Here is a 57,671-nt window from a genome sequence, read left to right on the forward strand (position 1 = left end):
CGGTCGCGGCCAGTGGCATCTGACGCTCGGCGTCTTGAGCGGGCGGCTCCGGGACACGCCGGAGACCGCCTGGCTCAGCGGCTTGCGTGCGATCGCCGCAGTGCACCAGGGCGACTTCCGGTTGACTGCGAACCAGAACCTGATCATCGCCAGGATCGATGAACAGCAGAAACCGACGATCGAGAAACTGCTTGACGAACATCGTTTCCCGGATGCCGGTCGCTGGGGCGGGCTGCGCCGGAACGCCCTGTCCTGCGTCGCCTTCCCGACCTGCGGCCTGGCGATGGCGGAAAGCGAGCGCTGGTTGCCGATTCTGCTCGCACGCCTGGAGCCGATCCTGAAGAAAGCCCGGTTGGAGAAGACCGCCATCACGCTGCGGGTGACCGGTTGCCCGAATGGCTGTGCGCGCCCCTTCCTCGGCGAAATCGGCCTGGTCGGCAAAGCGCCGGGCCGTTACAAGCTGTATCTGGGCGGTGGCTTTGCCGGTGGTCGGCTGAATCAGCTGTATCGCGACGGCGTCAGCGAAGATGAGATCATTGCGCTGCTCGGTCCGATCATCGAGCACTATGCGAAGGAACGTCAGCGCGGCGAACATTTCGGTGATTTCGTTCTTCGCGCCGGCTATCTTCCGGAAACGCATGCGGAGCCATAGGCGCCAACCGCGAAGCCACGTTCCGCAGACGCCCTGGTCGCCGCCGGCAAGCCTTGCGTGCGCCGGGTGCGAATGAAAGTGTTGGTCGAAGTACTTCATGTGGCATGGCCTCTCCAAGGCGACTGTTCGATGGCGAGGCGTTGGCATCGGTGATCGCCCCTCCCCCCCTTGCGGGGGAGGGGTTGGGGAGAGGGGCAATGGTTGAACACGAATTCGTAAAATCCCTGCGGCAGCACATGACCGAAGCCGGAAGTCTGCTCTGGCCTGGAGGCCGTGATGGCTGCGGTGGAGCACAGACACCCCCTCTCCCCCAACCCCTCCCCCGCGAGGGGGGAGCAACTGTGTTCCCAGTCAAGCTTTTTTAGGCGCATTTTGCATGCTCTGGATTCCACGGAATACCCGATTTGACTATGGCGTTCATGATCGTCAGCATCTTGTGCATGCAAGCGACCAGCGCGACTTTTTTGAGTTTTCCGTTAGCAAGCAAACGTTCATAAAAGGTCTTGATGACGGGGTTGTAACGTATGGCACTTAAGGCCGCCATGTATAAAGCGGTACGGACCGTCGCTCGACCACCCCAGGTGATGCGCTTACCCTTGTGGCGACCACTGTCCGCGTTTAATGGAGCGACTCCGACCAACTTGCCAATCTGCGCATGGGTGAGTTGGCCCAACTCAGGCAATGCCCCCATCAGACTCGCTTGCGTACACGGTCCGACCCCTTTGAAGCCTTTGAACAAAGCGAGCTTCTCGGCAAAATGCTCTTTCAGCATGCCAGCCATGCTTTTATCAACCGCCACGATCTGTCGATCCAGTATTTTGAGGACTGCCTTGATGCTCTTGTGTTGCGAACCATGGCTCAGGGCCAATCGGTTTCCTTCCGCCACGCGCATGCCAATGAGCTGGTTGTGGCGTACAAGCAAGGCTTCCAACGCCTCCTGGTTGGCATCGGGCAGTTTCATCAACAGCCGTTCCCGCTGCGCCGATTGGTGCAGTGTCCGCGCAAAGTGCGACAGGACTCGCGCATCAATGGCGTCCGTCTTGGAAAGGTATCCCATGGATTTGGCAAAGTCTCGCGCCTGCCTCGGATTGACCACCATCACCGGCAGCCCGGCCGCACAGAGTGCCGCCGCCACCTGGCGCTCGAAGCCTCCCGTGGCCTCCAATACGATCGCCCCAATCTCCTCAGAACGTGGAACGAGCTCTTTGACCAACGCCGCTATATCAGCGTCAGCATTGGCAATGCATTGGGTTTTTGATTGGTCGTCTAAAGCGATCTCCAGCGTGTCTTTGGAAACGTCAATACCCACAAACGTTGATTCAGAAGCGTTCATCTATAGCCATCCTTGCAAATACGTGGTCACGGCTTTCCGGCACGTGCCAACCAGCAACTGTTCGGTATTCAGACAAACGGCTGACAATGCACGCCAAGTGCTCTCCCACGGGCTTGATGTCCCAGAGGGGCGTCGGGCTGTGCGTCGCCTTCCGAACTCGTTTCCACCACACCTCCGTGGCACTCTACGACCTAAACCTTGGGGCTCTGCCCCAAACCCCGCACTCGCCGTGAGGCAGCGGCCGGGGATGATCAACCCCTCCCCAGCCCCTGCCTCAAGTGTACTTGGCTTACAGGATGTCAAGAGGCTTTCGCGGCATAAACGCAAGAGAAAAATACCTCTCTCGCATTTATTCCACGGTCCTCTTGACACCCTTCCAGCCATGACTTCATCTCCTCTCTTGAACGAACGAAAAACCACAAAACGAAGCATACAAGGGGAGCATATAGGTATCCACCCAACACTTTCATTCGCACCCGCGTGCGCCCGGAATTGGGCAAGTTCAGCCAAATTCTGTTATAAGGCTCCAGTCCACCTGACCCTCCGCAAGGCCCCATGACCCAACGCAAACTGACCCACCTGAAAGAGCTCGAAGCCGAGAGCATCCACATCATCCGCGAAGTGGCCGCGGAGTTTGAACGTCCGGTGATGTTGTATTCGATCGGCAAGGACTCGGCCGTCATGCTGCACCTGGCGATGAAGGCTTTCTATCCGGGCAAGCCGCCATTCCCGTTGATGCACGTGGACACCACCTGGAAATTCCGCGAAATGATCGCCTTTCGCGACCGGCACGTGCACAATCTCGGGCTGGAGCTGATCGTCTACATCAACGAAGACGGCGTTCGCCAGGGCATAGGTCCACTGACTCACGGCAGCAAGAAGCACACCGACATCATGAAGACCGAGGCACTCAAACAGGCCCTCGACAAGTACCGCTTCGACGCTGCTTTCGGTGGTGCGCGGCGTGACGAGGAGAAATCACGTGCCAAGGAGCGGGTGTATTCCTTTCGTGACCAACACCACCGTTGGGATCCGAAGAACCAGCGGCCCGAGTTGTGGAACCTCTACAACGGCCGGATCAACAAGGGCGAGAGCATCCGCGTCTTCCCCCTGTCGAACTGGACCGAGCTGGACATCTGGCAGTATATCTACCTCGAGAACATCCCGATCGTGCCGCTCTATTTCGCCAAGCCACGCCCCGTGGTCGAGCGCGACGGCACGCTGATCATGGTCGACGACGAGCGCTTCGAACTGCGTCCGGGCGAGGTCATCGAGACGAAAATGGTGCGCTTTCGGACACTTGGCTGCTACCCGTTGACCGGTGCAGTCGAATCCGCGGCGGCGACCCTGCCCGAGATCATCCAGGAAATGCTGCTGACCCGGACCTCCGAACGTCAGGGCCGGGTGATCGACCACGATCAGGCCGGATCGATGGAAGAGAAGAAGAAGGAAGGCTATTTCTGACCTCCGCTTGCACCGCTCCCCGCTCGCGCTGCGCAGGGGGTGGGCGACCAGCACCCGCAATCTCAAGGTAAACCATGTCCCACCAGTCCGAATTGATCAGTACCGACATCCAGGCCTATCTGGCCCAGCACGAGCGCAAGGAACTGCTGCGTTTTCTCACCTGCGGCAGCGTCGATGACGGCAAGAGCACGCTGATCGGTCGTCTGCTGCACGATTCCAAGCTGATCTACGAAGATCAACTGGCGGCCATGCAGAGAGACAGCCTCAGGTGCGGGACCACCGGCGACGAGGTCGACCTGGCGCTGCTGGTCGATGGCCTGCAGGCCGAGCGCGAGCAGGGGATCACCATCGATGTTGCCTATCGCTATTTTTCCACCGCCAGGCGCAAGTTCATCATTGCAGACACGCCTGGCCACGAGCAGTACACGCGCAACATGGCCACCGGCGCCTCGAACTGCGATCTGGCGATCATCCTCGTCGACGCCCGCTACGGCGTGCAGACGCAGACGCGGCGTCACAGCTTCATCGTCTCGCTGCTTGGGATCAGGCACGTCATCGTGGCCATCAACAAGATGGACCTGGTGGACTTCAGCAAGACGGTGTATGAGAGCATTCGCGATGAGTATCTCGAATTTGCCCGCGGTCTCGACGTCACCGAGATCCGCTTCATTCCGCTGTCGGCGCTGAAGGGCGACAACGTCGTCCGGCGCAGCGAACGGACCCCCTGGTTCGACGGTGTGCCGCTGATGGAACTGCTGGACACCATCGAGATCGCCGACGACGAGAACTTCGACGACCTCAGGTTCCCGGTGCAGTGGGTCAATCGGCCAAACCTGGATTTTCGTGGTTTCAGCGGTACGCTGGCCGCCGGCGTCCTGAGAAAGGGCGACCCCGTGCTCGCGCTGCCGTCGCGGAAGAGTAGCCGGGTCAAGGCCATCGTCACTTACGACGGCGAACTGGAAGAAGCGTTCCCGCCGCAGGCGATCACCGTCACGCTGGAAGACGAGATCGACGTCAGTCGTGGCGACATGCTGGTCCGGCCCGGGCAGGAGCCGACGCTCGATTCGCGTTTCGACGCGCACCTGGTCTGGATGGCCGAGGCACCGCTGCTGCCCGGCCGGCAGTACCTGATCAAGCAGGCGGCGCGCACGGTCACCGGCGCGGTGGCGAGAATCCACCACCGGATCGACATCAATACGCTCGCCTTGCGTGCGGCGGGACAGTTGGGTCTCAACGAAATCGGGCTGTGCGAAATGGCCTTGAGCGCGCCGATCGCCTTCGACCCTTACAGCCGAGTCAAAGGCTCGGGTTCGTTCATCCTCATTGACCGGCTGACCCACGGTACGGTCGCCGCGGGCATGATCCTCCGCCCGCTCGAGAGGCGCTCGGTCTGGCGACCGGTCACGCAGGAGGAGCGGGCACTGCGTTTCGGGCAGCAGGCAGTCACCCTGTGGCTCACGGGCGAGAACCGCCGGCAGGCGGCCCGGAACCTCGAACGCCGCCTGTTTGATCGCGGCTATGCGTGCGTGGCGCTGGACGAAGACTCGCTGGGTGGGCAAGCCGAACTGGTTGCCCGCCAACTGAACCACGCCGGGTTGGTGTGCATCTGCTCGGCAAGCGAGGATCTGCCACCCCGCGCCGACCCCGTGCATAGGATTCTCGATGCGCAGGCGCTGGATATCGAAGCGCTCCTGGCGCTCATGAGGGCATCTTCCGAAAGCGCAGGGATAGAACCAGGCTACGAAATCTGATCTGACTTCTCAGGCGGGGGGCCATCTCCGATGGACCGCGTTGAAGCACGAGCGGCACCCTTTCAGGGCGGAAATGGCGTGGCTGCCGCAGCGTACCTGAGCGTCAGGCCGGGCCTTGGTCGATGCGCTGCAGCGCGCCAGCAAGATCCCGTTTCAGGTCAAGTACATCCTCGATGCCGACCGACAGGCGCAGCAGCGAGTCGCCGATGCCCAGGTGGGCCCGCTGCTCCGGCGGGATGGTGGCGTGGGTCATGATCGCCGGATGCTCGATCAGACTCTCGACGCCACCCAGGCTCTCCGCCAGGGTGAACAGCTCGCAGCCCTGCAGGAAGCGCTTGGTGCCGGCCAGATCAGTCGCCAGCTCGACGGCAATCATGCCGCCGAAGCCACGCATCTGCCGCCGCGCCAGCGCATGCTGGGGGTGCGAGGCGAGACCGGGATAGCTGACCCGCCGGATTTCTGGCTGCCGCTCCAGCCAGGCGGCGAGTTCCTGCGCGTTCTCGCAGTGTCTTTGCATGCGCACGTTGAGGGTCTTCACGCCGCGTAGCGTCAGGTAGCTGTCGAACGGGCCGGCAATGGCACCGACGGCGTTGTGCAGGAACTGGAGTCGTTCGAGATGCCCGGCGTTGCGTTCGTCGCCGCTGACCACGGCAATGCCGCCGATCACGTCCGAGTGACCATTGAGATACTTGGTGCTCGAATGGACGACGATGTCGAAGCCGAGTTCCAGCGGCCGCTGTATCCACGGGCTGGCAAGCGTGTTGTCGGCCACCGCGAGCAGGCCGTGCTGGTGGGCGAGGGTGGCCAGTGCCTGCAGGTCCACCAGGCGCAGCAGCGGATTGGTCGGCGTTTCCACCAGCAGCATGCGACTTTCGGGACGGATCGCGGCGGACAGCGCTGCCGGATCGGAGAGATCGACGAAACTGCAGGAGAGCCCGGCGCTGCGCTTCCTTATCCCTTCCAGCAGGCGATAGGTACCGCCATAGAGATCGTCGCCGGCAATCACGTGCGCGCCGCTATCGAGCAGTTCGAGGACGGTGGCGATCGCCGCCAGCCCGGAAGCGAAGGCAAAAGCGGCGCCACCACTCTCGAGATCGGCCACGCAGCGTTCCAGGGCCCAGCGCGTCGGGTTGTGCGAGCGACCATAGTCCAGCCCCTTGTGCACCCCCGGACTTTCCTGCACGTAGGTCGAGTTGGCGTAGATCGGTGGCATGATCGCGCCGGTGGAGGGATCCGGGCTTTGCCCGGCGTGGATGACGCGGGTGCCGAAGCCGGGGCGGGATGCGTTCTTGTCGTGCTGCTCGTTCATTCAAACTTCTTTCGCAAGTGGTTGATCGGATTCGTCCACCAGACCGACGATGTGGCCGCCGTCGATCGCCGATCATTGTACACCTTCGACAGGTAGCGGGTTCCCGTGTCGCAAACCACCCCCTGGCCGGGAAAGAGAGGGCATGCTTGAACCCCTACAGGTTATGAAAAGCGGCGGGATCACCAGGCATACTTGAGCTGGCTGGCCGAGACGACACCGCGTGGGTTATAGGTGCGCCGTGCTAGCCGAGTGCTGTCCGGCAATCCTTTGACGAAACGGCAAATCTCGGGTTCGAAGGCTTCAGCATCGATAAGGAAACCGTCATGACCATGCGCTGACTCGATTTCGAGGAAATGCGAATTGGGCAGCAGAAAATGGAGACTGCGCTGGTCTTGGGGTACGTAAAGGGCGTCCGAGTTCACGGAGACCACCAGTACCGGCTGCTGGATTTGCCGAACCACGTTTTCATAGACGCCGCGGTTGCGGGCCAGATCGTGAGTGTCCATGGCATCGAGCAGTACCCGGTAGCTGTTGGCGTCGAAACGCTCGACCAGGGCCTGAGCATGGTGCCGTAGCCAGCCGCGGATGGCGAAGTCGTCGGGCGCACGCGCGCGTTCCCCGAAGATCTCCTTCCCGGCCGATCGCCCGAAACGTTCGTCCAGTGAACGCGGACTGCGGTAGCTGATCATCGCCACCGCCCGTGCTGCGGCCAGGCCTGCCAGCGGCGGATCGGCGGGATGATAGTGGCCGTCCTTGAACCTGGGATCGCTGGCCAAGGCCAGGCGCTGCGCCTCGCTCCAGACGACGCACCAGGCCGAATGACGACCAGCAGAGGCAATGGTGACCACCGCGCCGACGCGCTGCGGATCGAGCAGAGCCCACTCGAGCGCCTGTAAGCCGCCCATCGAACCGCCGATGACGAAACGGATGCGGCGAATTCCGAGTGCGTCGGCCAGCGCCATCTGGGCGCATACCTGGTCGCGGATGGTGATGCGGGGAAACCTGCCTCCCCAGGGCTGGCCATCGGCTGCCAGGGTCAGCGGCCCGGTGCTGCCATAGCACCCGCCCAACACGTTGCTGCAGACCACGAAATGACGATCCGGGTCGAGGCTGCGCCCGGGCCCGAACAGCGGCCCCCACCACTCGTCGGCATCGGCAGAACCAGTCAGTGCGTGACAGACGATCACCGCATTGTCTGCCTGGGGCGAGAGCTCGCCCCAGCTCCGATAAGCGATGCTGACACGCTGCAGGGTGTCGCCGGACTCGAGAACCAGCGGCCGATCGAGGGTCAGCCGCCTGGTTCGGGGCGACAGGCCGAACGCCGTCATGCGGCCGCTTCGAGGCCAGACCGGCGCAAGGCGTGCTCGAAGTCGGCCTTGATGTCCTCGATGTGTTCGATGCCAACTGACACCCGCACCAGGTCCGGGCGCACGCCCGCGCTCTGTTGCTCGGCTTCCGACAGTTGCTGGTGCGTGGTGGACGCCGGGTGGATGACCAGCGTCTTGGCATCGCCGACGTTGGCCAGGTGACTCGCCAGCTTGACGTTGTCGATGAACTTCCGGGCCGCATTGGCGCCGCCCCTGATGCCGAAATTGAGCACGGCACCAAAGCCGTTCTTCAGGTATTTCTTCGCCAGCTTGTGATATGGGTTGTATTCCAGGCCGTTGTACTCCACCCAGGCGACCTGTGGTTGCAACTCCAGCCAAAGGGCCAGCTCCAGCGCGTTGTCCACATGCCGCTGTACGCGCAGCGACAGGGTCTCCACGCCCTGGATCAACTGGAAGGCGTTGAATGGCGAAAGACTGGGGCCGAAGTCGCGCAGCCCCTCGACACGGGCGCGGATGGCGAAAGCGATGTTGCCAAAGGGACTGGCGCTGCCGAACACCTCCCAGAAATTGAGGCCGTGGTAGCCGGGAGCGGGATCGGTGAACAGCGGGAACTTGCCGTTGCCCCAATCGAACTTGCCGGAATCGACGACGATGCCGCCGATCGAGGTGCCATGCCCGCCGATCCACTTGGTGGCCGACGCGACGACGATGTCGGCACCGTGGTCGATGGGTCTCGCGATATAGCCGGCCGCACCGAAGGTGTTGTCGACAATCAACGGAATGCCTGCATCGTGAGCCACCTTGGCGAGGGCGTCGAAGTCGGGGATATTGAAGCGCGGGTTGCCAATGGTTTCGACGTAGATGGCCTTGGTCTTGTCGTCGATGGCGCTCCTGAAATCCTCCGCATCGTCGCCATCGACAAACTTGACGTGGATCCCCAGCCGCGGCAGAGCGACCTTGAACTGATTGTAAGTGCCGCCGTAGAGGTAGCTGGTGGAAACAATATTGTCACCGGCCTGCGCAATCGTCGTCAGCGCCAGGAACTGCGCCGCCTGCCCGGAACTGGTGGCAACTGCCGCCACCCCGCCTTCGAGTGCCGCGATGCGCTGTTCGAAGACGTCGGTGGTCGGGTTCATGATGCGCGTGTAGATATTGCCGAATTCCTTCAGCGCGAACAGGCGGGCGCCATGCTCTGCATCGTTGAAGGTGTAGGAGGTGGTCTGGTAGATCGGCACCGCCCGTGCATTGGTGCCCGGCGCAGGGGTCTGGCCGGCGTGCACCTGCAGCGTTTCGTAGTGGTAGTTCGGATTGGTTTCGCTCACTGTGAAGTTCCTTCCTATGGTTTCGAATGGCTAAGGCTGCCGGAAGCAGTGCTGCTGCCCGCGTTAGCCGATCGGCCATGCTGCAGAAAGTCCCGGGAAACCGCCCAAGCCCGGCAGACTACCGCCTCGCTCCCGGATCACGAACGAAGAAAGATGCACTTCCTTATTACCAGGCGCGCGTGGCCGTCATTTCCGGAACCGCCATAAGCATCGAAGAAAAACTGACTTCCACGCCCGGCAACGTCTTGCTAGCCTTTTCCCTCTTCATTTCAACCCCATCAAGGATTTCCGATGAAACGACAGTTCCTGAAAGCCATCCTCGGCCTCGCCGCCGGACTCGCCATTGCTGCCGTCTGGCAACCGGTCTTCGCCGAATACAACCCGAAACTGTTGCGCATCGGCTTCCAGAAGTCGGCCAGCCTGCTGACCCTGCTCAAGGCCCAGGGGGCGGTGGAAAAGCGCCTGGCGGCGCAAGGCCTGGAGGTGAAATGGGTCGAGTTTCCCGCCGGGCCACAATTGCTGGAGGGCCTCAACGTCGGTGCCATCGATTTCGGCTACGTCGGCGAGGCGCCGCCCGTCTTTGCGCAGGCGGCTGGCGCCAACTTCGTTTATGTCGGTTACGAGGAACCCGCCCCGACTGCCGAAGCGGTGCTCGTCCCCAAGGGCTCGGCGATCAAGACGGTGGCTGACCTCAAGGGCAGGAAGGTGGCACTCAACAAAGGATCCAATGTCCATTACCTGCTGGTCAAGCTACTGGAGAAAAACGGCCTGAAGTATGCCGACGTGCAACCGGTGTTCCTGCCGCCGGCCGATGCCCGGGCCGCTTTCGAGCGCGGTAGCGTCGATGCCTGGGTGATCTGGGACCCCTACACGGCCGCCGCCGAGAAGCAGATCGAGGCGCGCATTCTCGCCGACGGCAAGGGTGTGGTAAACAACTACGCCTTCTTCCTCGCCGAGCGCGAGTTCGCCAGCAAGCGGCCCGAGGTCATCAGCCTGCTCTTCGAAGAATTGCAGAAGCAGGGCCAGTGGATCATCAGGAACTACCCGGCGGCGGCCGCCCAGCTTGCCCCCTTGCAGGGCCTCGACCCCGCCGTGGTCGAGTTGAGCATCCGTCGTTACAGCAATGTCGTAAAGCCAATCACCGATCAGGTACTGGCCGAGCAACAGAAGCTTGCCGACACCTTCTTCGAACTCAAACTGATCCCCAAGGAGATCAAGGTCAGGGAGGCGGCTCTGCCAGGCAAGCGCTGACAACAGCAGCGACCCGATCAACCTGCCGTGACCGCCACTGACCCATGGCTGCACGAAGGGGCGGCCGCAGGGCTGCCCCTTCGTGTGCAGGTCAAACCGGAACGCCGAGGACCACGTGGCTGGCCTTGATCAGTGCCGTGGCGGGGACGCCTTCCTTCAGGCCGAGTTCCAGCGCCGCCTCGTTGGTAACCACGGCATGGACCGTCGACCCGCCCGGCAGGGCAATCGCCACTTCGCTGTTCACTGCACCTTTGCGCACGCGACTGACCTGGCCGGCCAACTGGTTGCGCGCCGAAAAGCGCACTTCCGGCTCGCCGGCCAGGAGGATGACCCACGGTGCCTTGACGTAGGCGATCGCTTCCTGGCCAACCGCGAGAGCGAGCGACCTGACGCTGTTTTCTGTGACAATCGCGACAATCCGGTCGCCGCCGGGAAGCGACAACTCGACTTCGGCGTTCACGGCGCCATTGACCAGAGCAGAGATTTTTCGTTTGAAAACATTGCGTGCGCTGACATTCATGGGTTTCTCCTGGGGGTTTTGGGGAGCTGGCCCGATTTTCGCTATATGCTCATCTAAGTAGCGCCTTGTGTCGGGTTGCGGCCACTCTAGACGAGACAAATGAATACACATCGCCTGCGCGGCAAACTCGAGGTCGATACCGAGTTTGGCGCCTTTCTCGGCGACACCCGCATCCGCCTGCTGGAAGCGATCGACAAGCACGGTTCGATCTCGCAGGCTGCCAAGGTCGTACCGCTTTCGTACAAGGCGGCGTGGGGCGCCATCGACGCCATGAACAACCTCGCTGATCAGGCGCTGGTCGTGCGCTCGACCGGCGGCAGGCACGGTGGCGGTACGCAGATCACCGACTACGGTCGCAAGGTCGTGGCGCTGTATCGTGCGCTCGAAGCGCAGTATCAGGCCGCGCTCGAGACCCTGACCACGAGCATGAACGACGGCCAGGCCAGCGATTTCGATCAGTTCCGCCAGTTGCTCCGGCGCATGTCGATGAAGACCAGCGCCCGCAACCAGTTCGCCGGCCCCATCGTCGGGCTGCGCGAGGGTCACGTCGACTTCGAGGTCCGCCTCAGCCTCGACGCCGAGAACGAAATCGTCGCCGTCATCACCCGCGACTCGGCGGCAGCTCTGGGGCTGGCCATCGGCATGGAGATCAGCGCGCTGGTCAAGTCGTCTTCGGTGCTGTTGTTGAACGACCCCCAGGTCAGGACTTCGGCGCGCAACCACCTGTGGGGTGAAATCACGCGCATCCACGACGGCCCGGTGAATTCCGAAATCACCTTGAACATCAAGAGCGGCAAGACGGTCTGCGCAGTCATCACGCACGACAGCGTCGAGCGCCTCGGTCTGGCCGTCGGTCAACAGGCCTGCGCCGTCTTCAAGGCTTCCGCAGTCATTCTTTGCAGGTACGTTTGAACCCTTATACACCCGACTTCCGGAGAACCCCGATGAAACGCCTTGTGCCCTTGCTTATCGCCCTGTTCACCACCGTCTGCGCCAGCGCCGACGAAGTCCAGATCGCTGTCGCCGCCAACTTCACCGCGCCGATGCAGCAAATTGCTGTCGAGTTTGCGAAGGACACCGGCCACAAGGCTTCGCCGGCTTTTGGCGCTACCGGCAAGTTCTATGCCCAGATCGCGAACGGCGCGCCCTTCGAAGTCCTGCTCTCGGCTGACGACGAGATGCCGGCTCGACTGGAGAAGGAGGGCCACGCCGTCGCCGGTACGCGCTTCACCTACGCCATCGGCAAGCTGGTCCTGTGGTCGGCGAATCCGGATCTGGTCGACGCCCGCGGCGAGGTGCTGAGAACCGACAAGTTCAAACATCTGGCACTGGCCAATCCGAAGACCGCACCCTACGGCGCGGCTGCCGTCGAAGCCATGACCAGGCTGGGTGTGCTGTCGGCACTGCAATCCCGCTTTGTTCAGGGGGAAAACATCAGTCAGGTCCACCAATTCATCATTACCGGTAATGCCGAACTCGGTTTCGTCGCCCTCTCGCAAGTCATCAAGGACGGCAAGATCGCCTCCGGTTCTGCCTGGAGCGTACCGGCCAATCTCTACGAGCCGATCCGCCAGGACGCCGTCCTGCTCGGCAAGGGTAAGGACAAACCAGCGGCCACGGCGCTGCTCGCCTATCTGAAGAGCGACAAGGCCAGGGCGATCATCAAGTCCTTCGGCTACGAACTGCGCTGACCATGGCCACCCTCATCCACACGGGTCAGCCATGAGCCCCTACCCACTCCCCGACACCTTCCTCGAAAGCCTCTTGCTGCAAAACGGTCATTGAGCATGGATAGCGCTGTCGCGGATCTTACCGCCGTCTGGCTGACGCTCAAGCTGGCGACGGTAGTGACGATTCTCCTGCTCTTCATCGGCACGCCGATCGCGTGGTGGCTGGCGCGGACATGCTCGGCGCTCAAGGGCATCGTCGGCGCCGTGGTCGCGCTGCCACTGGTGCTGCCGCCGACGGTTCTCGGCTTTTACCTGCTGGTCGCCATGGGGCCGCAAGGGCCGCTGGGACAGCTCACGCAGTCGCTGGGCCTCGGCCTGTTGCCCTTCAGCTTTCCCGGACTGGTTGTCGGCTCGGTGTTCTACTCGCTGCCTTTCGTGGTGCAGCCGATCCAGAACGCTTTCGAGGCCATCGGCGAGCGACCACTGGAGGTTGCAGCAACTTTGCGCGCCGGCCCCTGGGATGCGTTCTGGTCGGTCGCCGTACCGCTCGCACGCCCCGGCTTCATCACCGGGGCCATCCTCGGCTTTGCCCATACCGTTGGTGAGTTCGGCATCGTGCTGATGATCGGCGGCAACATCCCGGACAAGACCCGTGTCGTCTCGGTGCAAATTTACGACCATGTCGAGGCGATGGAGTATGCGCAGGCGCACTGGCTGGCCGGCGGCATGGTGCTCTTCAGCTTCCTGGTGCTGATGGCGCTGTACACCTTCAACCCGGCGCGAAGGCAGGGCGCATGAGCCGCGAGATCCGCGCTCGCTTTCGTATCGAACGTCGCGACTTCACGCTCGAGGTCGACCTGACGCTGCCGGGTCGCGGCATTACCGGCCTCTTCGGCCATTCCGGCTCTGGCAAGACCACCTGCCTGCGCGCCATGGCCGGACTCGAACGGGCCTCCGACGGTTGCTTTGCGATCGGCGACGAGGTTTGGCAGAACGAGACAAGAGGCCTTTTCGTGCCGCCGCACCAGCGTGCGCTGGGGGTGGTCTTTCAGGAAGCCAGCCTCTTCCCCCATCTTTCGGTGCGCGGCAACATCCAATTCGGCGAGCGGCGCACGCCGGCCGGCAAGCGCCACTTCGCCCCGCACGAGGTCGCCGAACTGCTCGGCATCGAACACTTGCTCGACCGCTCGCCCGGCCAGCTTTCCGGTGGCGAGCGCCAGCGCGTGGCGATCGCCCGCGCTCTGCTCGCCGCGCCGCAGATCCTGCTGCTCGACGAGCCGCTAGCGGCGCTCGATCTCAAGCGCAAGCTCGAAATCCTGCCCTATCTGGAACGGCTGCACCGCGAGCTGTCGCTGCCGATCATCTATGTCAGCCACTCGCCCGACGAAGTCGCGCGACTCGCCGACCATCTGGTGCTGCTCGAGCAGGGGCGGGTTGTTGCCAGCGGCCCGCTGCAGCAGGTGTTGAGCCGCATCGACCTGCCCGCCGCTTTCGCTGACGATGCCGGCGTAGTCATCGAGACCCGCCTTGCGGCGCAGGAAGCCGACGACTTGAGCCGGCTCGAGTTTTCCGGTGGACGGATTCTCGTCACGCGCCGTAACGAGCCCATCGGCACGCGGCTCCGCTGCCGGATCCATGCGCGTGATGTCAGCCTGGCCCTGGTGCCACAGGTGCAGAGCAGTATTCTCAACAGTGTCGAGGCGACGGTCGTCGATCTGGCGCCGACCGACACGCCGGGCCACGTTCTCGTCCGCCTCGAGGTCGCCGGCGAGCCGCTGCTCGCCCGGATTACGCGGCGTTCAGCTGACAAGCTGCAAATTCGTCCCGGGCTTGCGCTGCGGGCGCAGATCAAGGCCGTCGCACTCCTCGCCTGAAGCCGGGTGCGACACGGTGCCGGATGGCCTCGGGTCTGGGCCAAACGGTCATGACTTTGCAAGACACCCCCGATGATGAAAGTCATGACCGTTTCCCTCTCCCCCGACCCCCGCGAGAGGGGAGGGGAGATTCGAGAGTCGCTCGCGACTTTCATAGTAACTTACAGATTCACGGCAGCAGCGACAACCCCAATTCCTCAAGAAACCCGTTGTGCTTGTCTCTTGCCTGCGTGATTTCCTGCTCGATGCCCACCAATTGCTGGTGAACCACCTTCAAGTCTATTTTTTCCTCGGCTTGTGCCGTGCTGATGTAGCGCGAGATGTTGAGGTTGAAACCTTCTTTCTCGATTCGCTCCATTGGCACCCGCAGGGAATAGCGATTTTCCTCGGTGCGGTGCCTGTAGGTATCGACGATCTTCTTGATGTGCTCTGGTAGCAAACGGTTCTGGCGCTTGCCTTTTTCGGCTTCCCACTTAAAGCGGGACAGTCATGCTACCGATAGAGTCTGAGGATGAAGGGAGCTGAGGAGATGGGAACTGGTTGCCGCATCTCCTGTATCATCAGTTTTATGACAAAAAAACTCTACGACTCAAGCCATACGGACAACCAGCCGCGTCATTTTTGCCGCACTTACAGACCAGGGAAAACGAAGCCTGCGTGCAGTGGGGGAATTAATTCATCGCCCGAAAAGCAGTGTTCATCGCCACCTGCAAGCGCAAGCCCGTAGGAACCGACATCCTGAATCGGGGTTTTGGGAAACCGAAGAGGGGGAGGCATGGCTGAGATTGCTGGTATTTGCTGTGCTGTACACGTTCGGGCTGCAACATCATGTGGGGGCGGGTGCCTTGTCGGATTTCTTCCAATTGATCCGCCTTCATACCCATGTGGGGGTGTCTCCCAGCGCCTTGCAGACCCAACTCAGCCGGATGGAAGCGCTGTTGCCCCTGTTTCAGCAACAGTGTGAAGCCTCGGTACCGACGCGGACACGCCAAGCGGTGGTGGCCGCGGATGAGACGTTCTTTGGGGAGATTCTGATCTTGGTGCTGATGGATTTGTCCTCGGGCTACCTATTGCTGGAGTCGATTCAGAAGGACCGGGGTTTCGATACCTGGTTTGCCCAGGTGACCCCGCGCCTGGAAGCACTGGGTATCGAAGTCAACCACGCCATCAGTGACCGGGCGAAGGCCCTGATCAAATTAGCGGTCACAGGCTTTGAGTGTACCTCGGGCGCGGATACGTTCCACGAGCAATATGGCCTCAGTCGCTGGTTGTCACCGGCCTTGGGACGTCGAAAAGCCAAGGCGGATCAGTGCTGCGAACTGGCCCAGAAGGCCCTTGATCAGCCGTCGCGCGGAGCCAGTACCGAGGAAAAGGCGGCTTTGGCGGCACAACAGGCCTGTGCCTGGGAAGCCCGCGCGCAAGTGGAACAGGCGCAGCAAGAGTACCAGAAGCAGTTGCTGGGAATCGCCGAGGAAATCCATCCCTTCTCCCTGGAGGAGAATACTCGCACGACGGCGGAGAGCGTAGTGGCAGGACTGGAAACGCGAGCACAGGCCCTGGAAACTCTGGCGGCGCAACAAGGGATCCAGGATACCCGTTCCGCCCTGAAGAAGTTCCGTGCCCAGATCGGCGCCTTATCGAGTCACGTCAGCTTTTGGTGGCTTTGGGTAGAAGAAATCCTGCTGGGCTGGTCTCTGGATGAAGCGACTCGGCAATGGCTGACGAGCAAGCTGTTGCCCGTACTCTATTGGCACTACCAAATGCGGAAAACGCAAAACAGGGTTCACCGGAAACGGTATCAGGAGGCTTGGCAGCGAGCATTAGAGGCCTGGAAAGCAGACCCGTTCCATTCGGGATTCTCCGAGAGTGAGTTGCAGCGCTGGCTAGAATGGGGGGAATGGATGGTGCGACAGTTCCATCGCAGCTCCTCCGCCGTCGAAGGGCGCAATGGCCGCTTGTCCCAGTTGTATCATAACGGGCGAGGTCTGACGAAATGCCGCCTGGCTGCGCTAACGGTTATCCACAACTATGGGGTGAGACGTAGTGACGGCACTATCGCAGCCGAACGTCTGTTTAGCACCTCTTTCCCTGATCTTTTCGATTGGCTGCTCAACCAGATGGGGGAACTTCCCTTACCGAGGAAGTCCCGCCACCGGGTTGTGCATAACCCATTGAAGTTAGAGATTGTCCCGGCTTAAGTGGGAAGCCCCTTTTTCGAAGTGCTCAGCCGCGTTGATGAACAGCACGTCGTCCGGCTTCTTGCACTTTTTCAACACCAGAATGCACACCGGGATACCCGTGGAGAAGAACAGGTTGGCGGGCAGACCAATCACCGTGTCGATATGGCCGTCCTTCAGCAACTTGGTGCGGATGCGCTCTTCTGCGCCACCCCGGAACAGCACCCCATGCGGCAGGATGATGGCCATCGTGCCTTCCGGGGCGAGAAAATGGAAGCCGTGCAACAAGAAGGCAAAGTCCGCTGCCGACTTGGGCGCCAGGCCACCGTAGCCCTTGAAGCGGAAGTCGTCGGCCATGGCCTCGCTGGGCTCCCAGCGCAGGCTGAAAGGCGGGTTGGCCACGACGGCGTCGAACTGCAGCTTCTTGGCGGGGTTGGCCTCGCGCAATTCGTCCCATTCGTTGAACAACGTGTCACCGTGGAAGATTTCGAACTCCGAATCCTTCACCCCGTGCAGCAGCATGTTCATGCGCGCCAGGTTGTAGGTAGTGATGTTTTTTTCCTGCCCGTAAATCTTGCCGATGCCGTGCGGCCCCATCTGCTTGCGCACGTTCAGGAGCAGCGAGCCCGAGCCGCAGGCAAAGTCCAGCACCTTGGCCAGTCGCTGTTTGTGGCCGGTGCTGGGGTCCTGACCGTCCAGCGTCACGATTTCGGACAGGATCTGTGAAATCGGCTGCGGCGTGTAAAACTCCCCCGCCTTCTTGCCCGAGCCGGCGGCAAATTGGCCGATCAAATATTCATAGGCATCGCCCAACACATCGCTGCCGGTCGAGAATTTAGCCAGTCCTTCGGCGATCTTGGTGACGATGGTGCACAGTTTGTCGTTTCGGCTGGAGTAGTTCTTGCCCAGCTTTTCCGAGTTGAGGTTGATCTCTGAAAACAGCCCTGCAAACGTGCTCTGAAAAGACTCGTTCTCGATGTATTTGAAGCCCTCGTCCAACTTCTTGAGCAAATCGTCATCGTCCGTACGCGCCATCTCGGCGAAGCTGCGCCACAGGTAGTCGGGCGCAATCACATAGTGCGCCTTGCGGCGCATCTGCGCTTCAAAGGCCGGCACATCGGCTTTGTTCTGCTCGTACCAGACCGCCAGCGGGGTGCGGCGGTCGCCTTCCGGCAGCGTGGGGTAATCGCTGCCCAGCTCCTTCCAGGCGGCGGCTTCGTAGTTGTCGGAAAGATAGCGCAAGAACAGGAAGGACAGCATGTAGTCGCGGAAGTCGTCCGCGTTCATCGCCCCGCGCAAATCGTCGGCAATGCCCCACAGGGTATCGCCCAGCTTTTTCTGGTCTTGTTCGGTCATTCGTTGTTGTCCTTGGTGGTCTCGGATTCGGCCCGAGCTTCGAGGGCCTCGCGGTCACGCTCAAGCTCCTGGCGCAGTTCATCCTCGCTGGGCAGCACCAAGCGGTATTTGCTGGCGAACAGTTGTTCGCTCTCGTGCAACACCGAGTAGCGCACCACCGACTGGTCCTTGCTGCCGCACAGCAGGATGCCCACCGTCGGATTGTCGCCGTCGCCCCGGCGCTGGTCGTCGTACAGGCGGACATACATATCCATCTGCCCGATGTCCTGATGCGTCAGTTCGCCGGTCTTCAGATCGATCAGCACGAAGCACTTGAGCAGGTAGTTGTAGAACACCAGATCAATAAAGAAATCCTTGCTCTCGGTGCTGATGCGCTGCTGGCGCGCCACAAAGGCAAAGCCTTTGCCCAATTCCAGCAGAAAGGCTTGCAGCTTGTCCATCAAAGCCTGTTCGAGACTGGATTCCAGCAACTTGCCAGCATCCGGCAGTCCCAGAAACTCCAGCATCACCGGATCGCGCACAAAGGCGCGGGGAGACTGCGGCAGAGCGGCCAGATTATCCTGGGCCTCGGCCTCCACAGCCGCCTTATCCTGGCTCAATAGCAAGCGTTCGTAATACAGCGTGCCAATCTGTCTCTCCAGCGCCCGCGTACTCCAGTTCTGTGCCGCCGCTTCCTGCATGTACCACAAGCGTGCTTCCTCGCTCTCCACGCGGGCCAATACGCGGTAGTGGGTCCAGCTCAATTCGGAACGCACTGCGTTCCAAATCGGGAAGCACTGAAAAAACGCCCGCATGTGACGCAGGTTGCGCTCATCGAAACCCTTGCCGAACTCCTGCGCCAGCACCTGCCCCAATTGCGGCAGAAGCCGCTTGCCGTAGCCCGCACGGGCCTGGCCGCACTGCTCGAACTCGACGATATGCCGACCGATTTGCCAACAGGTTTGCACCTGCACCTGGTCCACATGGCGCAGCACCTGCTGGCGGGCTTGGGCGATCAGGCCGCGCAGGGCATCCAGCAAACTATGGGGGGCTTGATCGTTTGGTGTTGCGGGGGGTTTAAGGGTCATGGCGCGACCTCCACTGCGGCTGGTTGAACCTGAGCGACGGCCGGCAAGGCAAAGGCATAGCGCGCGAGAAAGCCATCCAGGATTTCCCTGAACAATGCCTTGTTGTCTTCCACCATCTCGCGCGGTTCGTAGAGCGAATATTTGCCGTGGCTCAGCAGGTTCAGGGCGCGGGCGTGCAAGCCTTCGTCACCCGAGGTGCCCAGGCAATCGGAAAAGTCCTGGTAGCCAAAGAAGGTGGCCGTCTTTTCCAGGATGCTGCGCAGCATGTTGAAGTGGTGGGTGTACAGCGCCCCGGTCTGGCTGGCCATTTGCAGCTCGCTCAACATGGCCACATGGTGGAAGAACGGCGTGTCGTTGGTGGCGCGCAAGGTGTGGCCTTCGCCATCCCTGGCCTTGTGCAGGAAGTAGGTCTTGCTCTGCTGCTGCTGCTTCAGCTCGTTGTGCATCACGTTGAAGAACAGCCCATGGTGCGACGACACCACCGTCTTCACACTATCCCTGCCGCGTCGCAGCAGCCTGGCCAGATCGCTGGCCACCGCAATGGCATTGTTGTCGTCCAGCGATGAAATCGGGTCGTCGATGTACAGGTAGTTCACCCAGTCGTAGGCCTGACCAGGTTGGGCATCGATGGCTGCCTCGGCCAGCGCCAGAAACACGCACCAGATGAAGATGTTTTCTTCGCCGCGTGAGACTTTGATGTGCGTGATTTCACCGCGCGAAAAGCTGACTTCTGACTTTTCGTAGTCGAGATCGAACTCGAAGTCGGCGTAGTTGTGCAGATACGGACGAATCCGGCTTTCCATCTCCAGTTCTTTGAACGCATCAAAGAATCGAGAAGTAGAGTTGAAGCGCAGCACCCGCCGGCTGTCGCCCGGCAGATCGTTGTCCCAGGTGAAAAGGTCTTCGGTGTAGGCGTTGAAGTACAGCGTGTCGCGCGCCACCCCTCTCTTTCTCTTTCCTGCATCCTTGAAGGCCATGGACAGGCGCGTCTTGCCCGTTCCGTTGTAGGCAAACAGGAGAATGAAATCTCTTCCGCCGCTCTGGAAGTCGTCGCGCAGCCGGTTGACCAAAGACCGCATCGTCCTGCAACGGTAAACCTTGGGCGGGTTGCTCATGCCTCAGCCTCGCTCATCGAGGGAAATAGGCCTTGCATTAGGCCAATTTTATGCACCTTGAGGGCATCGATTTTTTGGGTTTGAACATCGATGAGATTGTCGAGGGAAGTAAAGCAGTCGGCAATACTGCGCTGCTCGGCAACTTGCGGAAGCATTACCTCAAACGTTTTCAACTTATCCGTATCGAGTCGCCCTGTGCCGTGGCCGGCAATATCAACCATGCTGAGCAATCGTTGTTTATTGCTCAGCAGCAGATATGCCAGAAAACATCCGTCAAAATCGCCTTTCGCATGGAGAGCCTTAATGTCTTGGTTGAAAGTCATCTGACGACTCAAAATACAGATCGGTATATCTTTGAGTAAAGTCATTCCACGAGTCAGCATCAACACTGCGCCTGCACGAGCCTGCTTGGCTCCATCATTGATCGCCGCGGTTGTGATGTGGTCTTCGGTATCATCAAGGAACAATTGTTTCATGTCCTTGGCCGACACCCATGGGATCGAGCCATTCCAATACACGGGATTTTCTTTCGACGGTGTGCCACCCGATTGGAAATCTGCAATCTGCCCCACAGTTATTGCTATCCACTTCCCCGAATCCCGGAACTCCGGAAACCGCAAACGCGGCACGGTTTCGCCTTCGGCTGGAAAAAGCTGCTGCATCAGACCTGTCTTGTGTGCCTTGAGGGCTTCGACATTTTGGGCTTGGGCGGTGATGAGGTCTTCGATCGATGAAAGGCAGTCAGCGATTCTTCCCTGCTCTTGAAGGATTGGGACTTGGATGTTGATATTTTCTAGAGTTGTCTTGTTGATGGAAGGGACCACGCCACCACAATACTCGTTTAAATCCATTCGTTGCATAAGATAAAAAACAAAGCCATCCGTAGCTTGACCCGTCTTTGCTTTCAATCCGGTCACATTGTTGTCTATCAGGCATGGGGCCGACGTAATGGCTCTTCTATTTAAACGTAGGGCTTCGCCGATTTTTGCAAAAACTGTTGATCCTATTGGAATCAATTTAGCCCGAATCTCCAAGATTTCTTCATCATCAACGTAATTTGCCGCAGCGCTCAATACTCCACCAACTTCATTCACGGCTTTGGATACATCGCTAACTTTGCAAAATGGGTAGCGCCCTTGCAACTTTCCTTGCAATCTGTCAGGAAATCCAATGCCTTGAAGAACATTGCATACTTCGCCCAATGACCTTTCCGACCAACCCTCATCACCACGAAATTCAGGAAACCGCAACTTCGGCACCAGCCGCTTGCCCGCCTTACTGTTCATAAGCCTTCAACCCCGAAATCTCCCGCCCTTGTGCGAGCTTGTGCAGCAACGGCAGCAAATCGGCCATCAAGGCCAGTTCCTTCTGACTACGGGCTTTCCACCCCAGGCCGAGCGGGGCGAGCAGGTCGCTCAACTGTTCGCCGTCAAAAATCATGCGGGCCATGATGCCGTCCACAAAGGCTTGCAAGGCCTGAACCTCCAGCCCGTGGGTTTGGGCAATGGCGCGCAGTTGGCGGCTCTTCTGCTCGGCCTTGAAGGCGGCGTAGCCCTGGCGAATGGCTTTCTCACTCAAACCCTCGCCCGCCTTCAGGGTGCAAATGTAGGCGCTGATGTCGTCGCGCTCGTCGATGAACTTGGCGTCGGCGGCGATCAGGCCGATGAGTTCGTCGCGGCTCATCTTCTGTTGCTCGGGTGCGCCCTGGTAGTTGGTGATCAGGGCCATGATGTAGTCGTAGTCGATCACGGCGGAAGCGAAGGGCTTCCCACTTAAGCCGGGACAATCTCTAACTTCAATGGGTTATGCACAACCCGGTGGCGGGACTTCCTCGGTAAGGGAAGTTCCCCCATCTGGTTGAGCAGCCAATCGAAAAGATCAGGGAAAGAGGTGCTAAACAGACGTTCGGCTGCGATAGTGCCGTCACTACGTCTCACCCCATAGTTGTGGATAACCGTTAGCGCAGCCAGGCGGCATTTCGTCAGACCTCGCCCGTTATGATACAACTGGGACAAGCGGCCATTGCGCCCTTCGACGGCGGAGGAGCTGCGATGGAACTGTCGCACCATCCATTCCCCCCATTCTAGCCAGCGCTGCAACTCACTCTCGGAGAATCCCGAATGGAACGGGTCTGCTTTCCAGGCCTCTAATGCTCGCTGCCAAGCCTCCTGATACCGTTTCCGGTGAACCCTGTTTTGCGTTTTCCGCATTTGGTAGTGCCAATAGAGTACGGGCAACAGCTTGCTCGTCAGCCATTGCCGAGTCGCTTCATCCAGAGACCAGCCCAGCAGGATTTCTTCTACCCAAAGCCACCAAAAGCTGACGTGACTCGATAAGGCGCCGATCTGGGCACGGAACTTCTTCAGGGCGGAACGGGTATCCTGGATCCCTTGTTGCGCCGCCAGAGTTTCCAGGGCCTGTGCTCGCGTTTCCAGTCCTGCCACTACGCTCTCCGCCGTCGTGCGAGTATTCTCCTCCAGGGAGAAGGGATGGATTTCCTCGGCGATTCCCAGCAACTGCTTCTGGTACTCTTGCTGCGCCTGTTCCACTTGCGCGCGGGCTTCCCAGGCACAGGCCTGTTGTGCCGCCAAAGCCGCCTTTTCCTCGGTACTGGCTCCGCGCGACGGCTGATCAAGGGCCTTCTGGGCCAGTTCGCAGCACTGATCCGCCTTGGCTTTTCGACGTCCCAAGGCCGGTGACAACCAGCGACTGAGGCCATATTGCTCGTGGAACGTATCCGCGCCCGAGGTACACTCAAAGCCTGTGACCGCTAATTTGATCAGGGCCTTCGCCCGGTCACTGATGGCGTGGTTGACTTCGATACCCAGTGCTTCCAGGCGCGGGGTCACCTGGGCAAACCAGGTATCGAAACCCCGGTCCTTCTGAATCGACTCCAGCAATAGGTAGCCCGAGGACAAATCCATCAGCACCAAGATCAGAATCTCCCCAAAGAACGTCTCATCCGCGGCCACCACCGCTTGGCGTGTCCGCGTCGGTACCGAGGCTTCACACTGTTGCTGAAACAGGGGCAACAGCGCTTCCATCCGGCTGAGTTGGGTCTGCAAGGCGCTGGGAGACACCCCCACATGGGTATGAAGGCGGATCAATTGGAAGAAATCCGACAAGGCACCCGCCCCCACATGATGTTGCAGCCCGAACGTGTACAGCACAGCAAATACCAGCAATCTCAGCCATGCCTCCCCCTCTTCGGTTTCCCAAAACCCCGATTCAGGATGTCGGTTCCTACGGGCTTGCGCTTGCAGGTGGCGATGAACACTGCTTTTCGGGCGATGAATTAATTCCCCCACTGCACGCAGGCTTCGTTTTCCCTGGTCTGTAAGTGCGGCAAAAATGACGCGGCTGGTTGTCCGTATGGCTTGAGTCGTAGAGTTTTTTTGTCATAAAACTGATGATACAGGAGATGCGGCAACCAGTTCCCATCTCCTCAGCTCCCTTCATCCTCAGACTCTATCGGTAGCATGACTGTCCCGCTTTAAGTGGGAAGCCAAGCGAAGAGAACGAACTCGAAGTCGAGCTGCTGCACGGCGCTGCTGTCGTCTTGCTGGCCGGCGTTCTGCAGGGCCTTGAGGCGCCTGGCGGTTTCCAGATACGCGCCGCGGAAGGCCTTGAGCTGGTCTTCGGGCATGACGGCGGCGATGTTCGCCTGGTCGGCTTCGGTGAGATCGGTGTACTGGTCGAGCTTGGTCTTGAGGCGCTGCACGTCCTTGAAGAGGTGGATGAACCCCGCGCGCGCCTCGTCGCCCTTGAGGTTGCCCACCTGATCGGGGGTGTTCGCCAGGCCTTGTGAGGCCATGAACTGATCCAGCCTGGTGACGGCTTCGTCGAATTGGGCGATGACTTGCGGCGCGGCATCCACCAGCCAGATTTCGCGGGCGCGCTCGCCCTGCTCGCCCGAGAAGAGGGCGATGGCTTCGTCCACGGCGTCTTGCTGACTGCGGAAGTCGAGCACGTTGCCGTAGGGCTTGCTGTCGTTCAGGACGCGGTTGGTGCGCGAGAAGGCCTGGATCAGGCCGTGGTACTTCAGGTTCTTGTCCACGTACAGGGTGTTGAGGTACTTGGAATCGAAGCCGGTGAGCAGCATGTCCACCACGATGACCAGATCCACCTTTTGCGCGTGGGGCAGGTCCTGGTTGGGGAATTGCTGGTCCTTGATGCGCTTCTGTACATCCTGGTAATACCGATCGAACTCGCCCACGTTGTGGTTGGTACCGTAGCGGGCGTTGTAATCGGCGATGATGGCCTTGAGCGCGGCCTTTTTCTTGTCCGGCTCGACCTTGTTGTCCTCCTGCTCCTGCGGCAGGTCTTCCTGAATCTGCTGTACGTCCTTGTCGCCTTCGGCCGGTGGCGAGAATACGCAGGCGATATTGAGCGGGCGAAAGCTCGGGTTCGCCGCCAGGCGCCTGGCCTGGGTTTCCTTGAAAAGTTCGTGGTAGGCGATGGCGTGGTTGATGCTGGCGCAGGCCAGCAGGGCGTTGAACTTGCGTCCGGCGGTGGCGGTGTCGTGCTTGGCTAAAATGGTGTCCACCACGGCTTGCTGCTTCAGTTCGCCAGTGGCCTTGTCTTTGTCCTTGCCGTCGGCCTTGAAGTAGTCCACATGGAACTGAAGGACATTGCGGTCTTCAATGGCATGGGTGATGGTGTAGGCGTGCAATTGCTTCTGGAAGACGTCTTCCGTGGTGATGCCGGTGGCCTGCTGGTCTTGCACCTTCACTTTGCTGGCGTTGTCGCCAAAGATGGGCGTGCCGGTGAAGCCGAAGAGCTGCGCATTCGGGAAGAAGTCTTTGATGGCCTTGTGGTTGTCGCCAAACTGGGAGCGGTGGCATTCGTCGAAGATGAAGACCACGCGCTTGTTGCGCAGCGGCTCCAGGCGCTCTTTGTATTTGCGCTTGTGGGTGCCGTCGAGCGCAATGCCCAGCTTCTGGATGGTGGTGACGATCACCTTGTCGGCGTAGTCAGTGGAGAGCAGCCGCCGGACCAGGGTCTCGGTGTAGGTGTTTTCTTCGACGCAGCCGGCCTGGAATTTGTTGAATTCCTCACGGGTCTGGCGGTCGAGGTCCTTGCGGTCCACCACGAACAGGCACTTCTCAAGGTCCGGATTGTCCTTGAGCAGCGTCGATGCCTTGAAGGAGGTGAGCGTCTTGCCGCTGCCGGTGGTGTGCCAGACATAGCCATTGCCCCGGTTCTGGTGGATGCAATCGACGATGGCGCGCACCGCATAGATCTGGTACGGGCGCATGATCATGAGCTTTTGCTCGCTGGCCACCAGCACCATGTAGCGGCTGATCATCTGCCCCAACGTGCACTTGGCGAGGAACTTCTCGGCGAAGGGGGAGATATGGGTGATTTTCTGGTTGTTCTCGTCGGCGAACTGGTAGAGCGGCAGAAAGCGCTCGTCGGCGTCGAAACTGAAGTGGCGGGCGTTGTTGTTGGCGAAGTACCAGGTATCTGACTGATTGCTGACGATGAAGAGCTGCATGAAGCACATCAGCGTTCTGGTGTAGCCGTTGCCGGGGTCGTTCTTGTACTCAACCACTTGCTGCATCGCCCGGCGGGGGTTGATGCCCAGGGTCTTGAGTTCGATCTGGACGACCGGCACCCCGTTGATCAGCAGCACTACGTCGTAGCGATGATGGCTGTTGTCGGTGTTGATGCGTAGCTGGTTCACCACCTCGTAGGTGTTTTTGCACCAGTCCTTGATATTGACCAGTGTGTAGAACAGCGGCGTGCCATCGTCGCGCTCGAAGCTGTTGATCTCGCGCAAGCGCCGGGATGCGGCGAAGACATCGGCCGTCACCAGATCGTCCTTCAGCCGTTCAAATTCGCTATCGCTCAGGCTAACGCGGTTCAGCGCCTGGAATTTTTCACGGAAATTTGCTTCCAGCGATGCCCGATCACAAATCTCCGGTCGATAGGCGTATTTCAGCGCTTCAAGTTTGGCGATGAGATCCTGCTCAATCTGGCTTTCTGTCGTTGTCATTGGGATTCACTGGCCTGGGAAACTGCGTCGATTTTATCGCTGTTGGCATCGGCGCACCTATCGGGTTGTCGCTGACGGAGTGAGATATAGAGGCCACCGCTGATTAAGCGACACAACGAGTGGATGAGCTACGGGCTAGTGTTGATTGGTAGGCATGCCCAGGTATCTTAATCAGCGGATTCCTCTATATCTCGCGCTGGTCCTGCCGGCCTGATCCCTCAATCAGAACGCCGGAGATTTCTCCAGTTCGTCGAACAACCACTCCTGGAAACCCCGGATCTTCGGCAACTCGGCGCGGGACTTCAGTACGTTCAGCGTGTACCCCTGAATCCGGGGACCTGATTGCGCGGCAGATGGGTATCAACGACGTGCACTACTCCATGGTGGTGATCCTCTCGATGGGTATGGGGTTGTTCGCGCCGCCCTTCGGCGTGGGTTACTACGCAGCCTGTGCGATCAGCCGCATCCGCCCTGATCAAGGCATGAAGCCCATCGTCGGCTACATGCTGGCGCTGCTTGTCGGTCTGATTCTGGTCGCCGCCGTGCCCTGGATTTCGACCGGTTTCCTCGACTGAGTCCAACTCCCTTCTCGCCACTTTGTCGCCGGCGAGCCGCTGCTTGCCCGCATCACCCGCCGTTCGGCGGCAAGGCTGGAAATCCGGCCCGGTCTGGCGCTGAAGGCGCAGATCAAGGCCGTCGCACTCCTCGCCTGAACGGCAAGCGCACCGACGAAGAGTATTCGCCAATCTCGACTCGAAATCCTCGCCTACGCCGAGACGGTGGATAACGGCAAGCCGATGCGCGAAACACTGAATGCCGACATCCCGCTCACCATTGACCACTTCCGCTATTTCGCCGGCTGCCTGCGCGCGCAGGAGGGCGGGATCAGCGAGATCGACGAGCACACCGTCGCCTACCACTTCCACGAACCACTCGGCGTCGTCGGCCAGATCATCCCGTGGAACTTCCCGATCCTGATGGCCGCCTGGAAGCTCGCCCCGGCCATCGGCGCCGGCAACTGCGTGGTGCTCAAACCGGCCGAGTCGACGCCGATCAGCATCCTGATCCTGGCCGGGCTGATCGCCGACCTGCTGCCGCCCGGCGTGCTCAATATCGTCAATGGCTACGGCCGTGAAGCCGGCCTGCCGCTCGCCACCAGCCGCCGCATCGCCAAGATCGCCTTTACCGGTTCGACCACCACCGGCCGAGTCATTGCCCAGGCCGCCGCCAACAACTTCATCCCGGCCACACTGGAACTCGGCGGCAAGTCGCCCAACATCTTTTACTACCTCGATCTCGGCAGGCAGGAAGGCGCCGAACTGCTGATCGGCGGTGAGCGTGCCCACCTGGGCGGTGACCTGGAGGACGGCTACTACGTCCAACCGACGCTGTTCAAGGGCCACAACAAGATGCGCATCTTCCAGGAGGAAATTTTCGGGCCGGTGCTCGCGGTGACCACTTTCAAGGACGAAGCGGAGGCGCTGGAAATCGCCAACGACACGCTATACGGTCTCGGTCGAACGACCGAAAATGGCATCGGCCCGCTTACGCGGGCCGATGCCATTGCAGCTATCGCACTCCTGCTGCCCTTTCTCTATTTCTTCTTCCCAGCCTGCCATGCCGCATCGGAAACTCGGACCTGCTTGGGCACTAGCTTCAATTCGTAGAAGGTGTCAGCAATCTTCTGTTGCTGCGCCAGAACTTCCTCGCTTACTGGTTTGACGCCGTAGCTGAGGCGCTGGGCAGCAAGTTCAACAATCGGCAGATCGATACCGATTTGCGGAGCGAGAAACCTTGCTACTTCCTTCGGATTGAGCCTACCCCACTGGTCGATCCGGTCGATCTCCTCGATCAGGACGTGCAGCACCTCCGGGTATCTTTCGGCGAACGAACGTGCCGCGAGATAAAACTGGTGATTGGCGACAACACCCCTGCCGTCGGCCAGCACGCGTGCACCCAATTGCTTCTCGCTCGCTGCCAGGAAGGGATCCCAGATCGACCAGGCATCGACACGGCCACTTTCGAAGGCTGCACGAGCGTCTGCCGGTGGCAGGTAGACTACCTCGATGTCGCCGAACTTGAGGCCGGCCCTTTCCAGCAGCTTGATCACAGAGGTGTGGAGGTGCAGTGACGCCTGATCAGAAAGCCTGCTCTTCGCCAAAGGTCACCCGGTGCAGCAGGCGGTGCTGGTCACCGTAGTCGCTGACCGCGTAGTGGACGGTGGCACGGTTGTCCCAGACGGCCAGGGTGTTCTTTTGCCAACGCAATCGCGCCTGGAATTCCGGGCGCTGGAAGCGTGCGAAGAGCAGCGTCAGCAGGGCGTCGCTTTCTTGGCGCGGAAGGCCCCTGATACGATCCGTGAAATTCGGGTTGACATAGACGAGCTTCCTGCCGGTCAGCGGATGCGTACGAACTACGGGGTGCACCACCGGCAGATGTTCGCTCCTCGCCTTCCGATAAAACGCTTCACCATCGGGCAGTGCGGCAAAATATTGCGGCCAGCCACTGTGCTCGAAGCTGTGAATCGCTTCCAGTTCTTCGAGATAGGCCTGCAGCGAACGCGGCAGCGAATCATAGACCGCAGTCGCACTGGCCCAGACGGTATCGCCACCAGACTCGGGAACAATATGGGAGTAGAGAACCGTACCCGTCGGCGGATTGGCGACAAAGGTGATATCGGCGTGCCACTGATCGGTGCCATAGCGAGTGACGCCTGGTCTGGTTTCGAGCACCTCGATAAATTTCTGTGTTTCATGCCGCGGGAAAAAGGCCTTGGCTTTGTCAGGATCGCCGAAGACGCGGGCGACGGCCACCTGCTCGGCCGGGCTCAGTCTCTGCTTGCGGAAGAAGAGAACCTGGAACTCGGCCAGTGCCTTGCGCAATTCGTCGCGCGCGCCGGCATTTTCGATCTCTGCAAGATTAAAGTCGTGCACCACCGCACCGAGGCTGGGAGTGTACGGTTCGATGAGCAGGTGTTTGTAGCCGGGAACGGGGTTTTCGGATTTGGCCATGGGAATACTCCTATAGGGACTGTGGAAGGATCGGAAAATGCCTGCCCGATAGAGTCTAGGGACCGGCCTGTCGTCGGCGAACCATTTATTTCTGCAATAAATATCAGAAGTCGCCGGGAAAGCTTATAGAACAAGGGTGAGAATCGGCCTGCCAGGCGCTGTTCTTCAACCGCTCACCTGATCAGTTCAAGGTCGAGTTCGTCCGAAGGCATGACCTACGAGTTGTCAATCAGGGAGGTATTCCGAATGCTCGCCAAGGACGGGCCAGCATGATTCATCACTTCTCCGATCGATTGGTGCCTGGAAGGACGGTCTTCCATAGAGGAATCCCTGTAGCAGGTCGGCTCCCGAATCGCGAGCCAGTTCGTCCTGCAAACATGTTTCGATGCCTTCGCAAACGACGTTAGCACCGAGCTCGTGAATGATGTCCACGATCTTCGGCAGGATGCGCCGTGCCCTTGAGTTTCTCGTCGCCTCGACGACCAGCGTGCGATCGATCTTGACGACGTCGGGGGTCAGCCGCCACAGCCGGTCGAAGTTGGAGTCCTGCGCGCCAAAGTCGTCGATGGCGACACGAAAACCACGCCGGCGGTACGCAAGGATCGCTTGTTCAAGCAACGCAAGGTTGTCGATATGCGATTCGATGACCTCCAGGACGACCTGCGTCGGGGTCAAGCCGCAATAACCAAGCAGCATCTCCATGGTGCGCCCGTGATCGCCTGATTCGACGCTCAGCACATGGCGGAAATCGACATTGAGAAACAGGTTGCCGCGTTGCTCACCCAGAAGAAAGAAGTTCACCGCGTGCACCATTCGGCAGAGGCGATCCAGGTGGACCACGGCCGCTGGTGTTTTGGGCAGTGCAAACGCCGCCGTTGGAGTGATGGCGACGTTCCTTGAGCTACGCGCGCGCAGCAGTGCCTCGTGGGCTGCCGTGTGTCCATCGAGTCGCGAAACGATCGGTTGAAAGACGCTGTACAAGCGCAGATCACCGAAGTGTCCGTAGGCGCCACCATCGTCAAACTGCAGAGCACACGGGCGAGTGTCGCGGAGCTCGTTCCACTGCTCGAAGTAGGACTGCAATTGCCTGATGTTCATGGGTGATGACTCTCACAAAGCACAAACTGCCTGCCCCTGTTTTCCTGACAAGGGACGGGCCCACGGCGGGCCAGGAAGGACTCATCTCAATTCCTGGCGCTGTACGCAGCGTACTTGGCCAACAGTCGCCGCGGGGGCTTGAAGGCGTCACGTCGGAAAGGGTCGCCGAGGGCCTGGGTCAGGCGAAGGTTGATCACCATCGGCTGGTTAGAGGCAATCGCCGCCAGCAGGGCATCACCGACCTGGTCCTCGTGCTCGACGGTGAGGCCCTGCGCGCCCATGGCGCGCGCAACCTCGGCAAAATCCGGGTTGTCCAGTTCGGTACCCAGAAAACGACTGTCGAAGTAATCGATCTGATTGCGCTTTTCGGCACCCCATTGGCCGTTGTCGAAAACCACCGCCACCACCGGAATTTTCTCGCGTACGGCCGTCATCACCTCGGCCAGGCTCATGCCCCAGGCGCCGTCGCCGACATAGGCGATGGAAGGGCGATCCGGCCGCCCGACCTTGGCTCCGAGTGCCGTCGGATACGCGTAGCCACAGTTGCCGAAGGCCATGGCGGCGAAGAAGGAATTGGCTTCCTCGAACTCGAGATAGCTGTTGGCGATAGAGCAGACGTTGCCTATGTCGGTAGCGACCATGGCGTTCGCCGGACGCGCCCTGGCCAGGGCCGTCAGCGCGCGCCTGGGATCGACGCGGCCGGTTTGATTGGCACCCGCCTGGCGTACCAGAGTCTCGGCCCAGGCCGCTTTTTCGGCGGCAATCATGGCAATCCGCTCCCCGTTCCGCGGTCGCTCGCCCTGCAGGCGGCGCAATTCTTCGGCAATCGCCGCCGCCGCCGCCCTGGCATCGCCATTGATGGCGATCTCGACCGGTTTGACCAGACCGAGAGCCCGCAGATCAATATCCACCTGGATGATCTTTGCGCCCTGCGGCCAGTAGTCGAGGCCGTACTGGGGCAGGGTGCCGAAGGGACCGAGGCGGGTGCCCAGGGCGAGCACCACATCCGCCCGGGCCAGCAGTTTCATCGCCGCCTGCGAACCCTGGTAGCCGAGTGGGCCGGCAGCCAGTTCATGGCTGCTGGGGAAGGTGTCGTTGTGCAGGTAGGAGTTGACGACCGCCGCAGAAAGATGCTGGGCCAGTCGTTGCAGTTCGCCAACGCCATCGGCGATGGCGACGCCGCCGCCGGCGATGATCACCGGGAAGCTGGCGTCGGCGAGCAGGCGCGCCGCGGTCGCGATGGCATCACGATCGCCGGCGCCGCGATTTACGGCAAAGGGTTGCGGAATCACCGTTTCGATCTCGCCGTAGAAGTGATCGCGGGGAATGTTCACCTGCGTCGGCCCGCGTTCATGCAGCGCGTAGTGGAAGGCACGCCCGGTCAGTTCGGCGATACGCTGCGGGCTATTGACCTGTGCCTGCCAGCGGGTGATTTTCGAGAAGATCGGCAACTGATCGGTTTCCTGAAAACCGCCGAGTCCTGCCGTCAGACTGCCGGCTTCAGGGGTGATTGCCACCACCGGCGAATGGGCCCAGTAGGCAGCAGCGATGGCGGTGACGAAATTGGTGACCCCCGGCCCGTTCTGGCCGATGCACACCCCGTGCCGACCAGTGGCACGGGCGTAGCCGTCGGCCATGTGCGCGGCGTTCTGTTCGTGGGCCACCGAGATGAAGCGGATTCCGGCCAAGGGAAACAGGTCGTGAGCATCCATGTACGCGGATCCGACGATCCCGAAAACGTCCCTGACTCCGTTGGCCACCAGTGTCTCGACAAATGCCTCGGACGGCGTCATACGTTCGGTCTTTGCTGCCATTGCGGTTTCTCCTGCTCAAAGGAAACCGATTGTAGGCAGCAGCAGGTGCGGGACAAACGAAGATTCCCTGCTTTGCTTATGCCCGAGTCGAGGCCCACGCAGGCTGCGCATCAAACCAGACCGCTGATGCCCAGCCCGGGCAAAGAAATAGGCCCCAAGGCACCCTCGGGGCCTTTTTGCGCATGCCCTGGCCCGACTCAGGCGTGGCTCACCTCCTGACGACCGAAAAGCCGGACAAGCTGGCTGATCGAATAGGCACCGTCACCGATCAGCCCTTGGACCACCGCGATGGCGACCAACAACAGCGGGAACTCCCAACCGCCGCCGGCATTGGAAGAGAAGACTCCCGTAGCCGCTGAGCTTGCTGCTGTCGACAAAGTAACTCATGGTTGACCTCCGAATGAACAAGGGAAGTCCAATTTAGCGCTTAGACCACCAACGGCAACGATCTTTGTCTTACTACCTTATTGGTTCGGTCGTGATTTGTTTATCCGCGACAGCGCTGTAGACAAGGTCCGCCAGCTCGTCACCAATGACGATTTGCGCACATGGGAGACTCTCCCTGATCGTAACCGTTTAGCCTCCCCGACGACCACTACCAAAAATCAGGCAGCAGCCGGTAGCAGGGGCGCTGCGTTGCCTTTACGCCGCTCGGCGACCACCTTGGCCAGGTAGGGCCAGGGCAAGATGTGGCGACGCCGGCAGGTGTCGATGACACTGGCCAACAGGGCAAAGGCACGGGTACCCTGCTCGGTACGGGTGCCTTGGCTGATGAGCCGGGCGATGACCCAGTGCCGCAAGGCCCGTTCGGCCTCGTTGTTGGTGAACGGCAGATAGGGATGGGCGACGACGATCCAGACCGCCTCCCAGTCGTAGAGAAATTCGCGCGCCAGCGCACGGGTTTTCTCATGAGCCGAATCCCGGTGCTCTTCGCATAGCCGACGGAAGGCGTCCAAGCGGTCGCGGAAGCGAGGCGTGAGATCGACCGGAGGGCCTTCACGTGCTTGGTAAATCGCAGTGATCAGGTCGCTGAGCAGGCCGTGGGTGGCCTCTCCAAAGGCCCGCGCCTCGGTGCTCAGGCTTTCTTTGAGTCCCTCGGCCTTGCGCAACAGGTGCGCCCAACAGCGCAGCCGCTTCTGGAATCGGCGATAGACGCAGTAGCCATCGCTCATCAGCCAGCCGACAAACCCCTCGCCTAGGACGTTCGCCAGAATCTCCTTGCTGCGGTAGCCAATGAAGTACAGGCAGATCGTCGGCGTGATGATCACCCACAGCCATAGTAACTGGCCCCATTCCTTCCACGGCGTTTCATCGGCATAGGCCAGCACTTCCTGCTGCAGTTCTTCCACCCACTGCGCTTCGATCGGCTCGACCGCCCGACCGGCTTCATGAATACACTGGTTGATCGTGCTGGTGGAGAGCGCGATGCCCAGCCAGTCCCGCAAAAATTCTTGCGTCCGCCGCCGCGACAGGTGCATACGGTGCGATAGGCACACCAGCAGGCTCACTAACAGCGGTCCGACGAGATGCCATTCGCTCAGTCCTACGGTCCACCCGGGTTCGGCGGGACAGCGGCCGGGTTCGCTGCGGTTGACATGCCCACAGTGGCCACAGCTTATCTCACCGTAGACATGCTTGTCGTGGCGTACCCGTAAGCCACGTAGCCCCGCACTCGGCTCGGCCTCGATATCCAGGACATACAAGCCGTTGCACGCGATGAACCCGGCCGGATCCAGCGCCTCATCGCAGCCCGCGCAGAATTCCGGCGCGTGGATCACGGTGTCGCTCACCGGCAAACTCACCTGCCGGCTATGGCCCGCTGCCCCCGGACGCCGACCGGCTTTCTTGGGCTTCCCGGCCGTCGCACTCAAAGGCTTCTTCCCCTCAGCCGGTGCCCCGACGCCGTTCGGCTCTGCATTCGCCGCCGCGTTCGCGGCGCTGCCGCTGCCCTGCGCTTCGGGATCAACCGCACCATCTGCCTCCCCGGCCGCTTCCGAATCCTCATCCCCAGAGTTTGTGCTGTGCCACGGAGGGTCACTGCGGGGTGGCCGAGAACTGGTCTGGGAGTTCGCCTTGAGCCGCTCCCGCGCCTCTTTCAAATCCCACAGCAACTTCACCAGCAAGCCATCTTTCTGCTTCGCCGGTAACGCCATCAGCTTCTGCTCATCCCACTGCTGAAGATCAAAGTCGCTCAGGTACACTCACTTGCCTCACGAACACGATTACCCGCTCACTGGTGAGATACCATAGCCAAACCATCCCTCGCTTGCAACCACTGCAGCATAGTTGGTATATGTCGTAGGGGGCTAAACGGTTACCCCTGATCTGTCAGAATAGGCCGTGCCCCAGCATTTGGAAACGATGTTTTATGTCTTTACTTATCACTCCGGCCCGATAAATAAATGATAAAGAAATTGTTTGTCGGGATGGCCGGTTGTCCTACAGTTTTTCATCCGATCTCCATCAATTACCCCGGAGGTAGCTGTCATGTGTATCTCGCTCCACGCCGACATTTCCCGCACCAGATCCTCTTGCCACATTATTTCCTGGAGTAAGACCGATGCCACTGACCGATCTCGTTCGTTATCTGAATAACCAGTACACCAAGCAGCTGCCTGCTGGACGTTTCGCTTCCAGGTTTCGAGTCTCGGGCGATGGAAGTGCGTTCGTCCATGTCGCCAATCTGGCCCTCGAATCAATTTTTCTTCCCATCACCGCCACCGCTTCCCAGGGCATTTTTGGACATGCGGCGGCCTTGCGCGTGTATGGCCTGAGTACGGGTAACCCGGTCAGCCCGGATGCTGTCTTCGTTCTTCCAGCGGATGACCAGGAATTCGTCTACGTCGATCGTCTGGTGCGAACTCTGCACACCCTCAACTACCTCACCCACCCGCTTCGCAGCACGCTTCTCCTCAAGGTGAACCGGCGCCACGTGATGAGCGTGCCGACCGACCATGGCCTCGCGTTCGAAGGGATTCTCCGCGCTTGCGGGCTTCCCCCCCAACAGATCATGCTCGAACTCGATGCCGACGGATTGAAAAACGTGGATCACTTCACGCGGGCTGTCGTCAGTTACCGGCAACGCGGCTACGGCATCACCCTCAGCGGTTTTGGACGAAGTTCCATTGATCTTTCCCTGGTGCGCGCGCTGCAACCTGACATCGTCAAGTTCGATCGCCTGCTTCTCGCATCGGCCCAACCTCTCGAAGATCTCATCGATCAGATTCACGAGCTGGGCGTCAAAGTGGCGATCGAGGTTCCGAATGACATTCAGTGGCAGTCGTTTATCGGGCAAACACGTGCAGATTTGATACAACCGCTGCTCCAGCCCATCGAACAGCGAGTGTCCGTTTCCGTTCGCCGCCAGCTTGGCACGAAAGTCGATCTCGTAGGGAAGGAATTCCGCTCTCTCTGAACGAACCTGTGGTCTTGTGGTTGTAGCGCAATGGAAAGTGCCCATCGAGCGATTCCGGCGTGCAAGCCGGAATGCGCCCTGTAAGGGAGGGAATCGGTCATGGCTTTCCTGATCGGGGGTTCCTGCAACAGCCGGACCCTTAGTCATTCACCACGCTCACGCCGCGTCCGGGAATGGCGTCCGGATGTCCGACAGGAACTGTCGCAGCCGCGGATGCTCGGGCCGGCCGAAGAATTCGCTCGGCGTTGCGCGTGCGAGGACCTTGCCCTCGTCCATGGCCAGGCCGACGCGATCGAGCAGCGTCAGCGCCTCGTCCCGCACTAGCCGCTCGGCTGTCACGTCCTTGGTCAGCAGCACGACCTGCGAGCGGTCGAGCTTCAGGACATCGATGGTGAGGCCGAGCATTTGCGCAATGCCGCTGTGCCCGGTGCCGACATCATCTACCGCGAGTCGGATCCCGACCTGCCGCGCGAGTTCGAGCGCGGCGCGCCCTTGCGCACTGAGCGCCTGCCGCTCCGTTATCTCGCAAACAAGACGGCCGAGATAGGGTTCCAGGGCAAATTCAGCGAGCATGACACGCATCGCCGGCTCGCCGAGCGCCGTTCTCGCGCCGAGTATCGCCGGCGGTACGTTCACGCCGACGTAAAAAGCGGGGTAGCGTTCGCACAGTGGCACCGCGTCGCGACTGATCATGCCTAGCAACCGCCGCATCAGGCGATCGAGCACCACTGGATCGCTTTCGATCTGCTCGATGACCGGGTCGATCGAACCCGCATTGCCGTCGCCGTCGACGGTCCGCAACAACGCTTCGAAACCCGCAATAGCGCCGGTATCGAGATCGATAATCGGCTGGTAGTGCACCGTCGCGCGCTCCAGCACCATCAGGAGATCCTGGTTCATTAGTCCAGCTCTGCAATCACCCACTCGCGCTGCTGCGGTGATGTATGGTGGGCAATAGGGGTCTGAGGCGCCCTACACGGCGGAGCGCGTGGCCAGGTTCACTCTCGAGTTCGGTATGCCAGCCTTGCGAGATACAGCGTCGCATGCACGATGTCATCCTCTTCACTTTCGGTCATAAACAGACCGCCGTGGCGCAATACGTTCAGCATGGGCGTGTTCTCAGCGAGCACATCTGCCTCGAACTGTACTTTCTTGTGAAAGAGGAACCGCAGGTAGATCGATCGGGGATCCAACCCTCGAAACGCCTTCACCAAGCGTTCCCTGTCGTCCGGGCGGGTCGCGCGAATCGTTACACCCGTTGTGTTACGGAGCTTGATCACTTCTCGCGACCGTTGAGAAGCACGGCGTTGCTGCGTGGCCCTTCTTCCCTCAGCCGACGATATGGTAACCGCCGTCGACATGAATGGTGTCGCCGGTAATGAGCTTCGCGAAATCCGAAGCGAGAAATGCCGTCGCCATGCCTACATCCTCGATTGTGACCAGCATGCGGCTGGGGGCGCGTTGCGCGGCAGTCTCCATCAACTCGTCGAAGCGATCGATTCCCGTTGCGGCGCGGGTCTGGATCGGGCCGGGTGATATCGGATGGACGCGAATTCCTTTCGGTCCCAGTTCGTCCGCCAGGTACCGTGCCGATGCCTCGAGCGCGGCCTTGACGGGCCCCATCACGTTGTAATGCTCGACCACCTTCTCCGCGCCGTAATAGCTCATGGTGAATAGTGCTCCACCGTCCTTCATCAGTGGCTCCGCCAGCTTAGCCATGCGGATGAACGAGTGGCAGGAGACATCCATCGCGGTCAGGAAACCGTCGCGCGAGCAATCGGTAACGCGGCCATGCAGATCCTCGCGCGGCGCGAAGGCGATGGAATGCAGGGCAATGTCGAGTTTCCCCCAGGTCTTGCCGATGGCCTCGAACACAGCCTCCAGTTGCCCCTCTACGCGCACGTCGCAGGGTAGATACAGGGCCGGACCGACACCGAGGTGATCGGCCAGCGGCTGTGTGTACTTCTGGGTCTTGTCGTTGAGATAGGTCATCGCGATATCCGCGCCGAAGGCACGGAAGGCGAGCGCGCAGCCATAGGCGATGGACTGATCGTTGGCGATGCCGACGATCAAGGCCTTCTTGCCTTCAAGGGGGCCCGCAGAACCTTTGACATCCTCCTTGAGGTCTTCAAAAAACTGTTCAGTGGCAGTCAGTTGTGTCATCACTCATTCTCCTCAAAAATATTAACTCATGGAACCCAAGCCTATCCACGCGTCGCGAGCGTACGCTGCGTGTGGATGGCGATCATTCGCTCCTCATCGGTGGGGATGACCCAAGCCGACACGGAACTGTCCGCAGTGCTGATTCTCGGGCCACCTCTTGCATTCGCCTCCTCGTCCAGCCGTACCCCGAGCCACCGTGCACGCTGGCAGACCAGCTTGCGGATCTCCGGCGATTTCTCGCCGATGCCTGCAGTGAATACGATGGCATCCAATCCCTCGAGCACCGCGGCGAGCGCTCCAAGTTGCTTGGCGATGTGATAGGTGAAGAGCTCGATCGCCTCCCTGGCCCGGGGATCGTCATTGGTCAGAAGATCGCGCATGTCATTGCTGATGCCCGACACACCGAGCAAACCGGACTCGGTGTAGAGAAGCTTCTCGATCGCCTTGGCGTCCATACCCTGGGTTTGCATCAAATACAGCAGCACGCCGGGATCTATCGCTCCTGGGCGCGTTCCCATGGGAAGACCATCGAGCCCGCTGAATCCGAGCGTGCTCTCGATGCTCCGGCTATCGCGCAGCGCACACATGCTGGCGCCGCTCCCGAGATGGGCGACCACGACACGTGAGCCGGCAGGCACATACTCCGGCAGCCTCGTCGCGATGTATTCGTAGGACAAACCGTGGAAGCCATAGCGGCGGATGCCTTGCTCGAACATTCGGCGTGGCAGGGCGAACCACTGGGCCACGGGCAACAAGGTGTGGTGGAACGTGTTGTCGAAGCACGCGACCTGGGGCAGCGTCGGATGCTGCTCCGCCAGAGCGCGGATGGCGGCCAGGTTGTGCGGCAGATGCAGCGGAAAGAACGGAATCAGCCTGTCGAGCTCGGCCACGACCTGATCGGACAAGCGCGTCGGCGCCGTGTAGCTCGTGCCACCGAAGACCACCCGGTGGCCAGCCGCCGTCACCTTGATATTGGGCGCGTTCGCTTCGATCCACTGAATCACGTAATCCAGCGCCAGCGCATGACTGACCGGCCCCGACCACCTGTGCTCGGCAAGCCGTTCTCCGGCGGGACTGTCGCAGACGAAGCGAGCCACGGTGCGAAGCCCTTCGACCTGCCCCTTTCCCAGCAGCTCGAGTTCCGCTGACCCGGTCTGTGCATAGCCGGCAAACTTGATGCTGGAAGAGCCCGCATTAAAAACCAGGATGGCGTTTGTCATGGCATCTAGTCTCCGTCTTTCAGGCCAGCCATGCCCTTACGCCTCGCGTCGGCGAGCAGCGCTGCGACGGCGCACGAGGCCATGCGCGTTTGCACGCTATCGGCGCGGCTGGTCAGGATGATCGGTACGCGGGCACCTGCCACGATGCCGGCCGCTTCGGCATTGGCCATGAAGGTGAGTTGTTTGGCCAGCATGTTGCCGGCCTCGAGGTCCGGAACGACGAGGATGTCGGCCTTGCCGGCCACCGCTGAGACGATGCCTTTGGTGCGGGCGGCCCCCTCGTCCGCGGCGTTATCGAAGGCGAGCGGACCGTCTACGATCGCGCCCTTGATCTGGCCGCGATCGGCCATCTTGCACAGGGCTGCGGCATCGATCGTCGCCTGCATTGTCGGATTGACGGTCTCCACCGCCGCCAGGATGGCGACCTTCGGTTGCGCGATTCCCATGGCATGCGCAACATCGATGGCATTCCGGCAGATGTCGCGTTTCGCCATCAGATCCGGGGCGATGTTTATGGCGGCATCCGTGAGAATGAAGGGACGGGCGTAGGTCGGCACCGCCAGCAGGAAACAGTGACTGAGCCGTCGCTCCGTGCGAATCCCCGTGTCGCGCATGAGCACCTCGTGCAACAGCTCGTCGGTGTGCAGGCTTCCTTTCATCAACAGCTCAGCCTCTCCGGACCTGACCATGGCAACCGCCCTCTCCGCGGCCTGGTGACTGTGCTGCACGGGGACGAGGGTGTAGGCGGAGATGTCGAGACCCGCCTTCTCGGCGATCGAGTGGATCTTCGCGGGTGGCCCGATGAGAATCGGATTGATGAGGCCACGCTCGGCGGCCTGTATCGGCCCCACCAGGGCATCGTCACTGCACGGATGAACCACCGCCGTATTGACGGGCGCTATGCCCTCGCAGCGCCTCAGGAGTTCAAGGAAGCGATCCTCCCGGCGAACTTGAACAGAAGGCAACTCGCGGAGCGGTTCCCTGATCTTTAGCCTGGGCGCGACCACCTCGACGGTGCCCTGGACATAATCGGTACCTCGATCATCGACGCAGCGACACTGCAGTGTCACCGTGCCCTGCGCCGCGTCCTTCGAAGTCACCGTGGCCGTCGCGGTTACCGAGGTTCCGAATGCCAGCGGCCGTTCGCACAAGCTTAGATTCACCGAACGGATCACCGAGCCGACACCGGGTAGTTCGTTGCCGACAATCGTTCCGAACAAGCCCGCGACCCACATGCTGTTGCCGGTAGCTTCACTGCCCGGGCCTTGTCGGGTCGCCACGTCGAATGCCCGCATCAGGTTCCTGTCTCCGGTCACGGCCGCCCACGTTTCAAGGTTCTCTGCCTGCAGCGCCCAGGTCAGGCTCGCCGCGTCTCCGACGTTGATCTCATCGAAGGTTCTGTTCTCCAGCATTTCAGTCACGACCGTCACTCCTTCTCATCGCAGTTCATCATGGGCTACCGTGGTTCCGGCGCCGGGACGGCCGTACGCTATACGACGGAGCGTAGATTCGGCACGTCTCGGCGAGGGCTTCAGCGCGTCGGCCTTTTCCGATGCCGTTGCCCATCTCCCCAGGCAGTTCTGTCACTTCTGGTACACGTAGGTCCCGGGCGCGTCGCATAACGGCTCATAGCCCTTGTCCGGGGCGCCCATGAGCGGCGGCGTAACGCCGCCGCTCGAATGCTGCGTCAGCCACTGGTCCCAGGCTGGCCACCACGAGCCTTGCGTGACCGGCGTCTGCGCCTTCCAGGTCTCGGCATCGAGGCAGCGTTCGCCTTCCTTGCAGGTGGCCATCTGAAACTTGCGGCGCGGGCGGCCTGGCTCGTTGACGATGCCGACGTTATGGCCGCCGCTGGTGAGCACGAAGGTGAGTTCGGTCGCGTCGCTCTGCAGGTGCAGCTTGTACACCGAATGCCAGGGGGCGACATGGTCGGCCACTGCGGCGACGGCAAAAATCGGGCAGTGGATGTTGCTGATCGAGATGGCGCGCCCGCCGACCATGTACTTGCCCTCGAACAATTCGTTATCGACGTAGAGTCGGCGCAGAACCTCGGAGTGCTGGCGGTAGGGCATGCGTGTGCCGTCCGCGTTCCACGCCATTAGGTCGAACATCGGTTCACGATTTCCCAGGTAGTACTCGCGTACCATCTTCGACCAGATCAGGTCGGCAGACTTGAGCAACTGAAAACCGCCGGAGATCTGCTTGTGATCGAGATAGCCCTTCTGCCACATTATGTCCTCGAGCATGGTGACCTCGCCGGCGTCCATGAAGACATTGATTTCGCCGACCTCGGTGAAGTCGGTCATGGTGGTGAACAGGGTGACGCTGGCCAGACGGTCGTCACCGTCGCGCGCCATGACGGCCGCGGCGATGGTCAGCAGAATGCCGCCCAGGCAGTAACCGACGGCGTGGATCTTGCGGTCCGGCAGAATGTCGGAAATGGCATCGATCGCCGCCATGGTGCCAAGCTTGCGGTAATCCTCCAGGCCCAGATCGCGGTCCTCGGGCCCAGGGTTGAGCCACGAAATCATGAACACCGTATGGCCGCGATCGACGAGGTATTTGACCAGTGAGTTGTGCGGCGACAGGTCCAGGATGTAGTACTTCATCATCCACGCCGACTGCATCAGCACCGGTTCGTGCTGAACGCTCGCCGTGGTGGGCGTGTACTGGATCAGCTCCATCAGGCGGTTGCGGTAGACGACCTTGCCGGGAGTGACGGCGAGATTCTTGCCGACTTGGAATGTCTCGGTGCCGGCCGGCGGCTCGCCGCGGATACCTCGCCGCAAGTCCTCGGCGAAGTTCTGCGCGCCGCGCAGCAGGTTGGCGCCTCCCTCGGCGAGGGTGGTTTGCACGATTTCGGGATTGAAGAACGGAATGTTTGAGGGCGAGAACATGTCGAGCACTTGGCGCGTGATGAACGAGACCGCCTCTTCGTTGTGTTTGGAAACTCCGCGGACGCCGGTCGTGGCGTTGTGCCACCACTGCTGATCCAGAAGGAAGGCCTGATAGATGACGTTGTACGGAAAGCGCTGCCAGGCCTCATGCTCGAATCGATGGTCTTGCGCCAGTGGCTCGATGCAAGGCGCGGCGCCGGGGTCGGCCGCACACGTCGCGGCGTAGCGCCCCAGACGCAGCGCCTTCCGCACGGCTTTCTGGCCGAGCTCGAACTGCTTGCCGGGGGAACTGGCCAGATGCGCCATCCAGCCGAAAAGGTCCATCGCGACGGAGGTAGGCGAGATGCCACCGGTGGCGTGGGCGATAGCGGCGTTGGTCATGCGATCCGCGCTTTCCAGCCATTCGGACTCGTACAGGGCGCGGTCGCCGATGCGCCGACCGGGTCGGGCGCCGAGCGCGCCTGCCTGACGCGATGCGGCGGCTGGCTCAAGCGCCTCTTGGCTCGGTGAAGGCGCGCTCGGCCCATTTGATGCGCTTGGCGTAATCGCTCTTCGATCATCGGTCGGGGTGGTCAAGGATGTTGGATTTGAGGTTGCGTTCATGGTCGTTTCTCCATTCAAATGAACTCTTGTGATGCTGAGGGTAGCGTACTCACATCCAATCACCGAGTGGTCAGCGAAACGTCTGCGATACGTGGGAACTCGGTGGCGAATGCCCGTGCCGATGCCACAGACGAGACGCTCGGCACGCATGGCGTGCCGGCACCGCTGCCATCGCCGCGTCCGGGCCCCTGCCGGCGAGCCAAATCGGGACGCAATGCCGACACTCTGCTTATGACTTCGACCAGCGCGGCGTTTAGCATGCTTTCGATGGCGCCGAGGCACTACCCCCTGCGAACACGCAGTGAGCTTGCGCGCCCGAACGTATACAGCCCGGACGGCCGCCGCGAAACGGCCAGTTTTGCATGACTACGGAGTCCGGTGGTGCTCACCCTCGCAAGGGAACTGTGGGAGCAGCGTGTTCGCGATCTCGCTGTGGCCGATGTCACCGACTCCAACTCCCAAGTGAGCCAGAGCGCGTGACAACGATGCCTCGATGCATCAGTGGGGTGGCGGGTCGGAGGAACCAGTGCAGCTAGTCCACGGGCACCCGCGCGGGCGCGACCTCCATCTGCGCGGCGCCCGCCGATGTCGGCCCACTACCGACCATGCGCGCGATGTCCTGCTTCATCAGCTCCCGAATGGCGGGCGATTCGAGGATTGCCGTCCTCGCCGCGGCCCGAAGCCGATCAACGGCTTCGCTTCGCAGAACGAGCGAAGTGGGCAAACGGTGCAGATAATCGCGCTCCGCCGAGTCCTTCAGGACGGCGAATGACACGTCGATCACGTGGATGTTGATGTCCGGCGCCCGCAGGATGAAATCGAGCTTCGGATTTCCCTCCGCTATCGGCTTCATGTCCGTGCGCACCACCCGTAATACCTGCCACCCGGCCTGCATATCCTTCAACGTCTCGACGGTGTCATACGAGTAGCGATCGATCGGTGCGCCAGCGGTCTGAATGAGCAGCTCGACCATGCCGGGTGGGTTTTCGTGCAAGCTCCAGTCGTTGGGAGGAGTTGCCAGCGAGTTGACAACGAAAACGAAGACCTCGCGCAAGCGATCAAACGGCGTCGGCATGCCTAATGCGTGGAGCGAGGCGAACGTCGATAGGACATCCAGGACACCCCGAGAACCGATATTGTCGGAGATACCGCCGTCCACAAGATGAAGGTAGGGTCGCCTCGACTGGTCGCTGTAGGCTCGCAATTCATTCAAGTGTTTGATCGAGCGTACGGCGGGTCGCGGAGGATCGGGATTGTCGAGCAATAGCCTGGTCCACGCAGGGGGACGGTAATCGCAGGTCCCGCCGTGGTTATCGATGGTGATGGCCGACAGGACCACCGGAACGGCGGAGGAAGCCGCGGCCGCGCGGGCGAGGCGGAAACCTCCCAAGTCCGTGCACAACATATCGAATGTCGGTTTGTTGAAGTCGATGCGTGTGCCCTCAGACAGGTCAGTGGCGCTCACGACAATTTGCGGACCGTCACGCTTCAGGTCGGCGTAGGTCGCGCCGTTGAACAACACTTCGTCGTAGAGATCCGCGGCCAGCTCCGATCGGCCCCACCCCGTTGAAACAAGTGCGCCCCAGTTAAAAGGATTCAGCACGCGGGCGATCAGCTGGCCCTGCACGTCCCGCCTGAGAAACCGCCTCTCGTAATCGTCGAAGAGCTTGTCGCCGTAGAGCCCGTAGGCAAGCGCAGTGAAGCTTCCGCCCGATACGCCGGTAATCACCTCGACTTCGTCGAGAGCCCGGACCTTGCGGCCGCTCGGGGTGGTGATCTCGATGTCGCGCAGGGTCTCCAGCACGCCGTAGGAGAATGCAGCCGCACGCATGCCTCCGCCCGAAAAAGCAAGCAAGACGAAATGCCGGCGATCCTCCTGGTTCTCCGAAGGCCGCTGGAACGTGTACATCGTCGCAGGATCGAAGTGCTCGATCCGCGGATTGACCGGACGCGTGGCGCAGCCCGCGAGGCCGAAGGTAATCAGCAGCGCCACGAGTACGAAGGAAGGGCCCCGCAGGCGATCCTTGGCCGGTCGAAGGCTCGGCCGCGCTGCCCGGCGAGCAGCGCGCGCCGCAGGAATACCGAGTCGCGACCGAGGATCAGCCGCAGGCGATCCTCGGGCTCCACAATCGTTCATCGGTGCCTCATGCCGGGGTGGCGGCCGCCGACGGCATCGGAGGATTCGGAACAGAAGCCCGCTCGACCCTGAACCACGCCGCGTAAAGCGCCGGCACGAACAAGATCGTCAGGATCGTGGCGACGATGAGGCCACCCATCATCGCGATGGCCATCGGGCCCCAGAAGATGCTCGGCGTGAGGGGAATCATGGCCAGTGCGGTGGCCATGGCCGCGAGCGCGACCGGGCGGGTCCGATGCACGGCGGCTTCCAGCACGGCGTTCCAGGGATCGCGGCCCTCGGCCATCTCCGCTTGCACCTGGTCGACCAGGATCACGGAGTTGCGCATGATCATTCCGCTCAAGGCGGTGATGCCGAGGATCGCGACGAAGCCGAGCGGCGCCTGGAACAGCAGCAGCGCGGCGACCACCCCGATCAGTCCGAGTGGCGCCGTCAGCAACACCATGAACATGAGGGAGAAGCTCTGAAGCTGCAGCATCAGGATGGTGAGGATCGTGACCAGCATCACCGGGGCCACGGCCGCCAGCGCGCGGTTGGCCTTGTCGCTTTCCTCGACCGCACCGCCGACATCGATGCGATAGCCGAACGGCAGCTTCGCTTCGATGTCCTTCAGCAGCGGCCGGATCTCCTGAGTCACCGACACGCCCTGCTCGCCATCCTTGACGTCCGCGCGCACGGTGATCGCCATGTCGCGGTTGCGCCGCCACAGGACTGGCTCTTCGAGCTCGTAGCGCACGCGCGCGACTTGCGACAGCGGCACGACAGTCCCCTCACGGGTATAGAGATTGACGTCTTTCAGCGTGTCGACGTCGAGACGCTCGGACGGAACCGCACGGGCGACGATGTCGATCAAGTCTTCGTGCTCGCGCAGGTGCGACATCGTTGCGCCGTTCATTACGGTCTGGGTCACGAAGGCGACGTCGGCCGGCGCCAGGCCGAGCGCACGCGCCTTGTCCTGGTCGAGGTCGACTCTCAGCGCGCGCACCGGATCGTTCCAGTCGAGCTGCACATCGCGCACCTTGGGACTCGAAGCGACCGCCGCTTCGACCTCACGCGCGATCGAACGAACCTTCTGCGTATCCGGACCGACGACACGGAACTGGACCGGGAAGCCGACCGGCGGGCCGAGCTCAAGGCGCGTGACGCGGACCCAAACCTCAGGGAACGCCTCGTTGACGCTCGCCATCAGGCGCGAGCGCACCCGCTCTCGGGCTTCCGTGTCCTTGGTCATCACCACGAAGGCTGCGTAGCCCGGGTTCGGCAGCTCCGGGTCGAGCGAGAGATAGAAGCGCGGCTGACCGGCGCCCGTGTAGGCGCTGAAGAAGCGGACGTCTTCATCCTTGGCGAGGATCGACTCCATTTTCTTGACCTGCTCGGTCGTCGCGGCGAACGAAGCGCCTTCCTTCAGGCGCAGCTCGACGACCAGTTCCGGCCGCGAGCTGTTGGGGAAGAATTGCTGCGGCACGAAGCGTGCGCCGTAGACGGCGAGCGCGAGGGCGGCGACGGTCGCGCCGATGACCCACCAGCGCCGCTCGACGGCGACGTCGATCCACCTGCGTAGCTTGCGATAAGAGGGCGTGTCGTACGGGTCAGCGCCGTGGTGATGCGTGCCGAAGTCCTTGGGCAGCATGTTGACGGCGAGGTAGGGCGTGATAATCCCGGAAACGACCCACGAGAACAGCACCGCAATGCCGACGATCCAGAAGATGCCGCCCGCGTATTCGCCGGTGGTCGACTGGGAGAAGCCGACCGGCATGAAGGCCGCGGTGGTGACCAGCGCGCCGGTCAGCCGGGGCATAGCCGTCGCCTTGTAGGAGAAGGCGGCGGCCTTGAGGCGATCCCACCCTTCCTCCATCTTCACCACCATCATCTCGACGGCGATGATGCCGTCGTCGACCAGCAGGCCGAGCGCGATGATGAGCGAGCCGAGCGAGATGCGCTCCAGGTTCCAGCCCATCGCCAGCATCACCAGCGCGACCACGCCGACCACGCCGAGCACGATCGGCACCGCCAGGCCGACCACGATGCCGGTGCGCCAGCCGAGGCTGACCAGGCAGACCGCCAGCACGATGGCGAGCGCTTCCAGCAGCGCGCGTTCGAATTCCCAGATGGAATCGGTGACGACGGTCGGCTGATCGGCAATGCGCTCGAGCTCGATGCCGTAGGGCAGTTCGGTCTGCAGCTTGGCGACCGCGCCCGCGATCGCCTTGCCGAGGTCGACGATGTTGCCGTCGCCGGTCATCGTGATGCCGAGCATCAGGACCTGCTGCCCGTTGTGGCGCACCGTGTAGGTCGGCGGATCTTCGTAGCCGCGAGTGATCGTCGTGAAATCGCCGAGCTTGATCAGCCGGCCGCCGGCGGCGATCGGCACGTTGCGGATATCGTCCAGATTGGCGAACTGCCCGCTGACGCGAACGAGCACCCGGTCGCCGTTGGTGTCGATCGAGCCGCTCGAGAGCACGCTGTTCTGGCTCCTGAGGCTCTCCGCGATGGCCAGCGGCGTGATGCCGAGGGCGGCCAGCCGCTGGTGCGAGAACTCGACGTAGACCTTTTTCGCCTGCTTGCCGTAGATGTCGATCTTCTTCACCATCGGCACCTTCAGCAGGCGGCGTTTGATGTCCTCGGATACGTCGGAAAGCTCCGCTAAGCTGACGCCGTCGCCCTTGACGGCATACAGCAGCCCGGTCACGTCGCCGAATTCGTCGTTGAAGAACGGGCCGATGACGCCTTCGGGCAGCTCGAGCTTGATGTCGCTGAACTTCTTGCGCGCCTGGTACCACGCCTCCTGCTGTTCCGCGGGCGAGGTGCCGCCGACCACCGTGATCAGCATGGCGCCGTAGCCCTGGCGTGCGTAGGTCTTGACCTTCTCGAAGTGGTCGAGCTGCTCGAACTTCTTCTCCATCCGGTTGAGCAGCTCGTCCTGGACCTGCTGTGCCGTCGCGCCGGGCCAGATCACCATCGCCGTCATCGACGGCACCGAAAAGTTCGGGTCTTCGAGCTGGCCGAGCTTGGTGAAGGACAGCACGCCGCCGATGGCGATCACCAGGATCAAGAAGAGCACCACGGCGCGGTGGTGCAGAGCCCATTCGGTAAGGTTGAAGGATTTCATCGCACGGCCCGCTTGGCGTCAGCTTCGCCGCGCGTCGTGCCCAGCAGCGCGACCCGCAAGGCCGGCGCCATCTTTTGCACGCCGGCGGTGACAACGAGCTCACCGGCCGGCGGGCCCGACACGAGCGCCTCCTCGTTGCGATACCCGTGCACCGAGACGTTGATCAGATCGACGGTGGCGACCGGATCGGTACCCGCACGACGAACGACCCAGACCGCTGGCTGGCCTTTGTTCTGGGTGATCGCCGAGGCCGGGATTACGGCTACCGGCGCTTCGCCGACCTGCCGTTCGACGACGAGCGTGGCGGTTGCACCCAGCGGCAGCGGCCGCGGCGTGACCGGCTTCAGGCGGGCGCGAAAGGTTCGCGTTTGCGCCGCTGCCTGCGGCGACAGTTCGCGCAGCGCGACCTCGAACGTTTGCTCGGGCGCGCTTGCCAGCCACGCCTGGTAACGCGACGTCTTGAATACGGCGAGGTGATCCTCGGGCACGTCGGCCACGATCTCGGGTTCGCCTTCGTTGGCGATCGAGACGATCGGTTGCCCTTCGGCCACCACCTGTCCGACCTCGAAGCGCACGGCGGTGACGACACCGCTCTGCGACGCGCGCAGCACCGTGTACCTCAGCCGGTTGCGGGCCAGCTCGAGCTTCCTCGCCTCGGCCTCCGCCGCGGCGGAAGTCGTCGTCGCACCGGTCTGCGCCTTCTCGTCGTCGGACACGCTCACCGAACCGTCGCTCTTCAACGCGTCGAGCCGCCGCCGATCCGATTCCGCTTGCCGCGCCTGCGTCGTGACGGCGACGAGCTGCTGCCGCGCCGCACCCTCCGCCAGCCGGTAATCGGTGTCGTCGAGCACCGCCAGCACATCCCCCTCGCGCACTTTCTGGCCGACATCGACCTTGCGCTGCACGACCTTGCCGCCAACGCGAAATGCCTCGTTGACTTCGTGGCGCGACTGCACCGTGCCGACGTAGCGGTTCGTTTCCTGCGTCTTGTCGTAGCGGATCTCGGCGGTGCGCACGGCGCGCAGGGCTTCAGCGGGGGGCTTCGATGTACACGCGGACAGGCCGGCGACGGCGATCACCGCGACGACGACTAATGCGGGGGTGGGAGACGGATTCACGACGGATCCTCGTATTGAGCGACGGAGTTTGATGATGTAGGCGAATTCGGGTTGGCGGCTGCCGCGGGGTCGGTGACAGGCTCGAACGCCTGCCAGCCACCGCCGAGCGCCTTGTACAGTTGCACGCTGTCGAGCAGCAACTGCGTGTTGGCGTCGTTGGCTCCGACGCGCACCGCCAATCGCGCGCGTTGCGCGTCGAGGAGTGGCAAGAGGTCGATCTGGCCGCGGTCGTACAGCGATTGCGCACGACCGAGCGCCGCGTCGGCCGATGCCGCAGCGCTGTTGAGCGCCTGCGCGCGTTGCCTTTCATCGGCGAGCGCCACCAGCGTGTTCTCGACGTCTTCCAAGGCGCGCGCGATCGCGTCCTCGTAGCGCAGGACGGCTTCGCGTTGTCCACTCTCGGCGATGTCGTTGATCGCTGGCGTGCGTCCGGCGTTGAAGATCGGCATCGCCAACATCGCCGCGACGTTGGTGAAGCGCGCCGGGCCAAGACTGTCGCCATTGAGATTGATGGTCTCGCGACCAAACACGGCGCCGAGAACAAGCCGCGGAAACCACTCCGCCATCGCCTGCTGCCGGCGCGCGTTGGCGGCGTCGATCTGCGCGCTCGCAGCGAGCAGGTCCGGCCTGCGTTGCAGCAGCGCGGCGGGTTGGCCGGGACGCGCCGGCGGAACGGTGGCTTCGACGGTCGACGGCTTGATGCTCGCGGCATTGAACGCCTGACCGCCAATGAGCACGGCGAGGCGATGCCGCGAGACGGCGGCAAGTGTTTCCAGCGGCGGGATGGCTGCGCGTGCCCGCCAGGCTTCCGTCTGCGCGCGTTCGACGTCGAACGGCGTCGCGAGACCGACCCGATGGCGCGCCGCTACGAGGCGCAACGTTTCGTCTTGCGCGGCCGATATTGCACGCACCGTTTCGAGCTGGCGCAACGCGCCGGTGAGCTTGAAGTAATTGCTGGCGACGTCACTCAACACCAACAGACGCACGCCTCGCGCGCCGTTTTCGACGGCCAGCGTGTCGGCCGCGGCCGCAGCGGCACCCGCGCGCAGGCGACCGAAAAGGTCGACTTCCCACGTCACGCCGACGCCGATCTGCGCCGCCTTCGTATTCGCCGCTTCCGGAACGACGCTCTTGAGAGCCGAGTCGTAGTTCGTTTTGTGATCGAAGGCATCGCCGCCGACGCCAACGGCCGGAAACAGCCACGAACGGCTGATCGTCTCTCCGGCGCGCGCGGCGCGTAGCCGCTCGGCCGAGATCTTGACGTCGCGGTTTTGCTGTGCGGCGCGGCGGATGAGGTCGGCAAGAACGGGATCCTTGAAGCTTTCCCACCACGCCACCTCGGGCTCGTCTGCGGCGACCGTCGCTGCCGCGAATTGGTCCGGCACATCGAGCGAGGCCTTCAGCACGGGTGCGGCACACCCCGCCAGGGCGAGGGCGAGCGACGCGGCGAGTACACGCAAATGGCGGAATGGGATACTGGGGTTGGCTGGGTTCGACATGGCAGTGAGCGTAAGGGAATGGTTGCCGCGAGTCGTCAGCGAAGCGTCGACGTTCTGTCGGGATTTCGTCGGAAGGTGCGACGCGGATTCACAGGCGGGCGCGTATCAACTTGAGCTCCGCGCGACAGGCTTCGCCGAACGCCTTCAACGGGTCGGCGCCTACGGAGCGGGCAAGTTGGCCCATCTCCTGTACCGTCAGGTTGCGCGAGAAGTACTGGTCGGTGATGTGGCTCAACAGACGTTCGGCTTCGGCGAGCACCGGCTGCGAGGCGGTGAGGCGAATGCGATTCGTGAGTGCGTAGAGTGGGAGCAGCTTCTCCGGATCGTCGAGCGTGTGGACGAACGCGTCGATGAGAAGCTTCGCGCATTCGGCGATGAATTCGCCGTATAGCGTCTCACGCATGCGCATATCCCCCTGAATCAGCTCGCGCTGGCTGACCGTCTTCTGGGTAACCCAGGCGGTCGCAACGGCAGCCGAGCCGCCAACAAGCGAGCCGAGCACGCCTGCCATTGCGCTGACGATTGCACTATCCATGCGTTCGCTCATTCACGCGGGCGGCCACTTTCCCAGCAAATCGCCGAAGCGATTCCTGAGCTGCTCGACGACATACGCCTCAATCTGCTCCGTTTGCAGCCTTGCCGACGCTGAACGGTATCGATCACTCGCATTCCGCATTGAACGGCCGCTCGTGGAGGGTCGCGTCGAGGTCGCTAGCAACGCACTCGAGCAACTCGCGACCGGACGCAAATTCACATTGCCGTCCGGTAACGAGGTTCTCGATACGGCCGGCGAGCGCATCGGGCTTTGCATCGCCGCGCACCTTCACCACGTAGGCGCGTCGGGTCGGGTATTTGGAGTCAGTGTTGAAGGTCATCTCAGTTGTCGATGGTGAGTCATCGAGGCTAGCCTAACGGTTCTCGTACGCCGAGTTGTCAGCGTAACGTCGCCAAGTTGTCCGGATTCGGGCAAACCGACCTGCCCAGATGGCGCGGCTTGCCCCAGGAACGACCGTGTCCAATCGAATTACTGTGAAAGTCGCGCCAGCGACTCACGAATCTCCCCCTCGCCCGCGAATGCGGGAGAGCAACTGTCCTCCCGTGTGCTGGCAGCGATCGTCCTGCTCGGCACGCTGTTCACGGCGCAGGCCGAAACCACCGAAGTCCGCCTTGCCCAGCAATATGGCATCAGTTATCTGCCGCTGATGCAGATCGAGCAGAACAGGTTGCTGGAGAAGCACGCCGCAGCCAGGGGTCTCGGCGAGATCAAGGTCACGTGGTCGAAGTTCGCTGGCGGCAATGTGATGAATGACGCCTTGCTCTCCGGCAGCCTCGATTTCGCCGCTGCCGGCGTCGCGCCGGCGACGACACTTTGGGCCAAGACGCGTGGCACTCCGTCCGAGGTCAAGCTGGTGACGGCAATGAACTCGATGCCGATGTATCTCAACACGCGCAACCCGAACGTCCGATCGATCAAGGATTTCACCGACAAGGACAAGATTGCCCTGCCGGCCGTGAAAGTCTCGATCCAGTCCGTAACCCTGCAGATGGCTGCCGAAAAGCTGTTCGGTGAAGGCAACCACAACAAGCTCGATGCGCTGACCGTCACGCTGTCGCACCCGGATGCCCTGGTGGCGTTGCTGTCGGGCAGCAGCGAGATCAGCGCGCACTTCACAACGCCACCTTACCAGTACCAGGAACTGGAAAAGCCCGGCATTCATACCGTGCTCAATTCGTATGAAGTGCTCGGCGGTCCGGCCACCCTCAACGTGATCTACACCACCACCAGATTTCGCGAGGCCAACCCGAAGATCTACCAGGCCTTCCTCGCCGCGTTCGAAGAGGCCATCGCGCTGATCAACAGGGACAAGAGAGCTGCTGCCGAGTTCTACCTCAAGTATTCGAAGGACAAGGACACGGTGAAGGACATTCTGGCGATACTCAACGATCCGCAGATCGAATTCACGCAGACGCCCAAGAACATCACGCGATACGCCGACTTCCTGTTCAAGATCGGCACGATCAAGTACCGGCCGGCGAGCTGGAAGGAGCTCTTCTTCCCCGAGATTCACCATCTGTCGGGCAGTTGACGATGAGCGCACCCTTGCTCGATGTTCGCGACGTCACCCTGCAGTACAAGACCAGCGAGCGTCTCGTTACCGCTACGCAGCGCGTCAGCTTCCAGGTGCATGCCGGTGACCGTTTTGTCGTCCTTGGACCTTCCGGCTGCGGCAAGTCAACTCTGCTCAAGGCCGTTGGTGGTTATCTGGCTCCGGTCGAAGGCGAAATCCGTCTGAACGGGACACCGATTCGTAAACCAGGAGCCGATCGGGTGATGGTCTTCCAGGAATTCGATCAGCTACTTCCGTGGAAAACGGTCAAGGAAAACGTCAAGTTCGCTCTTGTCGCCAGCCGAACGCTGAGCGGCAGTGAGGCCGAGGACCGGGCGCTGCACTACATCGCCATGGTTGGACTCGCCGGCTCGGCCAACAGTTATCCTCACACCCTCTCTGGCGGCATGAAGCAGCGCGTGGCCATCGCGCGCGGTATGGCGATGCAGCCCGCCATCCTGCTGATGGACGAGCCCTTCGCCGCGCTCGACGCGCTCACCCGGCAGCAGATGCAGGACGAGTTGCTGCGCCTCTGGGAAGACACGCGCTTCACCGTGCTCTTCGTTACCCACTCGATCCCGGAGGCGGTCAAGGTCGGCAGCCACATCCTCCTGCTGTCGGCCCACCCGGGCCGGGTACGTAAACTGGTGCACAGCGACGGCAGCGATCGGGCAGACGCTTCCGGCCTGCGCCTGTCAGAGCGCATCCATCGCCAACTTTTCGAGTCCGAACCGGTTGCCAAGGAACTGGTCCATGCCGCCTGACGCTCGCTGCCCGGCGACCTCCGGCACGCTTGAGGCTCCACCATTGCTCAACGAGCCGCCAATCGCCGGTGAACGCCCACTCGTGCTCGTCGAGCAACTCGCCAACGTCGCCGCGCTACGCAAGATCCTGTTGCTCATGGTGCTCGCCGTGCTCTGGCAGGCTTATGCCAGCCGCCTCGACAATCCCCTGCTCTTCCCGACCTTCACCGCCACGCTGGAAGCGTTGTGGGAAGGCCTCTTGTCGGGAGCCCTGATCCAGCGCGCGGCCTTCACGCTCAAACTCCTGCTCGTCGGCTACGCCAGCGGCGTCCTGCTCGCGGGCTTGCTGACCGGTCTGGCGATCGGCTCCCGGCTGGGTAACGACCTGCTGGAAACGTTGACCGCGATGTTCAACCCCTTGCCGGCGATTGCCCTGTTGCCGCTGGCGCTGCTCTGGTTCGGCCTGGGCGCTGGCAGCTTGATCTTCGTACTGATTCACTCCGTCCTGTGGCCGGTTGCCCTGTGTACCCATGCTGGCTTCAAATCGGTCTCGCCGACGCTGCGCATGGTCGGCCGCAACTATGGACTTGTCGGCCCACGCTACGTAACCCGGATCCTCATTCCCGCCGCTTTCCCATGCATTCTCTCCGGCTTGAAGAATGGCTGGGCCTTTGCCTGGCGCACGCTGATCGCCGCCGAGTTGGTCTTCGGGGTCAGCTCGGGGTCGGGTGGCCTCGGCTGGTTCATCTACGAGAACAAGAACCAACTGGAAATCCCGTCGGTGTTCGCTGGCCTGCTGACCGTCATCCTGATCGGTCTGGCCATGGAAAACCTGGTTTTTCGCAGCATCGAAGTATGTACCGTCAGACGTTGGGGGATGCATGCCTGACGCTGAAACACTGGACCCGGTCGTCGTGATTTCCGAGTTCATGGAGGCTGCGGCCGTAAGGAGCTTGCGGGCACAATTCCCGGTCCATTACGACCCCGAACTGTTCGACCATCCGGCACAGTTCTACCGCCTGCTGGCCAGCGTCCGCGCCCTGATCGTCCGCAACCGGACCCGGGTCGATGGGGAGTTGCTCGGCCGGGCGCCGAGGCTGGAAGTGATCGGTCGCCTGGGTGTCGGGCTGGACAACATCGACCTCGTAGCATGCCGCGCGCGCGGCATTGCCGTGCACCCCGCCGCCGGGGCCAATGCCCGCGCGGTTGCAGAATACGTTCTGGCGATGATGCTGATCACCCTGCGCGACGACTATCACCGTACGGCAGATCTCTCCTCGGGCAGATGGCCAAGCGCGTATCACGCCGGCGGCCGCCAGGCGGCTGGCAAGACACTGGGGCTCGTCGGCTTTGGCGCTATCGGTCAGTTGACCGCCAGGCTCGCCCGCGCCATCGGCTGCAGGGTCATTGCCTGCGATCCGGCGCACGCACCTGGTTCCCTGCTGTGGAGAGAGTTGGATATCGAACCGGTGGGCTTCGATGACTTGCTGGCTGCGGCCGACGTCGTTTCCCTGCACCTGCCGCTGACCGCCGCCAGCCGCGGTCTTTTCGGGCGAGAAACCATCGCCCGAATGAAGCCGCAAGCCATCCTGATCAACACTGCGCATGGCGGCATCGTTCACGAGCGCGCTCTGGCCGATGCCCTGTGCAGCGGTCATCTGTCGGGCGCGGCAATCGACGTTTTCGCACGCGAACCATTGCCTGCCGGCTCACCGCTGGCCGGCCTGCCCAACGTCTGGCTGACACCGCACATCGCCGGACTCAGCCGAGAAGCCAATCTCCGCGTCAGTGCTTTGATTGCCGAGCAGGTCAGCCGGAGCCTCGCCCGCATCACCGAAGACCAGGCTGTTTGCCAGTCATCAAGCTGAAAATCGACCCATGACTGCCCCACGCACCCCGCCCCCGCTGCCCGACAACGCTGGGTGCAGCACAAGAGGTGGGCAGCAAGGCCGTTCTGCCAATCTTCATCCTATATCGAGGAATCATGATGAGTTTCTACCAGGACTACAACGACAAGCTGGCCATCGAGCAGTGGAACACTTTTGAACGCGGCGCCTATCGGACGATCAAGGTCACCCCGCTGTCACCCGCGCTAGGTGCCGAAATCGAAGGCGTCGACCTGCGGCAGGAAACCGCACCGGAGCAACTGGCAGAGATCAGGCAGGCGATCACGGAAAATCTCGTCCTTGTTTTTCGCGACCAGAAAATCGCTGCCGAGGACCATAAACGTTTCGCGCGCTATTTCGGCACCCTGCACCGGCATCTCCTGGCGGGCAACAGCACGCTCTCGGCGCGCAGCCAAGATCCAGAGATCCTGGCCTGGAAGACCGGCCGCAGCTCGCGTTACACCGCCGGCGATGCCTGGCACAACGATGTTTCCTGCGATCCCGAGCCTATCTGGGGCTCCTTCCTGCGGGTCACCCGTATGCCCGAGATCGGCGGCGGTGATACCGCCTTCACCAACCTGCACCTCGCCTACGAATCCCTCTCCGATCCAATCAAGCGGTTGCTCGATGGCTTGACGGCAATCCACGATGGACGCCAGGCCTGGACTGCCGGTTACGGAGCCGAACCGGATCCCGGCCAGACCTTCCCGGCTAGCGAGCACCCGGTCGTGGCCCGTCATCCCTTCAGCGGCCGCAAGTTCCTTTTTGTCAACCCTGCCTTCACTTCGCACGTCGTTCAGTTGACCCGCGCCGAAAGCGATGCCCTGCTGCAACTGCTATTTCGCCACGTCGAGAAACACCTCGCCTTCCAGGCGCACATTCACTGGACGCCCGACACGCTGATCTTCTGGGACAACTGGGCAACGCAACACCACGCGATCTGGGATTACTATCCTTTCGAGCGCTGGGGAGAACGCGTTTCTGCCTCCCTCGGCTTCCCGCCGCAGCAAGCCTGAGTGAACCGCCTGCCCCGGAGCGACCGAGCGCAGATAATTGCGGCATGACCTGTGCGACAACACCCATCCACAGAAGAGCGGCGGTGTCGCCCGCTACAGCGCATAAGCTCATAAGCTCATAAGTGCAAAGTATTTCCCCTCGCTACCCCGCCTCCGAGAGAATGTACCTCGACCGCCGGCTTTAACCGATAACTTGCCGGGGCGGGATACAAATTCTGGCTAAAGCGTCGCTCGCTCCAGCACTCCCCGGGAGCCGGCCACGCCGGATCACAGGGGAGCAAGGAGCAGCATCATGGTCATCACTCTCGAATTGCCCGTGTGGCACCGATCTTTCGACGATCCACTGTCTGCCTACGAAAAGCATTTTGGTGCCTTGCCCGCCTGGTTTGAGGAGGTTTCCCGGCCCGTAGCGCTCTCGCTGGCCCGGCAAGCGTTGCGCGCCGGAGTGCCGCTGACACCGGCGGATCACCTGTCCTGAGCAATCAGATTCGGCAACCGCAGGCGCTGCACCTTGCCGGAAGGCCCCTTGGGAAGTTCTTCAATGAGGAGAATCCGCGCCGGCGTCTTGAAGGGCCCCAGGTGGTGACGGCAGAAGGCGATCAGATCGTCACCGACCTCGCCCGGCTTCAGCACGACGCCGGCGGCAATTTCCTGACCATAGAGCGGGTCCGGGATGGCGAAGGCAGCTGCTTCCAGCACGGCCGGATGGGCCAGCAGCACTTCGTCGATCTCGCGCGGAGCGATGTTCTCGCCTCCCTTGATGATCAGTTCCTTGAGGCGACCGGTGATGAAATAGAAACCCTGCTCATCGCGGTAACCAAGGTCGCCGGTGCGAAGCCAGCCATCGGCCGTGAAGGCGCGTGCGCTTTCTGCCGGCGCCTTGTAGTAGGCGGCCATCACGTTCTCACCGCGAACGACGATCTCGCCGGCAACGCCGACCGCTTGCTCGACGCCGCTGTCCGGATCGATCACCCTCGCCTGGTTGCCGAAGGCGCGGCCGGGACTGCCGAGCTTGCGCGCGCTGCGTTCGAGGGGGTTGGTGAACACGGGCGCCGCAGTCTCCGTCAGACCCATGGTTTCGATGATGCCGACGGCGAAGCGCTCCTCAAAGGCGCGTTGATGAGCCGGCGGCAGCGGTGCCGACGCCGAGCGGCAGAAACGCAGACGACCCGCAGCAGCCGCAGTCGCATGGCCACTGTCGCCCTGCAGCAGCCGGAGGTGTACATCAGTAGCGCCGGCGCGTCGGCGGCTGGTTCCGGGTCCGGCCAGGACGCCTGCTCCGATTCTCCGGGCAGAAGGGCGCTGTCGGGATCGACGATGAATAGGCGCATCCGTACTTCCCGACGAACGCTCGCCAGCGCCGCGCGCAGCGCTTCTTCCCGTTCCGGGGCCACGAAAACCGCCTGGCAATCGGAGTGGCCGAGAATGAAGGCCAGTTGCGCCGGCTGGGCAATCAGGCTCAAGGGAACCAGGACGCGGCCGCAGGCCGTAACGCCGACGAACAAGCGCACGGCCTGCAGGCCGTTGGGCAGGAGCAGCCCGACATGGGCGCCGGCGGCAATTCCCTGTGCGGCAAGAAAGGCGGCGAGGGCGCGTGAACTTCGCAGGAGATCGCCGAAGCTGAGTCGGCGACCCGTTTCCGGAGCG

At 61.7% G+C, this 57,671-nt stretch carries 46 protein-coding genes and 5 pseudogenes (2 of these 51 running past the window's edge); 19 read left to right on the plus strand and 32 right to left on the minus strand.

Going from position 1 to position 57,671, the window contains the following annotated elements; all coding sequences use genetic code 11:
• Positions 1–652, plus strand: partial view of an assimilatory sulfite reductase (NADPH) hemoprotein subunit gene (gene cysI / locus V5B59_RS08640; RefSeq protein WP_248594949.1) — the 3' end only. Its footprint begins 1,040 nt before the window's first position; 652 of the gene's 1,692 nt are visible here — the last part of the coding sequence; its start codon lies beyond the left edge, outside the window; the stop codon is at positions 650–652.
• 361 nt (positions 653–1,013) lie between these two features.
• Here the strand turns inward: cysI and V5B59_RS08645 are convergent, their stop codons facing one another.
• On the minus strand, positions 1,014–1,985 hold the full coding sequence (locus V5B59_RS08645; RefSeq protein WP_332351565.1) for a transposase: 972 nt from the start codon (positions 1,983–1,985) through the stop codon (positions 1,014–1,016).
• Positions 1,986–2,540: 555 nt separating this feature from the next.
• Between V5B59_RS08645 and cysD the strand changes: the two genes are divergently transcribed.
• Both cysD and cysN read left to right on the plus strand, forming a co-directional pair.
• Positions 2,541–3,449 (plus strand): sulfate adenylyltransferase subunit CysD, encoded by a 909-nt coding sequence (gene cysD / locus V5B59_RS08650; protein WP_169071977.1) that lies wholly within the window; start codon positions 2,541–2,543, stop codon positions 3,447–3,449.
• A gap of 74 nt (positions 3,450–3,523) precedes the next feature.
• The gene (cysN, locus tag V5B59_RS08655) at positions 3,524–5,200 is read left to right on the plus strand and encodes a sulfate adenylyltransferase subunit CysN (RefSeq protein WP_169071976.1); all 1,677 of its coding nucleotides are present in this window, start codon (positions 3,524–3,526) and stop codon (positions 5,198–5,200) included.
• A 103-nt stretch (positions 5,201–5,303) separates the two neighbouring features.
• On the opposite strand, the gene V5B59_RS08660 is transcribed toward cysN, so the two are convergent.
• The 3 genes from V5B59_RS08660 to V5B59_RS08670 all read right to left on the minus strand — a co-directional run bounded on the left by V5B59_RS08660 (position 5,304) and on the right by V5B59_RS08670 (position 9,159).
• A complete protein-coding gene (locus V5B59_RS08660) occupies positions 5,304–6,509 on the minus strand; it encodes a trans-sulfuration enzyme family protein (RefSeq protein ID WP_169071975.1) in 1,206 nt (401 codons plus the stop codon).
• Positions 6,510–6,688: 179 nt separating this feature from the next.
• A complete protein-coding gene (gene metX / locus V5B59_RS08665; protein ID WP_169071974.1) occupies positions 6,689–7,837 on the minus strand; it encodes a homoserine O-acetyltransferase MetX in 1,149 nt (382 codons plus the stop codon).
• Positions 7,834–9,159 (minus strand): O-acetylhomoserine aminocarboxypropyltransferase/cysteine synthase family protein, encoded by a 1,326-nt coding sequence (locus V5B59_RS08670; RefSeq protein ID WP_169071973.1) that lies wholly within the window; start codon positions 9,157–9,159, stop codon positions 7,834–7,836. The genes metX and V5B59_RS08670 overlap by 4 nt, the downstream gene beginning before the upstream one ends.
• Before the next feature lie 291 nt (positions 9,160–9,450).
• On the opposite strand from V5B59_RS08670, the gene V5B59_RS08675 reads away from it, so the two are divergent.
• Positions 9,451–10,410, plus strand: a complete 960-nt coding sequence (locus V5B59_RS08675) for a sulfonate ABC transporter substrate-binding protein (protein ID WP_169071972.1) — start codon at positions 9,451–9,453, stop codon at positions 10,408–10,410.
• A 91-nt stretch (positions 10,411–10,501) separates the two neighbouring features.
• Here V5B59_RS08675 and V5B59_RS08680 read toward each other — a convergent pair whose 3' ends face one another.
• Positions 10,502–10,930, minus strand: coding sequence for a TOBE domain-containing protein (locus V5B59_RS08680; RefSeq protein ID WP_332351804.1), 429 nt, complete (start codon positions 10,928–10,930; stop codon positions 10,502–10,504).
• Positions 10,931–11,029: 99 nt separating this feature from the next.
• Here V5B59_RS08680 and V5B59_RS08685 point away from each other — a divergent pair, with 99 nt between their 5' ends.
• The 4 genes from V5B59_RS08685 (at position 11,030) to modC (ending at position 14,474) form a co-directional block, all read left to right on the plus strand.
• Positions 11,030–11,842 (plus strand): TOBE domain-containing protein, encoded by an 813-nt coding sequence (locus tag V5B59_RS08685; protein WP_169071970.1) that lies wholly within the window; start codon positions 11,030–11,032, stop codon positions 11,840–11,842.
• A gap of 32 nt (positions 11,843–11,874) precedes the next feature.
• Positions 11,875–12,621, plus strand: a complete 747-nt coding sequence (gene modA, locus V5B59_RS08690) for a molybdate ABC transporter substrate-binding protein (protein WP_169071969.1) — start codon at positions 11,875–11,877, stop codon at positions 12,619–12,621.
• Between the two features lie 96 nt (positions 12,622–12,717).
• On the plus strand, positions 12,718–13,398 hold the full coding sequence (gene modB, locus V5B59_RS08695) for a molybdate ABC transporter permease subunit (RefSeq protein WP_169071968.1): 681 nt from the start codon (positions 12,718–12,720) through the stop codon (positions 13,396–13,398).
• Entirely contained in the window at positions 13,395–14,474 is a 1,080-nt protein-coding gene (gene modC / locus V5B59_RS08700; RefSeq protein WP_169071967.1) for a molybdenum ABC transporter ATP-binding protein, read from the plus strand. The genes modB and modC overlap by 4 nt, the downstream gene beginning before the upstream one ends.
• A 169-nt stretch (positions 14,475–14,643) precedes the next feature.
• Here the strand turns inward: modC and V5B59_RS08705 are convergent.
• Positions 14,644–14,937, minus strand: a pseudogene (locus V5B59_RS08705) (N-6 DNA methylase); the annotation flags it as partial.
• A 199-nt stretch (positions 14,938–15,136) separates the two neighbouring features.
• Here V5B59_RS08705 and V5B59_RS08710 point away from each other — a divergent pair.
• Positions 15,137–16,672: a DUF6399 domain-containing protein gene (locus V5B59_RS08710; protein WP_332351228.1), complete on the plus strand. Its 1,536-nt coding sequence runs from the start codon at positions 15,137–15,139 to the stop codon at positions 16,670–16,672.
• 9 nt (positions 16,673–16,681) lie between these two features.
• Here the strand turns inward: V5B59_RS08710 and V5B59_RS08715 are convergent.
• The 7 genes and pseudogenes from V5B59_RS08715 to V5B59_RS08745 all read right to left on the minus strand — a co-directional run.
• A pseudogene (locus tag V5B59_RS08715) lies at positions 16,682–18,007 on the minus strand (type I restriction-modification system subunit M); the annotation flags it as partial.
• On the minus strand, positions 18,004–19,074 hold the full coding sequence (locus V5B59_RS08720; RefSeq protein WP_332351805.1) for a PDDEXK nuclease domain-containing protein: 1,071 nt from the start codon (positions 19,072–19,074) through the stop codon (positions 18,004–18,006). The gene V5B59_RS08720 and the pseudogene V5B59_RS08715, both read right to left, overlap by 4 nt.
• Entirely contained in the window at positions 19,071–20,189 is a 1,119-nt protein-coding gene (locus tag V5B59_RS08725) for an AAA family ATPase (protein ID WP_332351806.1), read from the minus strand. The genes V5B59_RS08720 and V5B59_RS08725 overlap by 4 nt, the downstream gene beginning before the upstream one ends.
• On the minus strand, positions 20,186–21,475 hold the full coding sequence (locus V5B59_RS08730) for a restriction endonuclease subunit S (protein WP_332351807.1): 1,290 nt from the start codon (positions 21,473–21,475) through the stop codon (positions 20,186–20,188). The genes V5B59_RS08725 and V5B59_RS08730 overlap by 4 nt, the downstream gene beginning before the upstream one ends.
• A pseudogene (locus V5B59_RS08735) lies at positions 21,465–21,950 on the minus strand (type I restriction endonuclease subunit R, EcoR124 family); the annotation flags it as partial. The pseudogene V5B59_RS08735 and the gene V5B59_RS08730, both read right to left, overlap by 11 nt.
• Positions 21,951–21,961: 11 nt before the next feature.
• A complete protein-coding gene (locus V5B59_RS08740; RefSeq protein WP_332351228.1) occupies positions 21,962–23,497 on the minus strand; it encodes a DUF6399 domain-containing protein in 1,536 nt (511 codons plus the stop codon).
• 185 nt (positions 23,498–23,682) lie between these two features.
• The gene (locus V5B59_RS08745) at positions 23,683–26,187 is read right to left on the minus strand and encodes a type I restriction endonuclease subunit R (protein ID WP_332351808.1); all 2,505 of its coding nucleotides are present in this window, start codon (positions 26,185–26,187) and stop codon (positions 23,683–23,685) included.
• Positions 26,188–26,528: 341 nt separating this feature from the next.
• Here V5B59_RS08745 and V5B59_RS08755 point away from each other — a divergent pair.
• From V5B59_RS08755 to V5B59_RS08765, 3 genes and pseudogenes are all read left to right on the plus strand, one after another.
• Positions 26,529–26,762 (plus strand): annotated as a pseudogene (locus V5B59_RS08755) (TRAP transporter large permease subunit); the annotation flags it as partial.
• A 39-nt stretch (positions 26,763–26,801) separates the two neighbouring features.
• Entirely contained in the window at positions 26,802–26,900 is a 99-nt protein-coding gene (locus tag V5B59_RS08760) for a TOBE domain-containing protein (RefSeq protein ID WP_408612950.1), read from the plus strand.
• A 30-nt stretch (positions 26,901–26,930) separates the two neighbouring features.
• A pseudogene (locus V5B59_RS08765) lies at positions 26,931–27,704 on the plus strand (aldehyde dehydrogenase family protein); the annotation flags it as partial.
• A 77-nt stretch (positions 27,705–27,781) separates the two neighbouring features.
• On the opposite strand, the gene V5B59_RS08770 reads toward V5B59_RS08765, so the two are convergent.
• From V5B59_RS08770 to tnpC, 5 genes are all read right to left on the minus strand, one after another.
• A complete protein-coding gene (locus V5B59_RS08770; RefSeq protein ID WP_324600148.1) occupies positions 27,782–28,297 on the minus strand; it encodes an ABC transporter substrate-binding protein in 516 nt (171 codons plus the stop codon).
• 28 nt (positions 28,298–28,325) lie between these two features.
• A complete protein-coding gene (locus V5B59_RS08775; protein ID WP_332351809.1) occupies positions 28,326–29,198 on the minus strand; it encodes a TauD/TfdA dioxygenase family protein in 873 nt (290 codons plus the stop codon).
• 225 nt (positions 29,199–29,423) lie between these two features.
• A complete protein-coding gene (locus V5B59_RS08780; protein WP_332351810.1) occupies positions 29,424–30,296 on the minus strand; it encodes an EAL domain-containing protein in 873 nt (290 codons plus the stop codon).
• An 86-nt stretch (positions 30,297–30,382) separates the two neighbouring features.
• On the minus strand, positions 30,383–32,110 hold the full coding sequence (gene xsc, locus V5B59_RS08785) for a sulfoacetaldehyde acetyltransferase (RefSeq protein WP_332351811.1): 1,728 nt from the start codon (positions 32,108–32,110) through the stop codon (positions 30,383–30,385).
• Between the two features lie 605 nt (positions 32,111–32,715).
• Positions 32,716–34,311 carry an IS66 family transposase gene (tnpC, locus tag V5B59_RS08790; RefSeq protein WP_332351632.1) on the minus strand — a complete coding sequence of 532 codons (1,596 nt, stop codon included), beginning with the start codon at positions 34,309–34,311 and terminating at the stop codon, positions 32,716–32,718.
• Between the two features lie 359 nt (positions 34,312–34,670).
• Here tnpC and V5B59_RS08795 point away from each other — a divergent pair, with 359 nt between their 5' ends.
• Positions 34,671–35,525 (plus strand): EAL domain-containing protein, encoded by an 855-nt coding sequence (locus tag V5B59_RS08795; RefSeq protein WP_324600152.1) that lies wholly within the window; start codon positions 34,671–34,673, stop codon positions 35,523–35,525.
• A gap of 156 nt (positions 35,526–35,681) precedes the next feature.
• Here the strand turns inward: V5B59_RS08795 and V5B59_RS08800 are convergent, their stop codons facing one another.
• The 12 genes from V5B59_RS08800 to V5B59_RS08855 all read right to left on the minus strand — a co-directional run bounded on the left by V5B59_RS08800 (position 35,682) and on the right by V5B59_RS08855 (position 51,146).
• Positions 35,682–36,407, minus strand: a complete 726-nt coding sequence (locus V5B59_RS08800; RefSeq protein WP_169069448.1) for an EAL domain-containing protein — start codon at positions 36,405–36,407, stop codon at positions 35,682–35,684.
• 116 nt (positions 36,408–36,523) lie between these two features.
• Positions 36,524–36,805, minus strand: coding sequence for a hypothetical protein (locus tag V5B59_RS08805; protein ID WP_169069449.1), 282 nt, complete (start codon positions 36,803–36,805; stop codon positions 36,524–36,526).
• 49 nt (positions 36,806–36,854) lie between these two features.
• Positions 36,855–37,688 carry an enoyl-ACP reductase FabI gene (fabI, locus tag V5B59_RS08810; protein ID WP_169069450.1) on the minus strand — a complete coding sequence of 278 codons (834 nt, stop codon included), beginning with the start codon at positions 37,686–37,688 and terminating at the stop codon, positions 36,855–36,857.
• 41 nt (positions 37,689–37,729) lie between these two features.
• Positions 37,730–38,908 (minus strand): acetate/propionate family kinase, encoded by a 1,179-nt coding sequence (locus tag V5B59_RS08815; RefSeq protein WP_169069451.1) that lies wholly within the window; start codon positions 38,906–38,908, stop codon positions 37,730–37,732.
• A 5-nt stretch (positions 38,909–38,913) separates the two neighbouring features.
• Entirely contained in the window at positions 38,914–40,320 is a 1,407-nt protein-coding gene (locus tag V5B59_RS08820) for a bifunctional enoyl-CoA hydratase/phosphate acetyltransferase (RefSeq protein WP_169069508.1), read from the minus strand.
• 171 nt (positions 40,321–40,491) lie between these two features.
• Positions 40,492–42,408 (minus strand): PHA/PHB synthase family protein, encoded by a 1,917-nt coding sequence (locus tag V5B59_RS08825; protein ID WP_256435953.1) that lies wholly within the window; start codon positions 42,406–42,408, stop codon positions 40,492–40,494.
• A 532-nt stretch (positions 42,409–42,940) separates the two neighbouring features.
• Positions 42,941–44,401: a patatin-like phospholipase family protein gene (locus tag V5B59_RS08830; protein ID WP_169069452.1), complete on the minus strand. Its 1,461-nt coding sequence runs from the start codon at positions 44,399–44,401 to the stop codon at positions 42,941–42,943.
• Between the two features lie 151 nt (positions 44,402–44,552).
• Positions 44,553–47,654, minus strand: coding sequence for an efflux RND transporter permease subunit (locus V5B59_RS08835; protein ID WP_169069453.1), 3,102 nt, complete (start codon positions 47,652–47,654; stop codon positions 44,553–44,555).
• A complete protein-coding gene (locus V5B59_RS08840) occupies positions 47,651–48,772 on the minus strand; it encodes an efflux RND transporter periplasmic adaptor subunit (RefSeq protein WP_332351812.1) in 1,122 nt (373 codons plus the stop codon). Before V5B59_RS08840 ends, V5B59_RS08835 begins: the two co-directional genes overlap by 4 nt.
• Positions 48,769–50,271 carry an efflux transporter outer membrane subunit gene (locus tag V5B59_RS08845; RefSeq protein WP_169069454.1) on the minus strand — a complete coding sequence of 501 codons (1,503 nt, stop codon included), beginning with the start codon at positions 50,269–50,271 and terminating at the stop codon, positions 48,769–48,771. Before V5B59_RS08845 ends, V5B59_RS08840 begins: the two co-directional genes overlap by 4 nt.
• Positions 50,272–50,359: 88 nt before the next feature.
• The gene (locus tag V5B59_RS08850; protein WP_169069455.1) at positions 50,360–50,806 is read right to left on the minus strand and encodes a hypothetical protein; all 447 of its coding nucleotides are present in this window, start codon (positions 50,804–50,806) and stop codon (positions 50,360–50,362) included.
• A gap of 124 nt (positions 50,807–50,930) precedes the next feature.
• Positions 50,931–51,146: a hypothetical protein gene (locus tag V5B59_RS08855; RefSeq protein ID WP_169069456.1), complete on the minus strand. Its 216-nt coding sequence runs from the start codon at positions 51,144–51,146 to the stop codon at positions 50,931–50,933.
• A 225-nt stretch (positions 51,147–51,371) separates the two neighbouring features.
• Between V5B59_RS08855 and V5B59_RS08860 the strand changes: the two genes are divergently transcribed.
• The 6 genes from V5B59_RS08860 (at position 51,372) to V5B59_RS08885 (ending at position 56,502) form a co-directional block, all read left to right on the plus strand.
• Positions 51,372–52,358, plus strand: a complete 987-nt coding sequence (locus V5B59_RS08860) for an ABC transporter substrate-binding protein (RefSeq protein WP_308240057.1) — start codon at positions 51,372–51,374, stop codon at positions 52,356–52,358.
• A 2-nt stretch (positions 52,359–52,360) separates the two neighbouring features.
• Positions 52,361–53,143 (plus strand): ABC transporter ATP-binding protein, encoded by a 783-nt coding sequence (locus V5B59_RS08865; RefSeq protein WP_169069457.1) that lies wholly within the window; start codon positions 52,361–52,363, stop codon positions 53,141–53,143.
• Positions 53,133–54,011 carry an ABC transporter permease gene (locus V5B59_RS08870; RefSeq protein WP_169069458.1) on the plus strand — a complete coding sequence of 293 codons (879 nt, stop codon included), beginning with the start codon at positions 53,133–53,135 and terminating at the stop codon, positions 54,009–54,011. Before V5B59_RS08865 ends, V5B59_RS08870 begins: the two co-directional genes overlap by 11 nt.
• Positions 54,004–54,990 carry a hydroxyacid dehydrogenase gene (locus V5B59_RS08875; protein ID WP_169069459.1) on the plus strand — a complete coding sequence of 329 codons (987 nt, stop codon included), beginning with the start codon at positions 54,004–54,006 and terminating at the stop codon, positions 54,988–54,990. The genes V5B59_RS08870 and V5B59_RS08875 overlap by 8 nt, the downstream gene beginning before the upstream one ends.
• A 119-nt stretch (positions 54,991–55,109) precedes the next feature.
• Positions 55,110–56,024, plus strand: coding sequence for a TauD/TfdA dioxygenase family protein (locus V5B59_RS08880; RefSeq protein WP_169069511.1), 915 nt, complete (start codon positions 55,110–55,112; stop codon positions 56,022–56,024).
• 292 nt (positions 56,025–56,316) lie between these two features.
• Entirely contained in the window at positions 56,317–56,502 is a 186-nt protein-coding gene (locus V5B59_RS08885; RefSeq protein ID WP_169069460.1) for a hypothetical protein, read from the plus strand.
• On the opposite strand, the gene V5B59_RS08890 is transcribed toward V5B59_RS08885, so the two are convergent.
• Entirely contained in the window at positions 56,490–57,188 is a 699-nt protein-coding gene (locus V5B59_RS08890; protein ID WP_248594694.1) for an AMP-binding enzyme, read from the minus strand. The two genes, V5B59_RS08885 and V5B59_RS08890, sit on opposite strands and share 13 nt — an antisense overlap.
• Positions 57,089–57,671, minus strand: the 3' portion of a protein-coding gene (locus tag V5B59_RS08895) for a class I adenylate-forming enzyme family protein (RefSeq protein ID WP_308240058.1). It continues 95 nt past the right edge of the window; only the last 583 of its 678 coding nucleotides appear in the window; its start codon lies beyond the right edge, outside the window — the gene reads right to left on this strand; the stop codon is at positions 57,089–57,091. The genes V5B59_RS08890 and V5B59_RS08895 overlap by 100 nt, the downstream gene beginning before the upstream one ends.

The organism is Candidatus Accumulibacter contiguus (assembly GCF_036625285.1).
GTDB classification, from domain to species: domain Bacteria; phylum Pseudomonadota; class Gammaproteobacteria; order Burkholderiales; family Rhodocyclaceae; genus Accumulibacter; species Accumulibacter contiguus.

Bases quoted from the DNA above. Each gene is read 5' to 3' on its own strand.
- V5B59_RS08645 (WP_332351565.1), bottom strand. From the start codon at position 1,985: ATGAACGCTTCTGAATCAACGTTTGTGGGTATTGACGTTTCCAAAGAC.
- cysD (WP_169071977.1), top strand. From the start codon at position 2,541: ATGACCCAACGCAAACTGACCCACCTGAAAGAGCTCGAAGCCGAGAGC.
- cysN (WP_169071976.1), top strand. From the start codon at position 3,524: ATGTCCCACCAGTCCGAATTGATCAGTACCGACATCCAGGCCTATCTG.
- V5B59_RS08660 (WP_169071975.1), bottom strand. From the start codon at position 6,509: ATGAACGAGCAGCACGACAAGAACGCATCCCGCCCCGGCTTCGGCACC.
- metX (WP_169071974.1), bottom strand. From the start codon at position 7,837: ATGACGGCGTTCGGCCTGTCGCCCCGAACCAGGCGGCTGACCCTCGAT.
- V5B59_RS08675 (WP_169071972.1), top strand. From the start codon at position 9,451: ATGAAACGACAGTTCCTGAAAGCCATCCTCGGCCTCGCCGCCGGACTC.
- V5B59_RS08680 (WP_332351804.1), bottom strand. From the start codon at position 10,930: ATGAATGTCAGCGCACGCAATGTTTTCAAACGAAAAATCTCTGCTCTG.
- V5B59_RS08685 (WP_169071970.1), top strand. From the start codon at position 11,030: ATGAATACACATCGCCTGCGCGGCAAACTCGAGGTCGATACCGAGTTT.
- modA (WP_169071969.1), top strand. From the start codon at position 11,875: ATGAAACGCCTTGTGCCCTTGCTTATCGCCCTGTTCACCACCGTCTGC.
- modB (WP_169071968.1), top strand. From the start codon at position 12,718: ATGGATAGCGCTGTCGCGGATCTTACCGCCGTCTGGCTGACGCTCAAG.
- modC (WP_169071967.1), top strand. From the start codon at position 13,395: ATGAGCCGCGAGATCCGCGCTCGCTTTCGTATCGAACGTCGCGACTTC.
- V5B59_RS08720 (WP_332351805.1), bottom strand. From the start codon at position 19,074: ATGACCCTTAAACCCCCCGCAACACCAAACGATCAAGCCCCCCATAGT.
- V5B59_RS08725 (WP_332351806.1), bottom strand. From the start codon at position 20,189: ATGAGCAACCCGCCCAAGGTTTACCGTTGCAGGACGATGCGGTCTTTG.
- V5B59_RS08730 (WP_332351807.1), bottom strand. From the start codon at position 21,475: ATGAACAGTAAGGCGGGCAAGCGGCTGGTGCCGAAGTTGCGGTTTCCT.
- V5B59_RS08745 (WP_332351808.1), bottom strand. From the start codon at position 26,187: ATGACAACGACAGAAAGCCAGATTGAGCAGGATCTCATCGCCAAACTT.
- V5B59_RS08775 (WP_332351809.1), bottom strand. From the start codon at position 29,198: ATGGCCAAATCCGAAAACCCCGTTCCCGGCTACAAACACCTGCTCATC.
- V5B59_RS08780 (WP_332351810.1), bottom strand. From the start codon at position 30,296: ATGAACATCAGGCAATTGCAGTCCTACTTCGAGCAGTGGAACGAGCTC.
- xsc (WP_332351811.1), bottom strand. From the start codon at position 32,110: ATGGCAGCAAAGACCGAACGTATGACGCCGTCCGAGGCATTTGTCGAG.
- V5B59_RS08795 (WP_324600152.1), top strand. From the start codon at position 34,671: ATGCCACTGACCGATCTCGTTCGTTATCTGAATAACCAGTACACCAAG.
- V5B59_RS08800 (WP_169069448.1), bottom strand. From the start codon at position 36,407: ATGGTGCTGGAGCGCGCGACGGTGCACTACCAGCCGATTATCGATCTC.
- fabI (WP_169069450.1), bottom strand. From the start codon at position 37,688: ATGACACAACTGACTGCCACTGAACAGTTTTTTGAAGACCTCAAGGAG.
- V5B59_RS08815 (WP_169069451.1), bottom strand. From the start codon at position 38,908: ATGACAAACGCCATCCTGGTTTTTAATGCGGGCTCTTCCAGCATCAAG.
- V5B59_RS08820 (WP_169069508.1), bottom strand. From the start codon at position 40,320: ATGCTGGAGAACAGAACCTTCGATGAGATCAACGTCGGAGACGCGGCG.
- V5B59_RS08825 (WP_256435953.1), bottom strand. From the start codon at position 42,408: ATGAACGCAACCTCAAATCCAACATCCTTGACCACCCCGACCGATGAT.
- V5B59_RS08835 (WP_169069453.1), bottom strand. From the start codon at position 47,654: ATGAAATCCTTCAACCTTACCGAATGGGCTCTGCACCACCGCGCCGTG.
- V5B59_RS08845 (WP_169069454.1), bottom strand. From the start codon at position 50,271: ATGTCGAACCCAGCCAACCCCAGTATCCCATTCCGCCATTTGCGTGTA.
- V5B59_RS08850 (WP_169069455.1), bottom strand. From the start codon at position 50,806: ATGGATAGTGCAATCGTCAGCGCAATGGCAGGCGTGCTCGGCTCGCTT.
- V5B59_RS08855 (WP_169069456.1), bottom strand. From the start codon at position 51,146: ATGACCTTCAACACTGACTCCAAATACCCGACCCGACGCGCCTACGTG.
- V5B59_RS08865 (WP_169069457.1), top strand. From the start codon at position 52,361: ATGAGCGCACCCTTGCTCGATGTTCGCGACGTCACCCTGCAGTACAAG.
- V5B59_RS08870 (WP_169069458.1), top strand. From the start codon at position 53,133: ATGCCGCCTGACGCTCGCTGCCCGGCGACCTCCGGCACGCTTGAGGCT.
- V5B59_RS08875 (WP_169069459.1), top strand. From the start codon at position 54,004: ATGCCTGACGCTGAAACACTGGACCCGGTCGTCGTGATTTCCGAGTTC.
- V5B59_RS08880 (WP_169069511.1), top strand. From the start codon at position 55,110: ATGAGTTTCTACCAGGACTACAACGACAAGCTGGCCATCGAGCAGTGG.
- V5B59_RS08885 (WP_169069460.1), top strand. From the start codon at position 56,317: ATGGTCATCACTCTCGAATTGCCCGTGTGGCACCGATCTTTCGACGAT.